54 protein-coding genes and 2 pseudogenes (1 of these 56 running past the window's edge) are annotated in these 57671 nt (G+C 39.7%); 33 read left to right on the top strand and 23 right to left on the bottom strand.

Annotated elements, in window-relative coordinates; genetic code table 11:
- Both Q0064_RS00350 and Q0064_RS00345 read left to right on the top strand, forming a co-directional pair.
- On the top strand, positions 1-78 hold the 3' portion of the coding sequence (locus Q0064_RS00350; protein WP_298142578.1) for an alpha/beta hydrolase-fold protein. Its footprint begins 1278 nt before the window's first position; only the last 78 of its 1356 coding nucleotides appear in the window; its start codon lies off the left edge, out of view; its stop codon occupies positions 76-78.
- A 129-nt stretch (positions 79-207) separates the two neighbouring features.
- Entirely contained in the window at positions 208-531 is a 324-nt protein-coding gene (locus Q0064_RS00345) for a hypothetical protein (RefSeq protein WP_298142575.1), read from the top strand.
- A gap of 40 nt (positions 532-571) precedes the next feature.
- Here Q0064_RS00345 and Q0064_RS00340 read toward each other — a convergent pair whose 3' ends face one another.
- Entirely contained in the window at positions 572-868 is a 297-nt protein-coding gene (locus Q0064_RS00340) for an isoamylase early set domain-containing protein (RefSeq protein WP_298142572.1), read from the bottom strand.
- Between the two features lie 239 nt (positions 869-1107).
- On the opposite strand from Q0064_RS00340, the gene Q0064_RS00335 reads away from it, so the two are divergent.
- Genes Q0064_RS00335 through Q0064_RS00320 form a run of 4 tightly spaced genes read left to right on the top strand, consistent with a single transcriptional unit; the run spans position 1108 to position 3414 of the window.
- Entirely contained in the window at positions 1108-1437 is a 330-nt protein-coding gene (locus Q0064_RS00335; RefSeq protein ID WP_298142569.1) for a 2TM domain-containing protein, read from the top strand.
- Positions 1437-1931, top strand: a complete 495-nt coding sequence (locus tag Q0064_RS00330) for a dihydrofolate reductase (protein WP_298142565.1) — start codon at positions 1437-1439, stop codon at positions 1929-1931. The genes Q0064_RS00335 and Q0064_RS00330 overlap by 1 nt, the downstream gene beginning before the upstream one ends.
- A 51-nt stretch (positions 1932-1982) precedes the next feature.
- Positions 1983-2714 (top strand): bifunctional demethylmenaquinone methyltransferase/2-methoxy-6-polyprenyl-1,4-benzoquinol methylase UbiE, encoded by a 732-nt coding sequence (gene ubiE, locus Q0064_RS00325; RefSeq protein WP_298142561.1) that lies wholly within the window; start codon positions 1983-1985, stop codon positions 2712-2714.
- A 1-nt stretch (position 2715) separates the two neighbouring features.
- On the top strand, positions 2716-3414 hold the full coding sequence (locus Q0064_RS00320; protein ID WP_298142558.1) for a porin family protein: 699 nt from the start codon (positions 2716-2718) through the stop codon (positions 3412-3414).
- Here the strand turns inward: Q0064_RS00320 and Q0064_RS00315 are convergent.
- Positions 3401-4132 carry an RNA methyltransferase gene (locus Q0064_RS00315; RefSeq protein WP_298142555.1) on the bottom strand — a complete coding sequence of 244 codons (732 nt, stop codon included), beginning with the start codon at positions 4130-4132 and terminating at the stop codon, positions 3401-3403. The two genes, Q0064_RS00320 and Q0064_RS00315, sit on opposite strands and share 14 nt — an antisense overlap.
- Before the next feature lie 27 nt (positions 4133-4159).
- Here Q0064_RS00315 and Q0064_RS00310 point away from each other — a divergent pair, with 27 nt between their 5' ends.
- The 9 genes from Q0064_RS00310 (at position 4160) to accD (ending at position 15627) form a co-directional block, all read left to right on the top strand.
- On the top strand, positions 4160-6721 hold the full coding sequence (locus Q0064_RS00310; RefSeq protein WP_298142552.1) for a BamA/TamA family outer membrane protein: 2562 nt from the start codon (positions 4160-4162) through the stop codon (positions 6719-6721).
- Positions 6722-6873: 152 nt separating this feature from the next.
- Positions 6874-7578, top strand: coding sequence for a GLPGLI family protein (locus Q0064_RS00305; protein WP_298142549.1), 705 nt, complete (start codon positions 6874-6876; stop codon positions 7576-7578).
- Positions 7579-8068: 490 nt separating this feature from the next.
- Positions 8069-8800, top strand: coding sequence for a GLPGLI family protein (locus tag Q0064_RS00300; protein ID WP_298142546.1), 732 nt, complete (start codon positions 8069-8071; stop codon positions 8798-8800).
- Between the two features lie 177 nt (positions 8801-8977).
- Complete coding sequence (locus Q0064_RS00295) at positions 8978-9271, top strand: carboxypeptidase regulatory-like domain-containing protein (protein ID WP_298142544.1); 294 nt, start codon at positions 8978-8980, stop codon at positions 9269-9271.
- 322 nt (positions 9272-9593) lie between these two features.
- Positions 9594-9872, top strand: a complete 279-nt coding sequence (locus tag Q0064_RS00290) for a hypothetical protein (protein WP_298142541.1) — start codon at positions 9594-9596, stop codon at positions 9870-9872.
- A gap of 63 nt (positions 9873-9935) precedes the next feature.
- Entirely contained in the window at positions 9936-10637 is a 702-nt protein-coding gene (locus Q0064_RS00285) for a GLPGLI family protein (RefSeq protein ID WP_298142538.1), read from the top strand.
- A 218-nt stretch (positions 10638-10855) separates the two neighbouring features.
- On the top strand, positions 10856-13570 hold the full coding sequence (locus Q0064_RS00280) for a TonB-dependent receptor (RefSeq protein ID WP_298142535.1): 2715 nt from the start codon (positions 10856-10858) through the stop codon (positions 13568-13570).
- A 113-nt stretch (positions 13571-13683) separates the two neighbouring features.
- Complete coding sequence (gene fbaA, locus Q0064_RS00275; RefSeq protein ID WP_298142532.1) at positions 13684-14754, top strand: class II fructose-bisphosphate aldolase; 1071 nt, start codon at positions 13684-13686, stop codon at positions 14752-14754.
- Between the two features lie 18 nt (positions 14755-14772).
- Positions 14773-15627 carry an acetyl-CoA carboxylase, carboxyltransferase subunit beta gene (gene accD, locus Q0064_RS00270; RefSeq protein WP_298142529.1) on the top strand — a complete coding sequence of 285 codons (855 nt, stop codon included), beginning with the start codon at positions 14773-14775 and terminating at the stop codon, positions 15625-15627.
- 367 nt (positions 15628-15994) lie between these two features.
- Here the strand turns inward: accD and Q0064_RS00265 are convergent, their stop codons facing one another.
- From Q0064_RS00265 to Q0064_RS00260, 3 genes are all read right to left on the bottom strand, one after another.
- Positions 15995-16375 (bottom strand): dihydrofolate reductase family protein, encoded by a 381-nt coding sequence (locus Q0064_RS00265; RefSeq protein ID WP_366094505.1) that lies wholly within the window; start codon positions 16373-16375, stop codon positions 15995-15997.
- Positions 16375-16557, bottom strand: coding sequence for a hypothetical protein (locus tag Q0064_RS14705; protein WP_366094503.1), 183 nt, complete (start codon positions 16555-16557; stop codon positions 16375-16377). Before Q0064_RS14705 ends, Q0064_RS00265 begins: the two co-directional genes overlap by 1 nt.
- A 185-nt stretch (positions 16558-16742) precedes the next feature.
- The gene (locus Q0064_RS00260; RefSeq protein WP_298142526.1) at positions 16743-17966 is read right to left on the bottom strand and encodes a T9SS type A sorting domain-containing protein; all 1224 of its coding nucleotides are present in this window, start codon (positions 17964-17966) and stop codon (positions 16743-16745) included.
- A gap of 271 nt (positions 17967-18237) precedes the next feature.
- On the opposite strand from Q0064_RS00260, the gene Q0064_RS00255 reads away from it, so the two are divergent.
- The 12 genes and pseudogenes from Q0064_RS00255 (at position 18238) to Q0064_RS00200 (ending at position 30569) form a co-directional block, all read left to right on the top strand.
- Positions 18238-19797, top strand: coding sequence for a serine hydrolase (locus Q0064_RS00255; protein ID WP_298142523.1), 1560 nt, complete (start codon positions 18238-18240; stop codon positions 19795-19797).
- Between the two features lie 154 nt (positions 19798-19951).
- A complete protein-coding gene (locus Q0064_RS00250) occupies positions 19952-20749 on the top strand; it encodes a DUF1080 domain-containing protein (RefSeq protein ID WP_298142520.1) in 798 nt (265 codons plus the stop codon).
- Positions 20750-20915: 166 nt separating this feature from the next.
- The gene (locus tag Q0064_RS00245) at positions 20916-21311 is read left to right on the top strand and encodes a hypothetical protein (protein ID WP_298142516.1); all 396 of its coding nucleotides are present in this window, start codon (positions 20916-20918) and stop codon (positions 21309-21311) included.
- Positions 21312-21331: 20 nt separating this feature from the next.
- Positions 21332-22390 carry a T9SS type A sorting domain-containing protein gene (locus Q0064_RS00240; RefSeq protein ID WP_298142512.1) on the top strand — a complete coding sequence of 353 codons (1059 nt, stop codon included), beginning with the start codon at positions 21332-21334 and terminating at the stop codon, positions 22388-22390.
- Between the two features lies 1 nt (position 22391).
- Positions 22392-23117 carry a hypothetical protein gene (locus tag Q0064_RS00235; protein ID WP_298142509.1) on the top strand — a complete coding sequence of 242 codons (726 nt, stop codon included), beginning with the start codon at positions 22392-22394 and terminating at the stop codon, positions 23115-23117.
- 90 nt (positions 23118-23207) lie between these two features.
- Positions 23208-23924, top strand: coding sequence for a hypothetical protein (locus tag Q0064_RS00230; RefSeq protein ID WP_298142506.1), 717 nt, complete (start codon positions 23208-23210; stop codon positions 23922-23924).
- 101 nt (positions 23925-24025) lie between these two features.
- Complete coding sequence (locus Q0064_RS00225) at positions 24026-25765, top strand: histidine kinase (RefSeq protein ID WP_298142503.1); 1740 nt, start codon at positions 24026-24028, stop codon at positions 25763-25765.
- 6 nt (positions 25766-25771) lie between these two features.
- Positions 25772-26515, top strand: a complete 744-nt coding sequence (locus tag Q0064_RS00220; protein ID WP_298142499.1) for a LytTR family DNA-binding domain-containing protein — start codon at positions 25772-25774, stop codon at positions 26513-26515.
- Positions 26516-26590: 75 nt separating this feature from the next.
- Positions 26591-27385: pseudogene (locus Q0064_RS00215) on the top strand (SDR family oxidoreductase).
- A gap of 510 nt (positions 27386-27895) precedes the next feature.
- On the top strand, positions 27896-28951 hold the full coding sequence (gene rlmN, locus Q0064_RS00210; protein ID WP_298142496.1) for a 23S rRNA (adenine(2503)-C(2))-methyltransferase RlmN: 1056 nt from the start codon (positions 27896-27898) through the stop codon (positions 28949-28951).
- Positions 28952-28980: 29 nt separating this feature from the next.
- A complete protein-coding gene (locus Q0064_RS00205) occupies positions 28981-29958 on the top strand; it encodes a polyprenyl synthetase family protein (protein ID WP_298142493.1) in 978 nt (325 codons plus the stop codon).
- Positions 29955-30569 carry a thioredoxin family protein gene (locus Q0064_RS00200; protein ID WP_298142491.1) on the top strand — a complete coding sequence of 205 codons (615 nt, stop codon included), beginning with the start codon at positions 29955-29957 and terminating at the stop codon, positions 30567-30569. Before Q0064_RS00205 ends, Q0064_RS00200 begins: the two co-directional genes overlap by 4 nt.
- Before the next feature lie 128 nt (positions 30570-30697).
- Here the strand turns inward: Q0064_RS00200 and Q0064_RS00195 are convergent, their stop codons facing one another.
- The 6 genes from Q0064_RS00195 to Q0064_RS00170 all read right to left on the bottom strand — a co-directional run bounded on the left by Q0064_RS00195 (position 30698) and on the right by Q0064_RS00170 (position 34707).
- A complete protein-coding gene (locus tag Q0064_RS00195; protein WP_298142488.1) occupies positions 30698-30967 on the bottom strand; it encodes an STAS-like domain-containing protein in 270 nt (89 codons plus the stop codon).
- An 84-nt stretch (positions 30968-31051) separates the two neighbouring features.
- Positions 31052-31957 (bottom strand): ATP-binding protein, encoded by a 906-nt coding sequence (locus Q0064_RS00190; protein ID WP_298142485.1) that lies wholly within the window; start codon positions 31955-31957, stop codon positions 31052-31054.
- 108 nt (positions 31958-32065) lie between these two features.
- Positions 32066-32782 (bottom strand): tRNA pseudouridine(55) synthase TruB, encoded by a 717-nt coding sequence (gene truB, locus Q0064_RS00185; protein WP_298142482.1) that lies wholly within the window; start codon positions 32780-32782, stop codon positions 32066-32068.
- A complete protein-coding gene (locus Q0064_RS00180) occupies positions 32783-33586 on the bottom strand; it encodes an undecaprenyl-diphosphate phosphatase (protein ID WP_298142479.1) in 804 nt (267 codons plus the stop codon).
- On the bottom strand, positions 33583-33825 hold the full coding sequence (locus Q0064_RS00175; protein WP_094486201.1) for a DUF3098 domain-containing protein: 243 nt from the start codon (positions 33823-33825) through the stop codon (positions 33583-33585). Before Q0064_RS00175 ends, Q0064_RS00180 begins: the two co-directional genes overlap by 4 nt.
- A gap of 6 nt (positions 33826-33831) precedes the next feature.
- Entirely contained in the window at positions 33832-34707 is an 876-nt protein-coding gene (locus tag Q0064_RS00170; protein WP_298142476.1) for a permease-like cell division protein FtsX, read from the bottom strand.
- A gap of 155 nt (positions 34708-34862) precedes the next feature.
- Between Q0064_RS00170 and Q0064_RS00165 the strand changes: the two genes are divergently transcribed.
- Positions 34863-37820: a class I tRNA ligase family protein gene (locus tag Q0064_RS00165; RefSeq protein ID WP_298142473.1), complete on the top strand. Its 2958-nt coding sequence runs from the start codon at positions 34863-34865 to the stop codon at positions 37818-37820.
- 93 nt (positions 37821-37913) lie between these two features.
- Complete coding sequence (locus Q0064_RS00160; protein WP_094486204.1) at positions 37914-38594, top strand: zinc metallopeptidase; 681 nt, start codon at positions 37914-37916, stop codon at positions 38592-38594.
- Positions 38595-38890: 296 nt separating this feature from the next.
- Here the strand turns inward: Q0064_RS00160 and Q0064_RS00155 are convergent, their stop codons facing one another.
- The 6 genes from Q0064_RS00155 to Q0064_RS00130 all read right to left on the bottom strand — a co-directional run bounded on the left by Q0064_RS00155 (position 38891) and on the right by Q0064_RS00130 (position 47161).
- Positions 38891-40636: a hypothetical protein gene (locus tag Q0064_RS00155; protein WP_298142469.1), complete on the bottom strand. Its 1746-nt coding sequence runs from the start codon at positions 40634-40636 to the stop codon at positions 38891-38893.
- Positions 40637-40829: 193 nt separating this feature from the next.
- The gene (locus tag Q0064_RS00150) at positions 40830-41516 is read right to left on the bottom strand and encodes a response regulator transcription factor (RefSeq protein ID WP_298142465.1); all 687 of its coding nucleotides are present in this window, start codon (positions 41514-41516) and stop codon (positions 40830-40832) included.
- Between the two features lie 41 nt (positions 41517-41557).
- Positions 41558-42073: a hypothetical protein gene (locus Q0064_RS00145; protein WP_298142462.1), complete on the bottom strand. Its 516-nt coding sequence runs from the start codon at positions 42071-42073 to the stop codon at positions 41558-41560.
- Between the two features lie 119 nt (positions 42074-42192).
- On the bottom strand, positions 42193-44259 hold the full coding sequence (locus Q0064_RS00140) for a sensor histidine kinase (protein ID WP_298142459.1): 2067 nt from the start codon (positions 44257-44259) through the stop codon (positions 42193-42195).
- Positions 44260-44362: 103 nt separating this feature from the next.
- Positions 44363-45286, bottom strand: coding sequence for a hypothetical protein (locus tag Q0064_RS00135; RefSeq protein ID WP_298142456.1), 924 nt, complete (start codon positions 45284-45286; stop codon positions 44363-44365).
- Between the two features lie 249 nt (positions 45287-45535).
- The gene (locus Q0064_RS00130) at positions 45536-47161 is read right to left on the bottom strand and encodes a hypothetical protein (RefSeq protein ID WP_298142453.1); all 1626 of its coding nucleotides are present in this window, start codon (positions 47159-47161) and stop codon (positions 45536-45538) included.
- A gap of 195 nt (positions 47162-47356) precedes the next feature.
- Here Q0064_RS00130 and fabD point away from each other — a divergent pair, with 195 nt between their 5' ends.
- On the top strand, positions 47357-48232 hold the full coding sequence (gene fabD, locus Q0064_RS00125) for an ACP S-malonyltransferase (RefSeq protein WP_298142450.1): 876 nt from the start codon (positions 47357-47359) through the stop codon (positions 48230-48232).
- A 70-nt stretch (positions 48233-48302) separates the two neighbouring features.
- Here fabD and galE read toward each other — a convergent pair whose 3' ends face one another.
- The gene (gene galE / locus Q0064_RS00120) at positions 48303-49319 is read right to left on the bottom strand and encodes a UDP-glucose 4-epimerase GalE (RefSeq protein WP_298142447.1); all 1017 of its coding nucleotides are present in this window, start codon (positions 49317-49319) and stop codon (positions 48303-48305) included.
- Positions 49320-49321: 2 nt separating this feature from the next.
- The gene (locus Q0064_RS00115; protein ID WP_298142444.1) at positions 49322-50455 is read right to left on the bottom strand and encodes a DegT/DnrJ/EryC1/StrS family aminotransferase; all 1134 of its coding nucleotides are present in this window, start codon (positions 50453-50455) and stop codon (positions 49322-49324) included.
- A gap of 93 nt (positions 50456-50548) precedes the next feature.
- Between Q0064_RS00115 and Q0064_RS00110 the strand changes: the two genes are divergently transcribed.
- Positions 50549-51784, top strand: coding sequence for a glycosyltransferase N-terminal domain-containing protein (locus tag Q0064_RS00110; protein WP_298142442.1), 1236 nt, complete (start codon positions 50549-50551; stop codon positions 51782-51784).
- Positions 51785-51930: 146 nt separating this feature from the next.
- On the opposite strand, the gene pckA is transcribed toward Q0064_RS00110, so the two are convergent.
- Together pckA and Q0064_RS00100 are read right to left on the bottom strand one after the other, a co-directional pair.
- On the bottom strand, positions 51931-53532 hold the full coding sequence (pckA, locus tag Q0064_RS00105) for a phosphoenolpyruvate carboxykinase (ATP) (protein ID WP_298142439.1): 1602 nt from the start codon (positions 53530-53532) through the stop codon (positions 51931-51933).
- Between the two features lie 68 nt (positions 53533-53600).
- Positions 53601-53996 carry a DUF423 domain-containing protein gene (locus Q0064_RS00100; RefSeq protein WP_298142436.1) on the bottom strand — a complete coding sequence of 132 codons (396 nt, stop codon included), beginning with the start codon at positions 53994-53996 and terminating at the stop codon, positions 53601-53603.
- Between the two features lie 68 nt (positions 53997-54064).
- On the opposite strand from Q0064_RS00100, the gene Q0064_RS00095 reads away from it, so the two are divergent.
- Complete coding sequence (locus tag Q0064_RS00095; protein WP_298142433.1) at positions 54065-55420, top strand: saccharopine dehydrogenase C-terminal domain-containing protein; 1356 nt, start codon at positions 54065-54067, stop codon at positions 55418-55420.
- Positions 55421-55429: 9 nt separating this feature from the next.
- Entirely contained in the window at positions 55430-55900 is a 471-nt protein-coding gene (locus Q0064_RS00090; protein WP_094486215.1) for an Lrp/AsnC ligand binding domain-containing protein, read from the top strand.
- A gap of 261 nt (positions 55901-56161) precedes the next feature.
- Here the strand turns inward: Q0064_RS00090 and Q0064_RS00085 are convergent, their stop codons facing one another.
- Positions 56162-56734 (bottom strand): hypothetical protein, encoded by a 573-nt coding sequence (locus Q0064_RS00085; RefSeq protein ID WP_298142426.1) that lies wholly within the window; start codon positions 56732-56734, stop codon positions 56162-56164.
- Between the two features lies 1 nt (position 56735).
- Positions 56736-57671: pseudogene (locus tag Q0064_RS00080) on the bottom strand (hypothetical protein); the annotation flags it as partial.

The raw sequence follows: 57671 nt of genomic DNA, 5'->3' as shown, positions 1-57671 counted from the left end.
GGTTTACATCGCAAATCGGTTGCAGCAGGAATTTATGTGCTGGTTTGTGGAGGAAAATCTTATAAAGTAAAATTTTAACTACTTTTTGTAGTTTTTATTCTACAAAATTATTGATAAGCCAATTTTATTGTTAAAATTTTACCGAAACCTGCAAGAGCAAACAATTTTTGCTGCTACTTTGCGTTCAGAAAGAAAAGCATTGTACGAATGGAATCTGAAACAAAATTGCGCGGGAGTTTGCTATTTACTTACGGTGTAGTGGGTGCGGCGATTGGTTTGAGTATAATCGGCGCGTTTTTGTATACGGTTCGTAATCCGAATCCACTTTGGGGTTCGTATTGGACCTTACGGCCGGTGCTCTCGTGTGCTCTTTCTGGATTTGTAGCGGGCACAATACTTTACATTCTTATGTCGTATCCATACCGCACTATGTTATGGAGCATTATTGGAAAACTAATTGGCTTGGCAACATTTTTCGGTCTCCTGTGGGTAGGAATGGTCGCTGGTTTAGCAGGTACTTTTTGGCATTAAGAAATAGATAAATAAAAAAGCCTCCGAATGGAGGCTTCTTTTATACTGCTAAAACGCTGTTTTCGGCGTTTGCAAATGCATTCCATTGAAAAGCATCGGCTTCTGGTTCGTTTTGATACGAACCGTCTACGAAGTATTTGAATTCGTAGTTTGCGTCTTTTGCTACTTCAAAAGTTGCTTTAAACGTACCGTTTTTTTGTTTTGCAAGAGCGCCTGCTTCAGGATTCCAGCTGTTGAAATCGCCTACTACTGCAACAGTTTGCGCCTCTTTTGCATCGACAGTAAAGGTTACTTTACAAACTGGTTTACTCTTTATAAATTGTTTCTTGATTGCCATAACTTATTAATAGTTAATATTATAGGGCAAAGAAAATAAATACAAAGCATAAAAAAACACGAACTTGCATTTTTGAGACTCTGCTACAAAAACTGTTATAAAAAAACGAATGTCGTATTTCTCAAACGTTTTCCTATTTCGACTTTACGCTGAAAACGTTTTCAAATTATCGTTTTAGTAAATTGCATTTGTTGGATATTTTAAAAAATTCTATATTTCTGACTGAAAATCTGCTGAAAATGAACACTGAACAACAAGAATTGTATGAAAATGCACGTAAGCGACTTCGCCAAAAGCGGTTTCTATATTATCATTTTGTTTTTTTCTGTATTGGAAATCTTTTTTCCTTTGTTGCCAATTCGTTTTTCGAAGTAGGTGCACCTACAAAATGGTGGACATGGGTTTTAGCCGCTTGGGTGTTTCTGTTTGTTCTTCACTTTGTGGATGTGTATATCACGAAGCGATTTCTCAACAAAAACTGGGAACGCCAACAAATTGAGCGACTCGTAAAAAAACAAGAGCAGCGAATTGAACAATTAAAAAACAAAATCGATTTAGATAAACAATAATGAAGCAAATCATACTCATAGCAGCAATTGGCGAAAACAGAGAACTAGGAAAAAATAATGATTTGCTTTGGCACTTACCCGACGATTTTAAGCGTTTTAAAACCTTAACGCAAGAACACGACATGATTATGGGTTACAAAACTTTTCGAAGTTTGCCGAAGTTACTTCCCAATCGGAAGCATATTGTGATTAGCAGTAAAAAATTAACATCTGATACAGATCAATTAATTTATTGCGGTAGTTTGGAAGAAGCGGTAAACTACTCGAAAACCAATCCGACTTTTGTAATTGGCGGCGGACAGATTTACAATTTAAGCCTTGCAATTGCCGACAAGCTAGAGCTGACGCGCGTTCACGGTAGTTTTGATGCAGAAGTGTTCTTTCCCGAAATTCCAACAAACGAGTTTGAACTCGTAAAAAGCGAGTTTCATCCCAAAGATGATAAGCATGCCTATTCCTTCACTTACGAAACATATATCAGAACTTCCCGTTAAACCAACCTGCAAAAAGCCCTTGGTTTTGTAACTTTGACCCAAATTTTATAAATGGCAGCATCAATTAAGCCTTACAAGAATTCTGAACAATCTAAGAAAGACCAAATCAGAAGAATGTTTGACAACATCTCCTGCGATTACGATCAATTGAATCGCGTGATTTCTTTCGGAATCGATAATGCGTGGAGAAAAAAAGTAATTGAGTGGGTCAGTAGAACAAAACCGAAATCCATTCTCGATGTCGCAACTGGAACAGGTGATCTGGCACTGATGTTCAAAAACTCAGGTGCTGAGAAAATTGTTGGTCTAGACCTGTCGCCGGGCATGTTAGAAATTGGTCGAAAGAAGGTACTATCCGAAGGACTTACTAGTCTGATTGAAATGGTTGTGGGCGATTCGGAGCAACTACCGTTTGAAGACAACATTTTTGACGCGATAACCGTTTCTTTCGGAATTCGAAACTTTGAAGATTTAGAACTCGGACTAAGCGAAATTCATCGGGTTTTGAGACCCGGAGGTATTTTTGTAATTCTAGAAACATCGGTTCCAACGAAATTTCCATACAAGCAAGGATATAAGATTTATACGCAAACACTGCTCCCGACGATCGGACGCCTTTTTTCTAAAGACAAAGTGGCTTATCAATATTTATCTGATTCGGCGGCTGTTTTTCCTTATGGAGAAGCTCTAAACAATATTTTGCGAAAAGTTGGGTTTACTAATGTGGTTGCACATCCGCAGACGTTTGGAGTAGCCACTATTTATACAGCAGGGAAATCTTAACATGCGAAAAAGCCTTCTCATTTTAGTTTTATTTATTCCGCTTCTCGCGAAAGCGCAATTTCATATGTTTAGTAAGGATCCAATTATCAATTTGGAGAACTTTGATAAGCAACGAGTTCATTGGGGCTATTTTCTTGGGTTTAATTCGTACGACTTTAAATTCGAATACAAAAATGTAGGCCCGGATGTTTTGGTTAATTCTACTATCGGATTTAATGTGGGTTTGGTCGGAAATTTGAGGCTTCACGACAATATCGATCTCCGCTTTGAACCGGGTTTATATTTCAATCAGCGAAACTTAACCTTTCCGGGATTTGAAAACGAAATCGACGCTTTACGCGAGGTAAAATCGACTTACATTCACTTTCCGCTTTTGGTAAAATTATCGTCGGTTCGAACCGGAAACATCAAACCATACGTTGTGGCTGGCGTAGGAACTGCATTGAATTTAGCTTCGAACGCAGATGCAAAAGACGACAATGCCAACAATCGTTTTCGAATGATAAAAAACACCAATTTTTATGAATTGGGTTTTGGAATCGATTTATACCTTCAATACTTTAAATTCTCTCCTTCGATTCGTGGTGTTTTTAGCTTTAACGATGAGCTGATTCGCGACAACGATCCGAATAGTCCTTGGACTTCGAACATCCAATCGATGTCAACACGAGCTGTCTTCATTAACTTTACGTTCCACTAGCCAATCTTCGCATTTCAGCCAAGATAATCGCCGCCGCCGTAGTAACATTTAAACTTTCGGTTTGTTGCAATTTTCCGTAACGAGGAATCGATATTTTTTGCGTGATTATTTCTGCCGTTTGTGTTCGAATGCCGTTTGCCTCGTTTCCTAATATTAAATAACAAGGCGTTTCCAAAACTTTCGTGTAAATAGACTCGCCTTCCATAAATGCCCCATAAACAGGCGCCGGTTGTTTACGTATCGTGGTTGAAATATCTTGGTACGTTACGCGAACACGTGCAATCGATCCCATAGAGGCTTGAACAACTTTTGGATTATATAATTCAACGGTATCTGGTGCACAAAGCAGTTGCGAAACGCCAAACCAGTCGCACAATCGAATAAGTGCTCCAAAGTTGCCCGGGTCACGTATGCCGTCGGAAACCACGGTAATTTCTTCCATTTTAAATTGCTCCGCAGCTGGTATTCGAAAAACTGCAAGGATTGGCGACGCATCCGCAAGAACACTAATACGCTTCATCTCCACTTCTTCAATAAGCATTGCAGCTGGAAACTGCTTGAGGGCAACGGTAGTCGCCAACAAATATTCAGCAAAATAACCCGCATTAAGCAATTCAGACACTACCTTAACCCCTTCTGCAATAAACAATTGCTCCTGCTGCCTAAATTTTTTAAGGTGTAAAGACGTGATTCGCTTTGTTATTGTTTTGCTTAACATTGAAATAATGTACTTTTGATTAGTTAAATGGTTCTCTTGAAAGCAGGCTTGACAAAAATAGCGGTATTTCTTTTAGCACTGACAATCCTTAGCGGTTGCAACAGCACCAAACGCGTAAAAGAAGCAGAACTTTTACTTACTAAAAATACAATATTGGTTGATGGAAAGAAGTCTAATGACGAGTTGCTAGAAGCCTTACTGTACCAAAAACCAAATAGCAATTTCTTAGGCTATAAACTGCGATTACAACTGTACAACATCGCGAAAAAAAATCCGGATTCGTCCTATAAGGCAAAGTATCTCAATAATCCGGCTAAATTCAAACGACAATCGAAGATTTTCTCTGCCAAACAAGTTAGGCGTCGTGGCAAGTCGTTTTTATACAGTGGTTTGGATAAATTTCTAAAAAAAACCGGCGAAGCACCAGTAATTATCAGAAACGAACGCATTGAGAAATCAAAACTTCGCATTCAAGCTTTCCTGAGTAATAAAGGGTATTTTAGAAATAAAGTTAGTAGCAAAATTGATACGATTGGCAAGAAAAAAGGCCGTGTTACTTACACTATTAATCGCGGAAAACGCGCTACCATCGACAGTTTAACACATAAAATATATACTCCTGCTCTCGATTCTTTGTATCGTCAGATATCAAGTCAAGCTCTGCTAAAAGTTGGAGAACCCTTCGACGCTGAGATTTTTGATGCCGAAAGAAACCGCATCACTACCTATTTCCGCAATCATGGTGCTCTCGAATTTCAGCAAAGTAGCATCGTGTACGACATCGACACCATTAAAACTGGAGGCAAGACGTATGTAAAACTAATCATCAACGACCAAGCGGTTCGAGAAGGTGATTCCACAGCTACGCGTCCGTTCAAACTTTACACCATCAGCGAGATCAATATTTACACCGACCAGCCAAAGGATAAAAAATCAGCTCGTGTAAAAGACAGCATCAATTACAAAGGCTTTAATGTCTTTAGTTTTCAAAAACTAAAATACCGTCCAAAAGCAATTACCGACGCCATTTTCCTAAATCCAGGTAATGAGTACGCCGATTTTAGAGCCAACTTAACCACCCGATCGCTCAACAACCTTAAAATTTTCAATCAACCTACGCTACAATTCAAGCCTGATCCAACCAACGAAAACAAGTTAATTGCCAACATTTATCTTTCGCCCAAAGAAAAATACTATTTCTTGACCTCGCTGGATCTAACTCACTCTAATGTGCAGGATTTTGGTATAGCGGCTTCGGCTTCGGTTACCATCCGAAATGTATTTAATGGCGCAGAAACTTTACTCGTTGCGATGCGTGGAAACATTGGTTCATCAACCGATTTGGCCAATCCAGACAATACATTTTTTAATATCTCGGAATACGGTATCGACAGCCGACTCTCTTTTCCGAGAATCTTATTTCCTTTTAAAACCGACAAAATCATCCCCAAAAGTATGCTGCCTTCAACGAGCATAAATCTGGGTTTCGCAAAACAGCGAAATATTGGATTGGATAAGGAAAATTTTACAGGGGCCATGACTTACAACTGGACACCCGATCGAAACAAAACAGCGCGCTTCGACTTGTTTAACATACAATATGTGAACAATGTAAACGTAAATAATTATTTTAACGTGTACCGGTCGAGCTATGCCGCTTTGAATGAAATTGCACAAAATGTTAGTACAAACGACAGTTATTTCTCGCCTACAAATGGTAATTTACTCGTTCCCGAAGGAACCAGTGGCTTCACCAGCGACGTCCTCAACAACCTGACCACTCTCGTACCGACCGATCGTGATTATCGCGAAGTACGAAGCATTGAAGAACGTCGGCGCCGACTTACCGAGAACAACCTGATTCTAGCTTCGAGCTACAGCTACAGTCGCACAACCAAAGCCAACTTGGTTGACAACAACTTTTTCACGATACGATTCAAGGCCGAATCTGCTGGCAATGTGCTTTCGCTGTTTGCGGGAACTGCCAACAGTTTGAACGCACAATCGACTGGCAAGCAAATTTTTGGTGTGGAATTTTCGCAGTACGCGAAAGGCGAATTCGAATTTATAAAACATTGGGATTTACGACGCGAAAAGGTGCTTGCCATTCGTACCTTCTTTGGAATGGCCGTTCCGTACGGAAATTCAACTAACATTCCGTTTTCGCGAAGCTACTTTGCTGGAGGTTCGAACGACATCCGTGCTTGGCAGCCGTACCGCTTAGGACCAGGAAGTAGCGGGGCACGAAACGACTTTAACGAAGCGAATATGAAACTGTTGGCTAACGCCGAACTTCGGTTTAAAATCGTGAATAAGTTTAAAGGAGCCGTTTTTGTGGATGCAGGAAACATTTGGAACGTTTTAGACGACGCTACTTTAGCTGAAAGCAAATTCGAAGGATTGCAATCGTTAAAAGACATTGCAGTGGGTTCGGGTTTTGGCTTACGCTACGACTTTAGCTTTTTTGTTTTGCGAAGCGACTTCGGTTTTAAAACCTACAATCCAGCGGAAACGTACAATAAACGTTGGTTCCGCGACTATAACCTTGCCAATATGGTGGTGAACATTGGTATTAATTATCCGTTTTAGAAGAAGTAAGGCAATTCTTTCGTCAAGAGAATACCTGCACTGTGAAGCTATTCAGTATACTTTAACGGCATAAGGTCGGAGACAATCGACCTGATTAGAAAATTTTGATAAAACTAAAAACACCTCCGCACTGCTTAAGGCGGCTTTTTACCATGTTCAAAGCAATTATCTTTAATCTTTTTTTTAGCATTGCGGTTTTCTCGCAAAGCGGTAATTTAAACGTGATCTACAGCGCAAATGTATACACCGATGAAACTATGTCTACTTCTCACACAGAACTAGCTCGGATGTATGATAATGCACTCGAAAACGCAAAATTTTTAACTTTCACTCTGGAGATCGCAAACGATGAATCATACTTTTATGTAAATCCAACAGATCAAAAGGGAATGACCGACTCTGAAAGACAAAGTATTTACCCTTTCTTACGATACAGCGGTCCTGTTTATTGCATTAACGAAAAAGTTTATCGTTCTTCATCGCTTTCTGGGAATAATGTTTTTGTTTCAAAGGTAATGGACACCAATTGGAGTATAAAAACAGAGACAAAAAAGATTGAAAACTACCTTTGTTATAAAGCAACCGGCACTTTAAGCCTAGACAATGGGAACAAGAAATTCGATTTCCCAATTACTGCATGGTTTTGTCCGGACTTACCCTTTCAACACGGACCAAATGGATTTGGCAAGTTACCTGGTCTTATTCTTGAACTTCATGTCCGAAATGCCGTTTTCGGTGCAACCACAATAACATCGAAAGAACGTAGAAGTGTAAAACCCAAGAATTTTGAAAAGGCAACTTTCATAACTTATGAAGAACTTGTAAAATCCATACGAGAAGAAATGGAAGGCAAATAGTACTTTGCTTTTTCAATCAAAGAACGAGATTACTTGTTGTATATTAGCAAATGTTTAGAAGTGTAATACTAAAAACTACAACTTTAAGCCGACTTCCTTTGCTTGCCTAAACGACAAAAGTTTCGACTGTTCTTTTCCTAGCGGAACTAATTTTGTGAATTCTACAGTGCTTTATAAAATTAGAATTTTCCTAAAATAATTAATTTCAAACAACGTTATTATAATGACAGAAAGAACTTGAATCTTCCAAAACCACTAATGAAATGGGATTTGATAAGTCTTTCGAGATTCTGGATATAGATCAGCAAAAATTGATTCACAAAAAAGGGATTAATACAGTTGGGAATTCTGTTTCTGTCACTTAAAAATCTTTTTTTTTAAAATCTCTTCATCTGTTTGATTAGTAGCTCGAAAAAATTCATCTCTAATGAATATAGTTTTCTGCAATATGTAAGCAAGCTTTTTTAGAGATAAAAGAAACTGAAAACCTATGCAAAAAATTCTTTTTACTTTCCTTTTTACTTCGTTTGCACTGCATGCACAAACAAGCGGTCATGCAACCTACAAATTACATATTCAATTTAGCGAGGATGTTTTACAAGCCGACTCGAAATATGGCTTATTGAAACAAGCAGTAGAGATAGCACCGGAATTACGATACCGTCTGATTTTCAACAACGAAAAAGCTAATTTTAATTTTGTGCAAAATGATAGAGTTGATCAAGTTGCTGCAAACACAGCAAGTAGCCTAGCGGGAGCAGATAGGTTAATATTTATTGATCGACAAAAGAAATCGTTTTTAATGGAAGTAAAGGGCGACAAGATACTTTTTGAAGATCACGAATACGTTGTTGCAGATACTCTTGTTTCAGATTGGAAAATTACCAACGAAGAAAAATTAATAAGCGGCTATTTGTGTTACAAAGCAACTACAATTAAAGAAGTTGATATGGGTACCTATATAGCAAAGCAGCTTGTGACCGCTTACTTTTGTCCTAAAATACCCGTTCCCTTTGGACCTGGATTGTTTGGTGGTTTACCCGGACTGATTCTAGAATTACAAGAGAAAAATTCAGCATTTGTTTTAGAGGAAATTAAATTTAGAAACATAGAAGATTCTGAATTTATGATTCCGAAAGGTAGAACGGTACTGTCTAGAAAGCAATACATAGATGTGGTTAACAAACGATTTGAAACACTAAAAGAATTAAGCAAGCAGTAGCGAGAAAACAACTATTATGTTAATCGATATATAGAGTAGCGACTTTTATCTTTAGTATTCTTTATAAGTTCAATTTACAAACCGTATTTTCTCGATATAATTTACAGTGAATTGACAATTAAAATCTTGAATAAATACAAAAGAAAAACGTTTCCTTTCATAATCAAAGCTATACTTTTGTTCAGCTTTCTTTTTCTTTCTGCCGAAAAAACTTATTCGCAGACTAAAACACTCTTGGGCATCGTCTCCGATTCGCTCAACACACCCCTAGAAAACGCCAACGTCTTAGCTAAATCGCTAACCGAGAAGCCTGCCATTAAATTCGCCATTGCCGATAATAAAGGACGTTTTAAAATCGAACTGCAAAAAGGCGTACCTTATGAGATATCCGTTTCTTACATTGGTTATAAAGAACAAATCTTTAAACTCGATGGCATTTCCTGTCCTGAAAACCTAAATTTTAAACTCTAAGGAACGGGTGAAACGCTAAAAGAAGTTGTCATCAAATAGATCTAAATGAATTACTTTAATTGTAGAAACATCATTTCTGAAACTCACCAGGCATTTTAGCGAAGCTTTAGGTTGTTTGAAATTACAGTTAGCTCCTTAACCGTGAGTGATTTATATTTTACAAACCATTAAAACCTACTACAAAAATTATTGTTTAACTTTCAATAGATTTACTATTACTTTTGTTAAAGTCGCCTCTTAATTTGCACCGCTTATTTTTTTTTTTTGATTTGATATCGGTTAACCAACTTATTATTTTATTTAATTTTTAAAACCGATTTTTATGAAAAAAGTGATTTTTAGTTTGATTTGTTTAACTTTAGCAAGCTCGGCAGCTGTTGCCTCAAATCAATTACCTATTCCAATTACACGTCCAGCGACAGAGGTTTCCAAAAAAGCCCTACCTCCAACGACTGCTCAAGATTGTTTAAACCAAAGAGCACTAACCTATAGTTATTTGCGAGCACAAGGCTTTAGTGATGATCAAGCTTCCGCTACGGCATCACAAACTTATTTCAACTGCATGGGCAGCATAACTTTTGGGGTAATTAAGCGCCCTTAATTATAAAATAAACGTGTGCCTTACCAAAGGTGTGAGGTGCACGTTTCAATATAGACTTGCAAGATGTTAAAATTTTTATTTCTCTTTCTTATCTGCTCCGTTTGTGTAGCTCAAAACAATTGTATTAAGGTTGTCTACAACGCTGAGGTCATCGATATTGCCGAATTAACTAAAGCGAATAATCCCGTAGAATCTTTGTTTAAGGCAGCAAAAGAAAATGCAAGCGCACTGCGCTTTGATCTTTCAATAATTTCAGGATGTTCGTTGTTTAAGGCCAGAAATATGCTCTCGACATCTGCAAATGGCGACGTAATAACTACTTCAATGCCTTTTCTCGATTATTCAGGCGAAGTTTATCGTTGCGACAAAGAGGTGCTACGACAAATTTTAATTCTTGGTTCAAAAACGTATTTGAAAAAGATTGACGCACAAGATTGGAATATAACAGCAGAAACGAAACTAATTGATACTTATGTTTGCTATAAAGCTACCTCAATAAGAGTAGTTCAAGGTATTGATAAAGTTTTTCACCAGCCCATAACGGCGTGGTTTTGTCCGAATCTTCCCTTTTCATTCGGTCCAAATGGTTACGGAGGTTTGCCTGGTTTAATTTTAGAATTACAAGTCCACACAAGTTTCTACAAAGCCATGTCGATTGAAACTATTGAAAATTGCGAAGTTAAGCCGCGCAATTTTGAAACCATCAAAGTAGTAACAGAGACTGAACTTAATCAGATGTTAGATAAATTTATGGAAGAAGAATGAACCGCATGCGTTGATTAAATATCGTTTTATTGACTAAAAACTGCTTTAATTTACTGGTGAAATGATTAACTCAAAATTCGGCACGTAGTTACGAAATTAAACTAAAAAATAAACAATAATGCAATGATACTTCACACTAGTTTGGTTAGTTGAAATAGACTTCTCGAGTCTATAATTCGTTTATATCTTAAATAAGAATTTCTGTAACATATATAGTATTGATTTTTAATTTCTTAATCTTCAAAAAAAGGTATCAATTTACCCACAGCATTCTAATCCTTGCGATTTTCTCGCTCGGATTTGTTTCTTATGCCCAGTCTTCAAAAACCCTCATTGGCACCGTAACCGACAGTTTAAACCAACCCCTCGAAAACGCCAACGTCTTAGCTAAATCGCTAACCGAGAAGCCTGCCATTAAATTCGCCATTGCCGATAATAAAGGACGTTTTAAAATCGAATTAGAAACCGGCGTTCCTTACGATGTCTCCGTTTCCTACATGGGTTACAAAGAACAAATCATAAAACTCGATGGCATTTCCTATCCTGAAAGCCTGAATTTTAAACTCCAAGGAACGGGCGAAACTCTCAAAGAAGTAGTCATAAACTACGACTATAAGCCCATAGTTGTTAAGAAAGATACACTTATCTACGACGTTAAAGCCTTTGCCAACGGTAACGAACGTAAAATGCGCGAAGTTCTCGAAAAACTACCCGGCGTTGAAGTCGATAAAAACGGAAACGTAACCGTACAAGGCAAACGCGTTACCCAAATGCTAGTCGAAAATAAATCCTTTTTCGGCGGCGGAAGCAAACTCGCCGTGGAAAACATACCTGCCGACGCACTCGATAAAATTGAAGTTATCGATCACTTCAACCAAGTTGGTGCACTCAAACAAGTTTCCGACAGCGACGAACTTGCTATGAACGTAAAACTCAAAGAAGACAAGAAAAAATTCGTTTTTGGCGATCTCGAAGCCGCTTCTTCCGTTGGCAGTAAAACCAACTACAACTTGCTTCACGCCGGACTCTTTTATTACAGCCCGAAAATGAACCTTAGCTTTATTGGCGATAATAACAACATCGGCAAAAGCACATTAAGTTTTGAAGATCTTATGCGATTTCAAGGCGGCGTAAGTACCTTTCTGAGCAACAAACCAACACTCACAAATCTGTACGACTTCACAAACGAAAACACCGATGTCATTGAAAATAAATCGCAATTCGCTGCTGTAAATTATAGTTTTCAAGCAACCGACAAATTGGATATCAGTGGTTTCGGAATATTCTCTAAAACATTTTTAGCCGCACAATCAACAACAAACAACCAATATCTAAAAAACGACTCTTTAACTTTTGAAAATCTGCTGCAAAAAAATAGCACAACCAACACCTTAGGTTTACTCAATGCGAAATTGGATTACTCGCCTTCCAAAAAAGAAAAATGGTACTACAACATCCACGCTGATGCGTCGCAAAACAACAACCAAAATACCCTCAATTCGCAAACCAATTTAGCAAACACGAACTTTTTGACATTGGCCGATGCCGATAACGCTTCCGTCAAACAATTTGTCGAATGGCATAAAAATTACAACGATAAAAATACAAGCACAGTTGTTCTAAATCACACTTACGAAAAAACAACGCCACAAACTAATTGGTTTACGAACGATCAATTTCTTCAAGGTTTAATTCCTTTGGAAACCGATGCAAATTATCACATCAATCAAATTAAAAAACAAACCAATAACAACATCGATTTACTTTTCAAACATTATCACATCTTCAACAATTTCAATCACTTATATACTATTTTTGGGAACACCTATACTAACGCTTCATTTACCACAGCCGAAAAACAACGGCTAACCAACGGCACGATCAACGACTTTTCCTCGGCTAATTTTGGAAATAACATTACCTACCAACTCAACGAAGCCAAAATTGGTCTTGAATACAAATTCAAAATCGGGAAACTAACAGGAAGACCTGCCTTGTTTTGGCATCATTTTACGCTGCAAACCGAACAAGAAAGCGGGAAACAACAGCTAACCAAAGCGCTGCCGCAGCCACAACTAAACCTAACCTACGATTTCAATACAGCCGAATCGCTTAGTGGTAATTACAGCCTGCGAAATACGTTTGCCGATGTAACGCAATTTGCCGATAGATTCGTGCTCCAAAATTACAACGCAGTATTTAAAGGTAACGCACTTCTTAATAATGAGCGTTTTCATAACGCAACGGTTATCTATACCAAAATGAGTATGTATCGCGGTTTGTTTCTAAATGCAGTTGCGTCTTTTAATAAAAAAGTTCGAACGCTCCGAAACGAAGTACAACTGCAAGGAATCAATCAGTTTACAACACCTGTTCTCAACGATAACCCTGAAACAAACTACCGATTGTCGGGCTCGATTTCCAAAAAAATATACAAATTCACGGTAAAAGCCAACGCGGCGTTCTCGTGGTTTAATTATTTACAAGAACTCAACGCTATTGAAACCGAAAATCAAAGAAACAATCAAATACTTGGTCTGTCGATACGCACTTCAAACAAAAAATGGCCCGTGATCGAAGTGGGATACAGCAAAACGTTTAGTCAGTTTTCAGGAATCACACGCGCCGACTTCTTCTCAGACACATGGAACGGCTCGTTTGAACACACCTTTTTGAAAAATTTTATCTTTAACTTCGATTACGAATACCTCCAAAACACAAATAATACCGGACAACGTAACGCTTTCGAGTTAGCAAATACTTCCCTTCGCTACCAAAGAAAAAATAAGGCATTTAGTTACGAAATCAAAGCCAACAACCTGTTCAATATTCAATCCAAATTCTCCTACAATTTCTCCGACTTTATGATTAGCGAAAATGAAGTCTTTGTACTGCCACGAATTGTCATGCTTTCGATTAGCTATAAGTTGTAAATTATTCGAAATCATTGTTGGTTTGTAGCTTCGGCACATTTTCGGCATCCCAACATCTGCCATTCGATTCGGTTTTCTTACTTTTGTAACCTTAATTTAAAAAGACCTGAATAATGGCGCACAACATTAAAGCTGGCGTAGCTACCGGAGATGAAGTTCAAGCAATTTTTAAGCTTGCAAAAGAAAAAAACTTTGCCTTACCTGCAGTAAACGTAGTAGGTTCCAGTACCATAAACGGCGTACTTGAAACAGCTGCGAAGTTAAAAGCACCCGTAATTATTCAGTTTTCAAACGGAGGCGCCCAGTTTAACGCCGGAAAAGGCCTCAAAAACGAAAACGAAAAGTCGGCAATCGCCGGAGCAATCGCTGGAGCTTTACACATACAGACGCTCGCCGAAGCTTACGGAGCAACCGTAATTCTTCACACCGATCACTGTGCGAAAAAACTCCTTCCTTGGATCGACGGACTCCTAGATGCCAGCGAAAAACACTTCGCCGCTACTGGAAAACCGCTTTTCAGCTCACACATGATCGATCTTTCTGAAGAACCACTTCACGAAAACATCGAAATCTGTAAAGAATACCTAGCTCGCATGAGCAAAATGAATATGACGCTCGAAATCGAACTCGGAATTACCGGTGGCGAAGAAGACGGCGTTGATAATTCAGACGTAGATAGCTCTAAACTTTATACGCAACCTGAAGAAGTAGCTTACGCCTACGAAGAACTGATGAAAGTGAGTCCGCGTTTTACCATTGCAGCCGCTTTCGGAAACGTACACGGCGTGTATAAACCAGGAAACGTAAAACTGACACCGAAAATCTTAAAAAATTCGCAAGATTACGTGCAGCATAAATTCAATACCGGTCACAATCCTGTTGATTTTGTATTCCACGGCGGTTCGGGTTCAACACTCGAAGAAATCCGCGAAGGAATTAGCTACGGCGTGGTAAAAATGAATATCGATACCGATTTGCAATTCGCTTACACTGAAGGAATTCGCGATTACATGGTTAACAACATCGATTATTTGAAAACGCAAATCGGTAACCCGACCGGCGACGATGCTCCAAACAAAAAACACTACGATCCACGTAAATGGGTTCGCGAAGGCGAAGTAACTTTCATCAAACGTTTGGAAGAAGCATTTGCCGACTTAAATAACGTAAACACCCTCGCTTAATTCTAAAATTCTCGTCTTATGGCATGGTTTAAAAGAACAGAAAAGGGAATTCAAACGCCTACAGAAGATAAAAAAGACGTTCCGAAAGGACTTTGGTACAAATCGCCTACCGGAAAAATTATCGACGCCGATGAACTCGCTCGCAACTTATACGTAAGCCCCGAAGACGGCTTTCACGTGCGTATCGGAAGTAAAGAATATTTCGAAATATTGTTCGATAACAACGAGTTTAAAGAACTCGATCCGAAAATGACTTCTAAAGATCCGCTGCACTTTTTCGATACAAAAAAATATTCCGACCGACTCAAAGACGCGCAGGAAAAAACCAAATTGAAAGACGCCGTTCGTACTGCCGTTGGTAAGTCGAAAGGTAAAGATTTGGTGGTTTGCTGTATGGATTTTGCCTTCATCGGAGGTTCGATGGGTGCCGTAGTGGGCGAAAAAATTGCCCGCGGTATCGATTACGCCATCAAAAATCGTTTGCCGTTTGTGATGATTTCCAAATCGGGTGGCGCACGTATGATGGAAGCCGCGTATTCGTTGATGCAGCTTGCCAAAACGTCGGCCAAATTGGCACAGTTGGCCGAAGCACAATTGCCGTATATCTCGCTGTGTACCGACCCAACTACCGGCGGAACTACCGCTTCGTACGCGATGTTGGGCGACGTGAATATCGCCGAGCCGGGAGCCTTAATCGGTTTTGCGGGTCCGCGTGTAGTAAAAGACACCACCGGAAAAGATTTACCCGAAGGTTTCCAAACGTCGGAATTCCTACTCGAGCACGGTTTCCTCGATTTCATCGTTCAAAGAAAGGAACTCAAAAACAAAATCAACCTTTTCATTGATTTAATTCAAAATCAAGAAATTAGATAAAAACGATCGGCTCTTCGGAGTCGATTTTTTTTTTGCACAAACTTTTCCATTTTTAAAACCTTCTTTAAATTCTTGGGCGTTCCCTGCACTTTTTTCCGGCAGGCCTAGGGGCACAGCCGCAAAAAACCGCCGGTCAGGCCATTCGCTATATCCCAAAAACCCAAACCCGCTCCCACCCCGTTTTTGGGGATGCCGCTGCTGTCCTTAACGCGAAAGAAGTGCTTGAACGATGCGTTCCCGAAAATCAAAATTGAAGAATAAAGATTGTAGTTTAGTAAAATATCGGCTGAACAAAACGTAGGTAAAAAGAGACGGAGCTGTTTTCAAACCAGGGATGTTGTGGAAATAAAAATCGAATAGATAGGCTCTATCGTCGAATACGCTTGTAATGCAATTGCACCAATCCTGTGTCGAAGCTCTTTGCAGACGCACATTGAAGTAATTCCTCGGGGATCGATTCAGAGAATAGCTTTTTTCCCGTTCCCAATAAAATGGGTATAATTGAAATCGTCATTTCATCTATCAATTTATGTTTGAGCAATTGTTGGATAATGCTTGCACCGCCATCGCAATAGATGTTTTTTCCCGGCTGACTTTTTAGTGTATTAACCAACTCTGGTAAATCGCCGTTATAAAATTCAATCGTTCCTTTATTAGGTCTAAGAGATTGTGTAATCACGTAGGTTTTTTTGTCTTTATGCGGAAACTCGCACTGTTGGGTTATCCAATCGTAGGTTTTCCTCCCCATCAACACGATGTCAATCGTAGAATAAAGTTTTGGTACCCATAATCTTCGCCAGGTTTCTCCACTAAGGATAAAAACGACAAGTCGTTGTTAGGTTTGGCGATATACCCATCGAGGCTCATGGCGATGTAAACTACGAGTTTTCTGCCTTCATTCCTAAATTCATTGTTAACCTTCGTACTCATTTGTAAAGCCGTTTCATAGTTTCACTGGAGGCATTGCGCTCTTTTTCGCTAGATGTAATACTACAGGGAGAAATTAATTAAATTCCGAATATCAAATCGAATTTTTTTCAGACCTGCAAGCCCAATAAAATTGGGATCTTGCTTAGCATAAATACGCTTCATTTAATTGACATCATTGAATAAAATTAGTTTATAATCACCTTGGCGCTGTGTATTAATCCATTTTCAAGAATAAAGTTTGCTATATAGTTTCCTTTCTTATCGAAATAAATTGTTCCCGTGCGACTCTCATTTTTTTGCTGATGTACCAATCGCCCAGCTAAGTCGTAAAGCACAATTTCTTTTACTTTCAATGCGCATTCAAAATGTATTTTATCGGTCGCTGGTATTGGGTAAATGACCATATTTACTTTTTCAATTCCCTGATTGGGCAGACCTAGGCTATTGTCAATTCTGGCAAAAAGCCCTTGCTCTGTGGCTAAATATACCGTGTTGCCAAACTCTGCAATTCCGTAGCAGTAATATTCCAAAAGTTCATTAGACGTTCCCCAAGAGCTAGAGATCGGTAAACTATTGGATCTTTTTTGTAAATGAGTGTAGTTAATTCCGTTGTCGTCGTTGAACAAGAGCGATAACACATAGATAGATTGCATTCCTGCATAAATGATGCGGTTGTTCCCGTTAACCAGTCCTATCGCATCGGAGTTCCAAGTTTGCGTAAAATCATCACTGCGTAATAGCGCATTTCCACGCGTTACATAGACGGTATTGGAGTTTGTTTTGATCACATCATCGGCAATAAAACCGGGTGCAAGCGCACCAAAATAATAATGTACATTCCAACTAAGCTGATTGGGACTGAAGGAATAAAAAGTTCCATTTCCTCCAGCAAAAGCATATAAAATGTTGTTGATCGATGCTATTTTGCTCACATTGTACGAAAATGTGGGTAAATTATAATTGATGTTTTGCCAATTAGTGTTTCCCTTTTTATAAATGCCTGCTCCAAATGTGGACAGATACAACTCACTATTGTGGACGGTAAATGAAGAAACCGCAATTCCACTTAAAGATTGACTCCAAGTAGTATTGGAAGTTAAATTTTTTTGAAACACCCCATTAAAGAAAGTACCCAGATAAAGTGTGTTGTTAAAAACTTCGATGGCTGTTGGGGTAATAAGGTCGTCAGTAATTACCTCTGCTTGCCAAGCTATCCCATCAGTGCTTGTGTACAGCATATTTTCGGATGCTGTGTATATTTTTCCTTCAATCACTTTAATACACGTAAACTCAGTTTCAGGCAATGCTACTATCCTTGTCCACTCCTGCGCAGATACAGCTGGGCTGGTAAAAAATGCTAACATTACAAATACAAATTTACTAGCAAGTTTAATAATCACGGTTCTCATGGTAATCCATTTAAAATTCGGGTCAAAAGTAGAAGCCGTTCATTTTTACATTAGAACACAATGTAATGAAAGTGCTTTTTTTTTGAATGAATCGTCTTTTAAGCTTGCGAATGACTATAAATTGAATAACTGGAAAGAAACGAGTGCCCTTATTAAAATTCGATAATACACTTTTAAGACACCTTTTCGCACTTTCATGACATTTTCTACCTACCTGTAGGCTACGATGACTTTACATTAGTACTGTATTTTATTTTTTACAGTAGCAATAATGAAAAGATCTCCATCAAAATACTCGACATATAAAACGGTGCTTTTATTAATCTTGATATTGTTTTACAACGATGTAAACGCGCAAACTAAAAACACATTTATTAAAGATAGCCTAGACTCGTATATCAATGAGGCTATGAAAATGTGGAATATACCAGGCGTAGCAGTAGCCATTACCAAAGACGATGTGCTGGTTTATTCAAAAGGATTTGGCGTCGCGAATGTGGATACAGGCAGTAAAGTAGATGAAAACACACTGTTTCCCATTTGGTCTATGGGAAAATCATTTACCGCCTTTTCTTTGGCGCTTTTGGAACAAAGAAATCAACTGAAACTCGACGATTTAGTGAAACATCATTTTCAAAATTTTAAAATGGAAAATAAAGATTATGAAAATGAGCTTAACCTCATTGATTTGCTAGCACATCGAATAGGTGTTGAAACGTTTCAGGGAGATTTTCTTTGGTCAGAATCGCGACTAACTACAACCCAATTATTAGAAAAATGGTCGAATTTTAAACCTAGATATCCTATTCGATCGGGTTTTCAATATAGCAACTATGGGTATCTCATCGCTGGAGAAGTTCTTGAAAAAGTTAGCAAAAAAACATGGCAATCTTTCCTTACTGCTGAGGTTTTGAAACCCTTAGCAATGAATAGAGGTACTCTTTTTACCGAAGACTTAAAAACAAATAAAAATGTGGCAAGAGGCCATTCTAAAAGAAAAGGCACTGTTAAGTCGATGAAAGCGGGGCAAGATTCGCGAATTGAACCATTTGGTGGCATGTACTCATCAGTAAACGAAATGATAGTTTGGATACAACTTCAATTAGACAAAGGCATAATCAAGGGAAAGAGAATTTTTGCTGAAAGTATTTTTGATCGCGTGCAAAAACCTTACAACAGTATTGGTAAAATGTACTTACCCGACGGAAGTAATCCACATGTTAATTATTGCTTAGGTTGGGAAACTCGCGATTACTTTGGAAAAGAAGTAATAACTCATGGAGGTGCGTATCATGGGTTTCTTACCATGATGGGGTTTGTACCCCAAGAAAAGTTGGGTTTTGTGATTCTAACCAATTCTGATGCGCATGAACTGACAGAAGCACTCAAATGGCAAATTGTTGACGCCTATATAAACAAACCTTTTAAAAATCACGCACAAAGTATGTTCGAATTTACCCAAGCAGAAGAGATTCGTCGCGAACAATGGTTGCAAGTAATGTCGGATAGTGTAGCCCTAAAAATAAAAACTAAAATCCCATTAAAACGATTCGAAGGTTACTATCAAAATAAGATATATGGAATTATTCAGGTAAAATTGATCGGAGCTGATACGCTGCAATTGCAGTTTGAACATCATCCTTCGTTAACCGCTACTTTAAAACATATAAGCGACAACCGGTTTTTCTGCACATATTCTAATCAGATGTTTGGAGAAGTGGTCATTCCCTTTGAAGAAAAGAACAGTAAAATCGTAAGTTTTGAACTCTCCGTTGATCCTCTAGTTGAGTTTACAACGTATCAATTCATAAAGTTTAAGGAAGGTTCGTAAGGATACCCTCAACTTACAACATTTCAGACGCGATTTCTATCAAAATATTTTTTCCTCAAAACCAAAGAGCTAACCTCTTCGATACAAGGTCGATAGCTTTTCTTTAACGACATGTCATACCTTATTAATTGTCTGTATTAGTGTTACATTAATTATGAATCCACTATTTCCAACCATTTTCCCTGCTTCATTACTATTATTCTTCCTTGCCCACACAAATCCGAATAGAGCTAAAAAACATCACTCGCTTATAGCCATAGAAAAGATGTCGGAAAAAAAATTTATATCCATTTTTGATGGAAAAACCTTAAATCAATGGGAAGGGGATTCGACCTACTGGCGGGTAGAGGAGGGCGCTATCACTGGAGAGGTGAAACCCAATAATTTGCTACAAAACAATTCTTTTATCATTTGGAAAGGTGGAGCGCCAGCTGACTTTGAATTGAAAGGGGAATTCAAAATTAGTGCTAACGGTAATTCGGGTATAAACTACCGAAGCGAAAGAGTTGCTGAGCTGCCATATGCTTTGCGCGGATATCAAGCCGACCTAGACGGGCAAAATGTGTACACAGGTCAAAATTATGAGGAAAGAAAGCGTACCACACTCGCCTTTATTGGACAAAAAACAACTATTAATCCCTGTTTTGGACCTTCAGCTCTGGTTGACTTAAGAACGAAAATTCAAAATAATTCATGGACGTGTGTCACTGTAACGGACTCCCTTGGTGCTCCCGAATTATTAAAGCAATCCATTAAATCCAACAAGTGGAACCGATTTCATTTGATTATAAAAGGAAATCGATTACTCCATTACGTCAATGGAATCTTGTTTAGTGATGTAACTGATAATGATGTTCTAAATAGAGCTCATAAAGGCTTGTTGGGGATGCAAGTTCATGTTGGTCCTGCAATGAAAGTTCAATTTAAAAACCTGTATTTAAAGGAATTATAGATTTATTTAAGCAAAATTCCCCTTTGCTTTTTGAAATCACTAGGTTTTATTCTCGCTCATTGCGCTTTACTTCGCTTTCATTACATTATGGAAATCCAAAAGTAAGAGACGCTCTACCTTTGTTTCGTTAATTATGTTTCAATCATCAATCAAAATCAAAAAAAAAATGAAAAAACTAGTAACCATCGGTATTTACTTTATTATCGCATTGTTAGCAAATACAAAGATCTTAGCACAAAGTAATACCGATCAATGCACGATTTCAAATTGCTCTAAAGAAACTTCTCGAATTATAAAAAATCGAGCCGAAATCCATAAAAAGGTATTCTATGTCGAAGGAGAATACAATTCAGAAATAAAAATAGAGCTTCGAGCATCGCACGATACTTCTTTGCTTGTCGCTGTTTATGACAGTAATGGGAAAATTGTCGTTGAAAAAGTAATAGCTCAAAAAGGCTACCATACCATTCAATTTGATACTACTGCCTTTGAAGTGTATCAAGTAATCATTGAATCAACAAGTGAGGTGGATTTCGTTTTAGAAAAAAGAAATTTTATTTAAAAATTAATTTTTATTTTATAATGAGAACAAAATTAATCCACTTGTTTTTTATAACTCAGTTTTCAACATTCTTCGGGCAAATTATTATTGAAAATAATCAAGTTATGCCTATTGGCATGAATCATGACATCAATTTTTCATCACTTTTTATTCAAAACGAGACTCTTTTTACAGACGATATTCCATCGGGACCTAATGCGATCTGGAATTATTCAAATTTGCCTTTTGAATTTAGCAGAAATATGAAAGTTGTGTCTCCCAACAATGCTCCATTTGGTCCCAATTTTTCAGCCAATCGAGTCGTTTTGATGAACAATGGGGAGATAGATTCACAATATCTTCAATTTTCTAATAATGACATAAGAGACATGGGGCGTTTTAATGGTACGGGTATAAAATCAACAAAATTTCCCGGGGAAGTTTTATTAAAATTTCCAGCTACTTATGAACAATTTGAACAAAGCACATTTGAAGATAAAATTAAGTTTTATGTTGGAATGCCTTTGGCGACTAGTTATGTAGTAGACTCCGTGCGAACTGTATCTACTATAGAACTCACTTATTTAATTGACGGATGGGGAACTGTAACAACGCCCTCAGGTTCATTTCAAGCTTTAAGACAACAAGTGTATAAAGCGACGACCTCAGTATCGGATTTTTTGAGAGCAGACACTAATGAGTGGGTTCTAGGGGCCGAAATCGACACTTTTGCCGATAGATATTTTGTATTCTGGACAAATACGCAATGCTTCCCTGTTCTCCAATTGAGAGATATCGGTGACACTGGCGTAATTAATGACGTTTATTGGTTGGCTAATCCTACATTATCTAATACTGATTTTGAGTCCCATAACTTTACTGTAGTTCCTAATCCCTTTACAGAGAAATTTAACATCAACATTGGGAGTTTTCAAGAAGCAGAAGTAGATATTTTTGAAACTTATGGGCGAAAGGTAAAATCTATCATCCTGCGAGGAGGAGAAACTCAAATTAATATGAGTGAACTTTCAGCAGGGATGTACTTGGTAAAAATTAAAATCAATTCGAAAGAACAAACTATTAAAGTAATAAAAAAGTGACATGGAGCAAGAAATTCTAAGCCGTTTACAACAAGTTGAAAAACGTTTTAAAAGGCTTCAACTCATCTTTTCGGTCTTTTTACTACTAACGATAGGAAGTCTCATCACCTATGGATTTGCTACACCCAAAACATTCAATATCATACGCGCTAAAGGGATTGTAATTGAGGATCAAAATGGAAAAGACCGAATTCTTATAGGGGCACCAATTCCCTTTTCTAAAGATCGCGTACGAACAGATACTACCAAAGTCAGACAGTATTGGGGCAAGTCTTTTGAAGATATGGAAAACCAATATATGGAGTGGTATAAAAAGTATAAACACAGTGCTGAAGGAATTGTAATTATGAATGAAGAAGGTTTCGACCGAGTGCTTTTGGGCGATAAATTATCCGATCCCAACACGGGACAACGTATGTTTGAACCCGCGGGCATACTTTGGAACGACAAACAAGGTTGGGAGCTCGGCGGTGCCGGAGTAAATACGACCAAAGACGGTAAATCAAGATCAATTATGGGTGTGGATAGCAAAGATGGTGAGGCAGTTCATCTGGTAGCACTAGAAGACGGCACCAATGCTCTAGTTATCAATGGCGAAAATGGTCGATTACTCATTGGTACATCCAAGAAAAATGGAAATTGGTTTAAAAGTAAAGAGGCTTTTGCAGGAATAAAATATTTTGATACTGAAGGAAAACTGGTTTGGGAGCAAAAAATGAGACATTAAATCGAGGGACATTGCCCTAGCTGTGTTTTTAAGGCGCACTGAAACTTATAATTTAGTTAACCAGAAAGTAAAAAGTTCTAGTTGTACAAAATGGAAGAAATAAAGAATGGATTTAAAAAAAGTAAAACATGGGAAAATATTATCCTTTACACCATATTTATAGGTATTGCATTATTGGGTATTATTTACGGAAATAGCATTAAAAACGAGTACCAGTCTTTAAGAATTTGGGATTATGAAAACCTTCTTTGGCTATGTTTGGGAATTCCGTTTCTCTTTCTTTTGCAAAAAGCGGGAATACCCAATTTTTGGGCTGGAAATATAAGCACCGAGCATAAAGTTGTCGTTCCCGTAATGATTGGAATCTTCTTTGGAATTTTGGATGTCCTTGTTTGGAAGTTTATCCTGCATCCCGAGCCATATGAAGAATTACCACCGTTTTTGCAGCCATTTCCCTACTCGCTACTTTTATTTTTTTCGGGGGCCTTCGAGATCGAAGTCTTTTACAGGCTCATTCCATTAACTTGTATTTTACTTTTAGGGCAATGGTTTGTTAAAGGGAAATACAATACATACTTTTTCTACATAGCTGTGTTCCTTACCTCCGTACGAGAGCCTTTAGAACAATTGCCAAATGAGAGTTTTATTTTGGTTTTGTATTCATTCCTCAGTGGTTTTATAATGAATGCATTGCAAGCCATTTATTTCAAAAAAGCAGGATTCCTGGCGTCATTGTTCCTAAGACTTGGCCATTACTTAATTTGGCACATAGTTCTAGGCATTTATGTTGAATGGTTTGAGTTGTAAATTTAAAATTTATGGAAAAATACTGTAAAACACTCATTAAGAATGCTTTATAGAATTAGCCGAAATAATCTAACTTTAATCCTTAGGAAATTTGATATAAAATGCGCTTACAGAAAATAGTTCTACTACTTGCCCTTGTATCTTTCGGCTATACAGCGGCACAAATTCGTAAAGGAGACGCGTTTAGAAATAAAATAGACTCTTTGAACAGGGTTGCATTCGATAATCCTTTATCAGTTATAAAAATAGCCGACCAAATGCTGATAACGGCTCAAAAAAAGAAGCGAATTATCGACTATTCGTTATTGCTTCAAGTAAAAGGAATCGCCGAAACATCGCTCGGAAATAATTCAAAAGCGTTAAAACTTCAAATGGAGTCGTACCGAATATTTGATTCTATTAAGCAAAATGAGGGAAAGATTTTCGCCTTAATAAACTTAGCAGCTGTACAACTCAATTTAGATCAAGGCAAAATAGCTATTGAGTACTTAAATAAAGCGCTCTCAATCACTCCTCGTGACGATTACAACAGTTTAAAAACGATTTATTCTAACCTAGGAGTCGCCAATGATTACGAGGGAAATCATCAAATTGCGTTGAACTGTTACAACAAGGCTATTCCTTTATTAGAAAAGGTACAAGACAACAATGGCTTGTCTTTAGTATATCACAATAGGGCGGTTATCTACGAAATCTTAAAGGATATTCCCAACGCTATTGTTAGCGAATTAAAAGCATTTGAATACCAGAAAAAGTCGAAAAGTTTGAATAGTTTGGCAATTATTGCACTCAACCTCGGTTCCTTATATGCTGAAACTGGCGATTTTATAAAAGCGGAACACTACATCTCCATGGGAGGTAAAGCCTCACTGGAGTCCAGTTCACCTTATAATATAGAAGAAAGCTATTTAGCCAAAGCGCGTCTCGCCAAAGCAAAAAAAGATTATAAACAAGAAGCAGGCTTACTGCGGGAATTGATTGATTTTAAAGACTCTATTCGCCAAACGGAGAATATGAAAATCAATTCTGAATTAGAGAAAAACTTTAAACTGAATCTAAAAAACACCGAAATTGAACTTTTAAAAACCCAAAAAAAGTTGGATCAATCCAAACTGGAAACGATAAATAACACACGGCTCGCATTGCTGATCATCACGCTATTTCTTGGAGTTATTGTTTTTATTTTGTTTCGAAATTACAAGCTAAAGCAAAAAGCAAATTTGCTTCTTAGTTATCAAAAACAAGAGCTAGAAGAGCAAAACCTCAAGCTTGAAAATGAAAATATTTTGAGTCAGTTTGAAACTTTAAAGAATCAAATTAGTCCACATTTTTTATTCAACTCACTCAATGCTCTCTCTTCTTTAATCAAATCGAACCCTAATGAAGCAGTAGAGTTTACAACTGTTTTTTCCAAACTTTTTCGTAATACTTTGCAACTGAAGGATCATCATTTGATAACCCTAAAAGAAGAACTAGAACATGTAGAGACGTACATTAAGTTACAACAAATTCGATTTGGAGCTAATTTGATTTTCTCTGTAAAGCTAGATACCCAATTCACCTCCCGCTATCTGCCGCCGTTTGCCCTTCAAATGGTTATTGAAAACGCCATTAAACACAATACGATCTCGCAAACACAACCTTTAGAGATTTTGATAACGACTGAAAATGAACATGTAGTTATATCGAATACACTTCAACTCAGAAAAATTGTGGAAGATTCAACCCGAACCGGAATCAATAACATTATTTCTCGTTACAAGTATATCACTACATCCATTCCCAGTTTCCAAAAAACGGAACAACAGTTTATAGTTCACCTCCCACTGATCAAAGAATAAATGCATATGAAAGTAGTAATCATTGAAGACGAGAAGCTGGCCGCCGACAAATTAATCGAGATGCTACACCATGAAGATAACACAATTCAAGTGGCGGCTGTAATCGACAATGTGGTCGATGCCGTGCAATGGCTCGCGCAAAATAATGTCGACTTAATTTTTCTAGACATCCATTTAGGAGATGACAGCAGTTTTAGGATTTTTGATAAAGTAAACATAACTACCCAAATAGTTGTTACCACAGCTTATAACCAATATGCCATTCAAGCCTTTAAATTGAATAGTATAGATTATCTCTTGAAACCATTTTCGCAAGAAGAATTGAATTTTGCCCTCAATAAGTTTAGAACTTTGAAGGCAGACATCCCCGATTATCGGTCTATTTTTGAAACTATTCAACAGCAAAAAAGTTACCAAGAACGTTTTATGGTTGTAAGCGGACAAAAGATTAAAAGCATACTTACGCAGGATATTGCCTATTTTTTGTCGGAAGGTAGATACGCTAAATTAGTGACACATACCAACGAAAAATATTTAATCGATCAATCGCTTGAAAATATATTCTCCAAAATCGATCCAAATCTTTTTTTTCGTGTGAATCGACAAGCCATAGTTGGCTTTAAAAGTATTCAACAAATGATTATTTGGTCTAAAAGTAGGGTGAAATTAGAATTGAAACCCACTCCCGAAGAAGACATAATAGTTAGCATCGATAAATCGGGAGACTTTAAAAAGTGGCTGAATAGGTAAAATAATTGATTTACAGATTCATTATTACGTTTTTACTTTCTTGTAAACTCGTGATATTTTTTAACGTTGTGATTTATGAGACTGAAAGATAAAATAACTTTAATAACTGGCGCTGCTCGAGGAATAGGTGAAGCGACAGCGGCACTCTTTAAAAAGGAAGGAGCGATTGTAATTGTTTCAGATATTCGTGATGATCTTGGTAGCTCTGTAGTAAACAATTTAAAAGAGAACTCTGAGTATATTCATTTAGACGTGGGAAATGAAAAAGATTGGCTCAAAGCAACCGAATACATATCAAATAAATACGGAAAACTTGATGTTTTGGTCAATAACGCAGGAATTACAGGTTTTGAAGAATCTTTTGGACCATAGGATGCCGAATTTTCAGACCTAAAATCATGGGATGAAATTCATCGGATAAATGCAACCGGAGTAATGCTTGGTTGTAAATATGCAATCAAGCTCATGAAAAATAATGGGGGAAGTATTGTTAATATTTCTTCCAGAAGTGGTTTGGTTGGCGTGGCAAACGCTGTAGCCTATGCTTCTAGTAAGGCAGCGGTAAGAAATCACACGAAAAGTGTAGCTTTATATTGTGCAGAGAAAGGATATAAAATCAGATGTAATAGTGTACATCCTGCTGCAATTCTAACTCCAATGTGGGATATGATACTTGGTATTGGACAAGAGAGAGAACAAATAATCAAAGAAATAGAAGCTTCAATTCCCTTGAAACAGTTTGGTATGCCAATGGATGTTGCTTATGCAATTTTGTATTTGGCAAGCGATGAAAGCAAATACGTAACAGGTATTGAATTGACTATTGACGGTGGTATTCTAGCAGGAAGTGAGACGAAGGCAATAAAATAGTTTCATTAAAAGTATTTCGATAACCACCTGCTTGTCAGTTTTTTGTGTTTATACAATACCTAGTACAGCTTACCTAAAGCAAACAAAATGCTTTTGGTTGTTATATGTCGGGAATTGGAGATATTGCTATTAAACTTTTAGATAGCAAACCAAAACTCATTGTCTCCAAATAATCTCCCTTTATTTCAACTTTTTCTAACCTTTTTTAAAGAACCATATTAATCACCTCTTCCCCAACGCACTCTTCCGCGTAAGCGATTGAAGTGAAAATACCGTGCTGGTGGTGCGTTGTTTTTTGTGCTTCGGGGTGGCGACCAGCGGAAGCCGAACCGCAGCATACAAAAAACACGCAACAACAAACGGTATTGCAACGGAAAGCGCGACGGCGGCCATCACCTATTTTCATTGACGAACAATCGAGCCGCCGGTACGCCCAAAAACTACGCTCGCAAAACAATCAAAAACGACTGAAGCAATTGTTTTCAATACGGGCTTTAGTACCTTTGCATTATGGAAGTAACCAAGAAAGATATTCGTGCGTTGAGCAAAGAACAGTTGCGCGATTTCTTTATCCAATCCGGCGATCAAGGGTTCCGCGGCAATCAAGTGTACGAATGGCTGTGGAAAAAAGGTGCACACGATTTCGACGACATGACCAACCTTTCCAAACAAACCCGCGCCTTACTTCAACAACATTTTGAAATTCGCCACATTAACGTCGACCAAATGCAACGGAGCGACGACGGCACCGTGAAAAATGCCGTTCGCTTACACGATGGTTTGATTGTTGAATCGGTACTCATACCCACCGAAACCCGAACTACGGCATGCGTATCAAGCCAAGTTGGCTGTAGCCTCGATTGCAATTTTTGCGCAACCGCCCGACTAAAACGCATGCGCAACCTGAACGCCGACGAGATTTTCGATCAAGTAAAGGCCATCGATACCGAGAGCCGCGCGTACTACAACCGTCCGCTTTCCAACATCGTTTTTATGGGTATGGGCGAACCACTCATGAATTACAACAACGTTTTGGTGGCGATCGACCGTATTACGTCCGACGAAGGCTTGGGAATGTCGCCCAAACGCATTACCGTTTCTACATCGGGAATTTCGAAAATGATTCGCAAAATGGCCGACGACGGTGTGAAATTTAAACTCGCCGTTTCGTTGCACGCCGCCATCGAAGACATTCGAAACGAAATTATGCCGTTTACTAAGAACTTTCCGCTCACCGAACTCAAACAAGCCTTGGCGTACTGGTACCAAAAAACCAAAAGTCGGGTTACTTACGAATACGTGGTTTGGAAGGGAATTAACGATCATAAACAAGCCATCGATGCGTTGGTGCAATTTTGCAAATACGTGCCGTGCAAAGTGAACTTAATTGAATACAACGCCATAGACGACGAGCGCTTTCAACAAGCCGATGAAAAAGCCATAAACGCCTACATCGCAGCACTCGAAGCCAACAGTATTGTTGTAAAAGTACGCAGAAGTCGCGGTAAAGATATCGACGCCGCCTGCGGACAATTAGCAAATAAAGAGCAAAGCATTAACACCTGATTAGCGGTTGACTACCTAACTTTGTAACTATGAAAATTACTGAGCAGATCAAGCAGCCAATACAGGCAGAAATGGAACGCTTTGAGTCGAAGTTCCACGAATCGATGACTTCAAAAGTTGCCCTGCTCAACCGCATTACCTACTACATTGTAAATCGGAAAGGCAAGCAAATGCGCCCCATGTTTGTTTTCCTTTGCGCCAAATTGCTCAACAACGGCTCGGTAAACGAACGAACCTATCGCGGAGCCGCCGTTATCGAACTCATTCACACCGCAACGCTCGTTCACGACGACGTTGTTGACGATTCGAACAAACGCCGCGGATTTTTCTCGATAAACGCCTTGTGGAAAAATAAAATTGCCGTTTTGGTAGGCGATTATCTGTTGTCGAAAGGTTTGCTGCTTTCTATTGATAATGGCGATTTCGACTTGCTAAAAATTATTTCGGTTGCTGTACGCGAAATGAGTGAAGGCGAACTTTTGCAAATTGAAAAAGCCCGCCGTCTCGACATTACCGAAGACGTTTATTACGAAATCATTCGCAAAAAAACGGCAACACTTGTGGCGTCGTGCTGTGCTTTGGGAGCGCAATCGGTGAGTCAAGACGATGCGTTGGTGGCGCAAATGCGTTTATTTGGGGAATATATTGGCATGGCTTTTCAAATCAAAGACGATTTGTTTGATTACAGCGACGAAGCCATTGGCAAACCCACCGGAATTGATATCAAGGAGCAGAAAATGACTTTGCCGCTGATTCATGTGCTGAATACTGTCGATAAAAAGTCGAAGGATTGGGTGATTAATTCCATCAAGAATCACAATAAAAACAAACAACGGGTTAAAGAGGTAATTGCTTTTGTGAAAGAGAAAAATGGTTTGGCATACGCCGAAAATAAAATGCTGGAATATCAGCAAAAAGCGCTCGATATTCTAAGTTCCTTTCCACAAAACGAATACCGCGATGCGTTGCAACTGATGGTAAACTACGTTATAGATCGAAAAATATGAAGTTTTTTAGCACACCGCCTGCTTTGGTTCAGGACGCCTTATCCAAATCGTATTCTTATGCCGAGTACCGGAAATTAGTATCCGATTTAATTGCCGAAGGGAAAAGTACGGGACCAAAACAATCGGCCGATTTGCTGCAATACAGCGAACTCAACGAAGCACGAATGTCGCGACTCGACAAAACTTCTGAAGTCTATCCGGAAATTGCCGCACAGCTCGAAAAACTTCCGCACCGCCAAACCTGGATTGCCATTACTGAAGGTTGGTGTGGCGATGCTGCTCAAATCTTGCCTTACATTCATAAAATGGCTGAGCTTGCTCCAAACGTAACCTTTAAGTGTGTGCTTCGCGATGAAAATCCGGAATTTATGGATTATTTCCTTACGGGAGAAGCGCGTTCGATTCCGCGAATTGTGGTAACCGACACCGATACCTTTGAAGTGTACGCCGCTTACGGACCGCGCCCGTTCGAAGCTGCTGAAATCGTTCGTCAGTATCGCGACAAATACGGCGTAATCGACGAAAAGTTAAAAATTCACCTGCAGAAATGGTATAACAAAGACGCTGGAATGCTGATTCAAAGGGAGTTTTTGAGTTTGGTGAAGTTGTAAAGCGAGATAAATGACAAAAAATCTTTGTTAGATTAGCTGAAAAGGGAATTCTTTGTTTCGAAATCAAGTCAATCTCATTCGCTAAAAAACAGTCACCGTAAAAGTCTCGAAAATTTAATTTGGCTCGCTTACAAAGCTGATATGATTACTCTTTGAACAAAATCATTTGTATTTAGAAAAGTAATTTTCTTTCTAAAAACATCGATATCAACAGTTTCTCTAAGTTTTCTGAAACATTCATCAGCAAATGAATTGGTAACAACCTCAACACCTTTAAAGTCAAGAAACACCTTTTCATTTGAATTAATTTTTTCGATAATGGACATACGAACTTGCGCTCCTAAATCTCTTGTTCCGAGACTTGAGCCAATATCTCCAACTTGGATAGTTACATTCATGATTAAAATTCGTTTCCAACAATAAAACACAAAAGTATTACATTTTATAGTAAAAAGTAATACATAATTTGTAAACTGCAAATACTATTCCCTATCGCCAAACAAATCTTCATAAACCTGTTTTTTGTAATCATAAAATTTGCTAGTGAAGGAAGTATAATCAACGTCTACATTTGTATTAATTCTGATATAGACGCAGGTTCCTTGCCAATAATCAATATCTTTTACAGATGTCTCATTTTCGGAAACACTCAGAGTTTTGTTTCCAGAAAAAATACTCATCCAACCCCTGTTGAGTTTGATAAACTCAGCTGTTGCATAAAGCCCATGCCCTTGTCCACCTCCTTTCGTAACGCCTTCTTCTATGCATTTCAAAATTGCTTCTTCCTCGGTAAAAGTAAAGGCCTTGCTTAGGGATTTATGAACTCCAATTCCATAATCACAAACAATTAGCCGTATTGTATTTAGTGTTGAAAAATATTGTGCTGCAATCCAACCTTCATTTTGTTCCGAATGATTGAGAACATTATCTAAAATCTCATTAAGGCAATAGTCTAAGCTCACGTAAACATTCTCATGCATTGAAGCTTTTTTTCTCAAAATACCAAGAAAACTGTGTAAAACAGTAATTTGATTTTGCCGAGTGTATTTTTGAATTTGTACAGAAGTTTCATCATTACCTTTATCAACACTAAATGGGAGTTGAACTTTTAACTCCTCGAAAAATTTTATACCTGCTAAATAATTTGCCGGAAGTGAAGATTGCTGTACATAAATTCGCCCTCTAACGACATACCCAAGACTTTCTAAATACTTTACTGTGCACAATAAAAGCAAAGCATAGTCTGGATAAATGAAATTGCAATTTGTAAAATCTATACTAACTTCAGTTGTAGGAACAATTCTATATTGCTTTACTAGATCACTGCAAACTTTTAAAGCCTGACCGTGTGATTTAGCTAACTCCCTAATTCTAATCAAAAATTCCATCCTATAAATCAATTGGACGCCATAAATTTAACTAGAAAATGAACTCAATTTTTTAAAGTTTAGAAGCCATAAAAATCACTAACTCCAAACTAAAAGTAAGTTCAGAATTTAATTTTTTATTGACACAATTAGTGCTGCCTCAAAGCTCTCAACCGTATAGGCTTCATCTACCAGAAACGCACCGCAGCCTTCTCGGCGTAATGCCGTTAAGTGCGCACCTGATTGCAATGCCGTTCCCAAATCGTGCGCCAGCGAACGTACATAAGTTCCTTTACTGCATGTGAGCCAAAAGTCGAGCTCGGTTTCTGAACGGCGATTTAGCTTAAATTCGTAAATCTGCACCGGACGTGCCGCAATTTCAACAGTTTCGCCTGCACGTGCGTGTTCGTACAACCGCTTGCCTTCTTTTTTAATCGCCGAATAAATAGGTGGTTTTTGGAGTATGGTTCCTTCAAATGACTTCGCTGTCGCAGAAAGCAACTCGTCGGTAATATGCGTGGTTGGAAAAACAGCATCGATTTCCGTTTCTAAATCGTACGAAGGCGTTGTAGCACCCAACTTTATCGTCCCGGAATAAATCTTAGTCTCAGCTTGAAACGTATCGATGGATTTGGTCATTTTTCCGGTGCAAACAATCAAGAGTCCGGTTGCCAGCGGATCGAGCGTTCCGGCATGACCCACTTTTATTTTCTTCAAACCCAACTGCGATTTCAACAACCATTTTACTTTGTTCACCAATTGAAAACTCGACCAATGCATGGGTTTATCGAAAAGCAAAACTTCGCCTTCGAGAAAACTTTCGGCAGTAAAAGAGCGATTCTTCATTTAACGTGTAAAGTAAATCAGCAGTAAAATACCAGCAATAATGCGGTACCAGCCCCAAAGTTTGAAGCCGTATTTGAGCAACAACGCAATAAACGATTTGATTGCAATAACCGCCACAATAAATGCAACAACATTACCGCCTAAAAAGAGTTGCCAGCCGTTTTCGGTAGCCGAAATGAGTTCGTAACCTTTGCTACCAGTAGATTCGTATGTTTTTACAAAAATACTGTACGCGCTAACGGCCAACATGGTTGGAACTGCAAGAAAGAACGAAAATTCGGCAGCCGCTTGTCGCGAAAGTCCTTGTTGCATACCGCCGATGATTGATGCCGCCGAACGACTTGTGCCTGGCATCATAGCCAAACATTGCCAAAAACCAATGATCACAGCTTTCTTAATAGGAAGTTCTTGTTCGTTGTGAATGGTGGGATTTTTAAAAAACTTATCGATAAACAAAAGAACAACACCACCGATAATAAGCACGATAGCAATGGGAACCGGATCACCTAAAACGGCATCGATATAATCGTCGAAGAGTTTGCCTAAAACCAAAGCGGGAATTACGGCAATGGCTAATTTGGTATAGAATTGTAAACGCGTAAAATCAAAGAATTTTTTGGCATAAAGAAAAACCACAGCCAAGATGGCTCCAAACTGAATCGACACTTGAAAGAGTTTGGTAAAATCGTCGTTTTGAATTTGAAAGTACGAACTCGCAAAAATCATGTGTGCTGTTGAAGATACGGGCAAATATTCCGTTAAACCTTCAATGACCGCTAAAACAAACGCTTCGAAATAATTCATTTCGCCGTTTTAGGATTTTTTAAAATCGACCAAATAACCACGCCAAAACCAATTAAAACAACGGTGGGTGCCAATCGAATGCGTCGGAAATTAAAAATCTCTGGATTAAAAACATTTGGATCATCCGATCCGCCGCCCGACATCAGGATAAAACCTAAGGCGATAACGGCACAGCCAATTAACAACAATCTGTAATTCTGTTTTCCGAATACGAAGTGCGTTTCTTTAGATTCTTTCATAGTTATCTAGTATAAATCGTCTGTTCTTAAGTTCAAAAAGCGCTGTGTGGCAAAAAAGGTACTCACAAACGTGATTAAAACACCCAATCCAAACACGGCCAATAAGATAATTCCGGTGGCAATAGGTTCGTCTAAAACGCCTAATCCCGGATTGGCATTATCAATCCACAACAGCAAAGCAATTAGGGCAATTACTGCTAAAACGCCGCCAATGATTCCCAACTTCACGCTGGTCCAAATAAACGGTTTGCGAATAAACGCTTTTGTAGCGCCTACCATTTGCATGGTTTTTATGATGAAACGCTTGCTGTAAATCGATAAACGCATCGAACTGTTGATAATTAAAACCGAGATAAGAGCAAAAACGCCCGAAACAATGAGCATCCACAAACTAATTTTCTGGATGTTTTCGTTTACCAATTTCACGATTTGCTTGTCGTAAACCACATCGCCAATCATTTCATTTTTACGCAAACGATCTTCAATGCGGTCAATGCTGTCGCGAACTACATAATCGGCTTTCAAATACACATCAAACGAATTCTGTAACGGATTAACGCCTAAAAACGAAATAAAGTCTTCGCCAACCACTTCCGAGTGATTCTTTGCTGCCTGTTCCTTAGAAACATACACGGCTTTCTTTACAAATTTTGCCGTTTTAAGTTCGTTGCTAAAAGCCGTAAGTGTCGAATCGGTGGCTTCGTTCTTAAAAAAAACCGTCACAGCGATTTCTTCCTTAAAATTATCGGCTAATTTTTTGGAATTAATTACAAACAAGCCGAGCGCACCCAACAGAAACAACACTAAAAATACGCTGAGTACTGCTGAAAAATAAGACGTTATGAGTCGGCGTTTTTGAAATTTATCGTACGAAGATGCCATTGGTAACCGCAATTTGGTCGTAAAAATAGTAAACTAATCTGGTTACTGTTTATTATGTTATTCAAACTTTCCACATTCAGGCATTAAGTTTAAATTTGCGCGCACTTGTTGCAAACACAACCCGCTGTAAAAATTTGCAACAATCATCCATTATTATGAAGTACTTACCAAACGAAATTGAAGCCAAGTGGCAAAAATATTGGGCAACAGAAGAAACTTTTAAAGCTTCGCACGATTCTGAAAAGCCAAAATACTACGTTCTCGATATGTTTCCGTATCCTTCTGGCGCCGGACTCCACGTAGGGCATCCGCTGGGCTACATCGCTTCCGATATCTACGCACGCTACAAACGCCATCAAGGATTTAACGTGTTGCATCCGCAAGGCTACGATAGTTTTGGCCTTCCGGCAGAACAATACGCGATTCAAACCGGGCAACATCCGGAGAAAACTACTGCCGAGAACATAGCACGTTACCGCCAACAACTCGATCGCATCGGTTTTTCATTCGATTGGAGTAAAGAAGTACGAACTTCCGATCCGAATTATTACAAATGGACACAGTTCATTTTCTTACAAATATTCGATTCGTGGTATGATAAATCGGCCGACAAAGCACGACCTATTGCCGAGCTCGTACAATTGTTCGAAACTTCGGGAACAACTAATGTTAATGCTGCGTGCGACGATAACGTAACCGCTTTCACCGCCGAAGAATGGATTCATTTTTCGCCTGAAACCAAAGAACAAATTTTACTGCAATACCGCCTTACGTACTTAGCCGAAACCGAAGTTAACTGGTGTCCCGGACTCGGAACTGTGCTCGCCAACGACGAAATTGTGAACGGCGTTTCCGAACGCGGCGGTTTTCCGGTGATTCGCAAAAAAATGACACAATGGAGTATGCGTATTTCCGCTTACGCAGAACGCTTACTTTCCGGCTTGCAAACCATTGATTGGACGCAATCGCTCAAAGATGCACAAGAAAATTGGATTGGAAAATCGACCGGTGCCTTAGTGAAATTTGCAGTTCGCGATCAAGACGGCATCGATTTGGATTTTGCTTTGAATGCCGATAATACTACCGGACAATTTATTGAAGTGTTCACCACGCGTCCTGACACTTTATACGGCGTGAGCTTTTTAACGCTCGCTCCCGAACATGCGTTGGTACCGCACATTACTACGCCTGAGCAAAAAACAACCGTTGAAAATTACGTGGAAGCGGCTGCAAAGAAATCGGAACGCGATCGTATGAGCGATGTTAAAACCATTTCAGGCGTTTTCACGGGAGCTTACGCGATACATCCGTTTACCGGAGCTGAAATTCCGATTTGGATTGGCGATTACGTTTTGGCGGGTTACGGAACAGGCGCCGTTATGGCAGTTCCGGCAGGCGATGAACGCGATCATGCCTTTGCGAAATTCTTTAATTTACCCATTCCACAAATTTTCGAAGACCAAGATACCGACACGGCCGCGTTTACCAACAAAGGCGGATTTTCACTAATAAATTCGGGCTTTTTAGACGGTCTCGATTACAAAGACGCCATGAAAAAAGTAATTCAAGCGTTGGAAGAATCGGGCGCCGGACGAGCAAAAGTAAATTACCGCCTTCGCGATGCAGTTTTTTCCAGACAACGCTACTGGGGCGAACCGTTCCCGATTTACTACGTAGATGGTTTGCCAAAAGCGATAGACGTTGCTCATTTGCCGATTACCTTACCCGAAGTTGAAAAGTATTTACCCACCGAAGACGGTGCGCCGCCACTCGGAAACGCCACACATTGGGCTTGGGATACCGTTACCAACACGGTAGTAAGCAACGAACTCATCGACCACCAAACCATTTTTCCGCTGGAATTAAATACCATGCCGGGTTGGGCCGGAAGTTCGTGGTATTGGTTGCGCTACATGGATGCACAAAACGAAAACGAACTCTTTTCCGCGAAAGCGCAACAATATTGGCAAAATGTAGATTTGTACATCGGTGGCAGCGAACACGCCACCGGACACTTATTGTACTCGCGTTTCTGGAACAAATTCTTGAAAGACCGCGGCTTTATTCAAGAAGAAGAACCGTTTAAAAAACTCATCAACCAAGGGATGATATTGGGAATGAGTGCGTTTATATTAGAATCTTACCATGAAGAAATTCCTATAGAACCTATTTACATTTCAAAAGATATTTTTGAGGATTCTCTACAAGGTTTAGATTTTAATGATTTATTATTTAATTTCTACAAAGTAAAAGGTTTGGCAGATGATAAAATTTGGCAAATAAAATTTAGATACATTCCAGTTGAAATCTCTACGCTTTCTGGGGAAAATGATTTGGATGTCGAAGCATTAAAAGAGTGGCGAAAAGATTTTAAAGATAAAACTTTCTTTTTCAGTGATAACAATCAATTCACTGTTTTAAGGCAAGTCGAAAAAATGTCGAAATCCAAATACAACGTTGTTACTCCCGACGATATTTGCGAGCAATACGGTGCCGATACGCTGCGTTTGTACGAAATGTTCTTGGGTCCACTTGAGCAAGCAAAACCTTGGAACACCGCCGGAATTAGTGGCGTTTTCAGTTTCTTGAAAAAATTGTGGCGTTTGTATTTCGACGACAACGGTTTTGCGGTAACGTCGCAACCAGCCTCGCCCGAAGCCTTGAAAATACTGCATAAAACAATCAAAAAAGTACAAGACGATATCGAAGGCTTTTCGTTTAATACCTCGGTGAGTCAGTTTATGATTGCCGTAAACGAACTCACAGCCTTGAAATGTCGCGAGCGCAGTGTTTTAGAACCTTTAGCCGTGCTAATTTCGCCTTATGCACCGCACATTGCCGAAGAATTATGGGAACAATTGGGCCATCAATCGAGTATTGCTTTCGCGCCGTTTCCGAAATTTAATCCGGAGTTTTTGGTCGAATCCACGAAAAATTATCCGGTTTCGTTTAACGGAAAACACCGCTTTAACGTAGAGCTTCCGATGGATTTAACCACCGAAGAAATCGAATTGCGCATCATGCAAGACGAACGCACCGAAAAGCAACTCGAAGGTCGAACGCCCAAGAAAGTAATTATCGTTCTGGGGAAAATTGTAAATATCGTTTCCTAAATTTTCGCTAAAAAGTACCAATTTGAGACTGTCAGCTTGACAGAACATAAAAATGGTGCTAAATTTGATGAACGTAAAGAAAATAAACATAAAATGGGAATAGGAATCTATTTAATAATGGGAATTTTGTTCTTGGTATCGTGGTTGGTAAGCAACCGACTCCAGAGCAAATTCGATAAGTACAGTAAATTACATTTGGCAAACGGCATGTCGGGCGCCGAAATTGCCGAAAAAATGTTGGCCGATCACGGCATTCGCGACGTTCGGGTTATTTCAACTCCAGGACGTTTAACCGATCATTACAATCCGGCCGATAAAACCGTAAACCTCAGCGAAGCGGTTTACAATCAGCGCAATGCGGCAGCAGCAGCGGTAGCAGCGCACGAAGTAGGACACGCCGTACAACACGCAACTGCTTACAGTTGGTTGCAAATGCGTTCAACACTGGTACCCATCGTAAATATTGCCTCGTCTATGGTGCAATGGATTTTACTAGCGGGTGTGCTCATGATCAAAACCTTTCCAGAGCTTTTGCTTATCGGAATCATCGTTTTTGCGGCAACCACGCTTTTCACCGTAATCACGCTGCCCGTAGAGTACGATGCCAGCAACCGTGCGTTAGCGTGGCTCGAAAACAAGCGCATGCTCACCCGCGAAGAACAGGCAGGCGCACAAGACGCTTTAAAATGGGCAGCACGCACGTATGTGGTAGCAGCCATCGGTTCTATCGCAACTTTGCTGTATTACATCAGTATTTACGCCAACCGACGCTAATTCGGAAATTCAAAAAACAATACAGAAGCTGCTTTTTTAGGCAGCTTTTTTTATTTGGGCAAACCGGCAGCTCCCAAGCTAAAACCCAAGCACTGCCGTCGCGCTTTACGCTGCAACTCCTCGCCACCGGTGGAAACCACCCGGCGGCTGTGGGGTTTCCGCTGCAATCGCTTTTGCAGAAAATCGTTACCGAAAAAATTACGTTAACGAACGTTCGCAGTAAAAATCGAACTCTGCTTAAGTAAAAAAGCGGTCGCTTACTGCAACCGCTTTTCGTGACTCAACATATCCCAAAACTACCTCAAGTCGAAACTTACAATTTCTTTCTTGTCTTTCTTAAAGTAAAGCACGCCAAATAACTCATCAACTTCATATTCAGGTTTTTTGTCTTTTAAAAGCAATTCTGCTAGTTTTTCTCCCGTGTCTTTGTTTAGTTTTACTAATCCTACGCCTTCCTCAAGCTTGGTTAAAACGTAGAGAAAATCTTTGGTTTCTTTCGTTGCACTAAATTTTTTGCTAAACTCGCCAGCCATACCCGAAGCCGCACCCGCACTTTGGTTGGCGTCTTTGTTATTCCCTGCCATATTCTGACCCACACTTTGCTGCGCCAAAGCCACGGTTAGTGCACCCAATGCGATTTTCGCTGCCAGGCTCTGACCCGGCGCTTTGTAATACGATTCGTAAATCTGTTTGCCGTTGTAGTCAATCAAAATATTGGTTTGCTTCGCACCGATTAAAATCCCGGATGTTCTAAACTCAATTTTAGTTGGCGTTTCGTCTTCTTTAAAATCAAGATCTAAGATTTTAGTTGCCGTTCCATCTTTCGAAATAAAGAACAATTCAGTACCAGAACTCACCACGAAACGATCATTCTTTGCATCAAAAGCAGTTATTAAATTAGTGGCTTTCTTAAACTTCACAGGCTCTTTTTCGTACTCGCCTGTTTTTAAATTCGCTATTCCCATGTTGGTGCTGGTAATGTAAAACAGCAAGTCGTTTTCCAACAAAATCACGTTTTTAAACCATGCACCGGTTTTGATTTCTTTTTTCAATTGCGTTTTACCCGTGGCTAAATCCAACGAGTTTATCAAACCATCGTTCGAAGCATACACATAATAAGTGTCGGTTTTTATAGTTTGAAAAATACTTCCTTTGATATCCGTTGGTTTTTCCCAAATGCTTGCGGCTGTTTGCGTGTTGTACATTTGGAAGTAACTGTTCTTCGTGTCCATCATTCTCAAGAGGAGTCCGTTGGAAGTGAACGTCATTTCATGCGTATTTGCTTCGAGCTTGACTGGTTTTTGGGTTGTCCGATTTCCAGCTGGATCAATTTTATGTAAGTACGATTTATTGATGTCGCTTTCAGTAACGAAATAAAGTCCGTTTGCCGCATCAGCAAGAACTTTAATGTATGGAAACGTTTTTTCCAGATCGCTGTACGCCCAATCAATTTTAAAGCTTTTCTTATCAATGCAAACAATTCCTTTTTCGGTACGCACAAAGAGTTTTCCGTCCGATTCGTAATACTTCGTAACGTCTATATAAGCTCCCATTGTTCTCTTGTCGGAGAAATTAATCATGCCTTCGTTTTGAAGTGTATTCATGTCGAAAACACCAAAACAATACCCAAGTTTGTTGCTTCCAAGCATGTAAATTTTTTGATTAGAGAAGTCGGGATGTACACTAAAAACAGCAGCCATATCGTTTTTTGCCGGCGTAAAGACTTCTATTCCCGTGAAGTAGTTTAGAATTACTTTTGAATATCCGCGTGTGAGCACGGCGTAAGGCAGGTTATCCATAATGCTCATTTCCGTCGGATTTATCTTTCCGAGTGCGTTGTAATCGTAAATGGGTGTGTTTTTATGGGCTTCAATAGCGGTCAATCCTTTTGAAGTTCCTACTAATAAAATTCCGCCAGCAGCTACTTTAAGGGTTTCTATATTACCATCTAGGGCAAATGCAGCGCTTTCTGGAATGGTTTTTTGTGCAAATGTTGCCGTAGCAAAAGCCACTAACAACAAACTTATCTTGAATTTGTTCATTTTTGAAATTTTAGTTGGTTTTGGAAACTAGATTTTGTTTTCGGAAAAGACAATGAAGAGTCTTGCCCGGAGAATCCGAGTTTTTCAGAGTATTAAAAAATAGATAGACCCTTCAGGCCAAAATCGGATTGTTGTCCTACAAATCCTGTAGCGGATTTTTTGTTTTGAAATCGATTTTAGAAGAGAATTTAAGCTAAAACCATTTCTTTTTGAGCGCAATTTTTATAGCCGCCGTTTTATTGGAAACGTGGAGTTTCTCGTAAATGTTGGCAATGTGTTTTCGTACGGTGTGTGGACTAATAAAAAGTTTGTCGGCTATTTCCTTGTAATTTAATCCGGAAACGATTTCCTGAAGTATATCCCGTTCACGAGACGTGAGATATTCAATCACATCCGATTCCACTTCTGACTCATTTTCAGTCTTTTGAAACGATTTCTCGGAAACTTTCAACATTTCTAAAGTTCGTTTGGCTACGATGGGCGACATAGGAACGGAACCTTCGTACAACAATTCGGAAATAGATGAAATTATTTTCGCAATCGATTCATCTTTAAGCAGATATCCGCTCGCACCTGCTTTCACGGCATCGAAAATTTTCTCGTCTTCACTAAAAGCAGTAAGCATCAGAAATTGAATATCCGGATAGATTTCTTTGGCGATCAATACGGTTTCGATTCCATCCATTTCGGGCATTTCAATGTCCATTAAAACAACCAAAGGCTGATTGTTTTTTGGACGCTTCTCCATTTGTTGCAGAAAATCGATTCCATTTTCAGCGGTAAACAAAACCTCAATGGGCTGATTGTATTGAATTTGCTCTGTTAAAGTATTGCGCAACAATCGTTTATCGTCTACAATAGCAATGGAAATTTTTTTCATTTTGCATGTTTTAGCATTAGAGAAGCGCCCATAAAAACCGTTTACTGTTCTATGATAGTTCCTGAAAAAGTTGTTGCAGTTCCAGAACCTAGCGGAATCGGCGTAACATTAATTTGAGGAATTACTATTTTAGCTTTTCCGCCTGTTATTGTTACCGTAGCATCTACGGTTTGGCCGCTTACCGGATAGTAACTTGTTCCGTACTGCCCTGTTGCTTCGTCGTAATTTGTACCTGCCGAAATCATTATTTCGTTCGCGTCGGGCAACATTCCGTCGGTTTCCGAAATAATACGATACGTTCCAGCAGCAATACCTGTTTCTTCGCTAAAGATAATAATTGCTGTGTTTAAATTTGCTTGACCGCCCGTTACGTCAATGGCCGTGATGGCGTTTTCAATGGCACCGGTTGAGAATCGTTGCGTTACCGAAGTGGTGTAGTTAGTGCTGCCTACGCTCCAGCCGTTTGCCGAACCTCCGCCTGAGTTATCATCGTCGGAACAATTAACCATAAAAAGTGCTGCGATAGCAAGAACTGAAATTTTAAATACGTTTTTCATTTTGGGAATTTTTAAAAATTAATACACTTGATTTGTTTTTGTAACTATTTACAGGACAAAGCAAGGCATTAGCACTCCCTACAACAATAACTCATTTGTACTATTTTGCTTTCAGTACTTTAAATCGGAATTTCAATGTGCACTATTGTTCCGCTTGGTTTATTTGCTTCAAAATGTACTTTCCCTTTCAAATAATCAACACGCACCAGAATATTTTTCATGCCTAAACCTCCTTTTTCCAAAGCTTCTTCCAAGTTAAAGCCAATACCGTTATCTTCAATTTGAACGGATATTGTTGTACTTGTTTTGTTCAGTGCAATGTGCAATTCTGTTGCCTGAGCGTGTTTAATAACGTTGTTGATTAGCTCCTGAATAACGCGATACAAAATGGTTTCTTCGGTAAACTCCATTTGTTCTTTGAAACCCTGACTTTCAAAAGAAATTTTTAGTGTCTCTGCATCTACTTTTTCGATGAAGCTCCTTATATCGGATGCAATTCCCGATTTCAAAAGAAAGTTTGGCATCATTTTATGGCTAATCACGCGTACTTCTTTACAACTTTCATCAACTAAAGCCATGGTTTTTTCTGCCAGAAACCGATCTTCATCTCGAACAAGTTCTACACGAGTAAACAAACCGGACAGATTCATTTTCACGGCACTAAACAACTGACCCACGCCGTCGTGAAGATCCGATGCAATGCGCTTTCGTTCGGTTTCTTCGGCTTCAATAACTGCTTGGGTTAACAATTCGCGTTGTTTACTTTTTTCGGCTGCTAAAACTGCTTTTTGCTCTAATTGTTTCTTTCTATACAAAGCATATGCAATTAAGAATACTAGAATAGCTGCAATGAGTATAAATCCAATCGTTGTGTTTTTGCGATTAAGAGCAATTTCTTTCTCTTTCAAAATTAACTTCTGCCGGAGGGCTTCCTTGCTCAAACTTTTAATTTTCTCTTGTCTCTTCGAAGCTTGCAACTGCGCTTGCAAAATAGTTTTTCCTTGTTTAGCGATGTGCAAACTGTCTTGTGCCAGCTGTAGTCGTGCACCAGAAAGCGCTAATTTTTGTCGCGTTAATTCTAGTAAATTTCGACTTAATGCTAACTGTTGGTTTGCAATTTTTAGATTCTTTATCGAATCGGCTTTGGAAAGCAATAAAATCTTGTTTTCTTTTTGCTGCGTTTCGAATTTAGTTTGGTAAAAAACAACCGATTTGCGTTGCAGCGAATCGCTAAGCTGGCTTTCTACTTTCCGAAGTTTGTCGAGATATTCGATTGTTTTTTTATCTTGATTACTGTTTCTAAAAAATGTAGAATAATTCAGGTAAACTTGCTGCAAACTACTATAGTCTTTTATTTTCTTGAAATAGTTTTCGCAGGCTTGTAAGGTGGTTAATGCTTCGGGCTTGTTTTGCAAAACTTGAATTTCGCCGATGTTACTCAAAGCCGTATTTTCCGAATGTACGTCGCCTGTTTGTTTAGACAGCTTCAGCGATAAGCGGTAGTATTCCAAGGCTTTTTCAAAATCGGACTTGTAATAATAAATAACCCCGATTAGATTTGCATTGACGGCTTGCTCTTTAAATAACTTCAGCTTTTCACAAAGCGCATTTGCTTTTATAGCTGTTTCAAGAGCAGCATCTAAATTATTTTCTGTAATGTGGAGGTTTGTTAGGTTTATGTAAATCAGCGCCTTCGGGTTATCTAATTTGTGTTTTTCGGCAACTTTTAACCCTATTTCAAAATACTGAAGTGCGAGTTTTTTGTTTTTCGTGTTGTTGTACATCATACCGACGTTGTTGTACATGATAGCGGTTGAATACGGTATATTCAGTTTTTCGAATAGTTCTGCCGCTTCTAGAAAATACTTAGTCGCATTAGTGTAGTCGTTTCGAAGCGCGTAAATACTGGCTTTTATATTACGTGCCGACGCCATTAGTGCCGGTTTTTTTATCTCGCGACTTCTGTTATACAGATAATCGCAAAGTGAAATTCCGTTTCCAATATCGACTCTGAAATTTTCAAAGATATAATCGAGATGCCCTTTAATTTGGGTCGAATCGCGGTACATTTTCGGAGCGAGTTTTAGCGTATCTGTGTATATCGAAAAACGCTTCTCTTCCTTAACTTGAGAAAAAGTTACGCTTGAAACAGCGAAAAATAAGCAGTAAAGTACTATTCTGTGCATAACTCATTATCAAATTCGACGTCTTTTAGTTAAACTTCTGTGCCGCACAATCGGCAAATTCTCTCTCAAATTCGGCTAAAGTAAAAGACTGGTATCAAATATATTAGTTTGCCAACCAAGCTGCTAGAATTGAACTCATTTTTTGGGCACCTGACGCATTCAAATGATCGGCGTCGTAAAAATCGTGCGGAACAAACCGCGGATCGGCGCTAAAATCCAAAAATTGCAGCTGCGTATTTATTTTTTGCAACTGTTGTACCACTTGCAGCATTTCTTGTTTCTGCTCAAGGGGAATCAGTTCGCGATAGGTATCCATGGCAGGCAAAAGGACAAAAACTACTTTTATGTTGTGCTTTGCCGCGAGCGAAACTATATTTTGCAAGGCTTTTCTCTGTGTTGTTCGCTGCAACCCAACGTCGGCTGACTGCAAATCGAAGGTATGGCGCTTTGCCGCAATGACTGCGGTTTCGCGCAGGCGTTTCGCATCGAAATCGCGGTACGTTACTCCGGCACCAAACGCATTGCAGGTAACTTCCGATTTATTGTGTGCGTAGTAGCTAAGAAGTCGGTCGATGTTTTGCAGCATCGAAAACGAAGCAATTTCCAAATGATTTTGCGGAAATTTTCCCACTTGCATCGATCGGTAAATGTTGTAGTGTCGCAAACGCCAGGTTTCGGAACCTGCGTTTAGGCTTTCGTACAAACTGAAATACGACAAGCCAACGACAAGTGTTTTGAGTTTGGGAAGTCGGTTAATTTCGTGTTTTAAAACTTCTGCGGTAAGGTCGGGTGTTTCGGAAACGGCCGCTAGATTGAAGGTTTGCTGGTTTATGTATTCCGGATTAATACCGAAATACGGATGCGAATCGCCGAGAATTAGCGTGGTAATCGTTTGTTTGTGCTTTTGCAGCTGCGTTTCACGAAAGTTGGCATCGTTTGGAATGCATCGCAACGCCCATTCGCACGCTACGAGCAAAACTGCAACGGGAGCAAAGAAAAGGAAAACGTGTTTTAGAAATTTTTTCATGATGCAACTCGGCTGTTTCAAATGTAAAACTTTTGCCGAGCTGCTGCATTACGCGTGAATCGAAAAACGTCCTAAACGCCTTTTCTTAGCGGATTTTTCAAAATTCAGACGAATTGTTGTGCACTTTCCGGGTTAGGGATTGGCAGCGATACCCCGCATCCGCTGTGGCGGGGCGGAGTAAAACAGAAAGCCCGACGGCGCCACACCTATCGTTTTCACAATAAGGCGTGGCGCCGGAACCCCCAAAAATTACTTGAAACTTTTGTTTTTAAAACTCGAGATATCGATGACCTCTTCCTGTTCGCGATCGAAGGAAATTTCGATACTGTCGCCAACTATGGTAACGGGAAGCTGGTTAGACAATTGCGAAGATCCGACGAAAATGTCGTTCTGATTTTTAATGGTAAAGTAATAAAAACTGTTGCCGTTTTTTACATCGGTTTGAATGCGACTCACCACGCCTTTAAGCACTTCTTTTTGCGTAACGCTTTTCGCACCAATGCCATTATCGGCCATATTGTAAACGTTTTTATACGACATTAAGGTTTCGCGCATGGTATTTCCAACGCCCACAATCGTGTAATCGTTGATAGAAACCATGGCAAACATTTTGACCAATCCGCCTGAATCTTTTAACGTCATTACATAGGTTGGAATGTTGTTGATGATGTACGGAATTGGCGTTGAAGCTTGGTAGCCTTTTTCCTGAACTTTACCTTCGGCCGAGCGTTGTGCTGCGTACTCGGTTGCACCGCTTTGCTTGTAGTAGGTTGTTTCTTTAGTTCGGGTATCGACGAGAACAAACCCAACTGTCGACTCGTCTTTGCCCACCGACGATAATCCGGTGTACCAATACGATTTCTGATTTTTGCCGTACACGAGCGTTAAGCCTTCGGTAGTTTCGAGTTTATCGGCATTCGACCAGTTGAAGTAGCCGTTAACGTATTCTCCCCAATCGTCGAGTTGCTCTTCGATAAAGGAAATGGGCTGAATACGATCGATCCACGTAGGCGTTGAAGTAAGCGAATATTCTTTGATTTCGCCGGTTTGTGCATCGATGGAGAGCACGCCATTTGCATCGCTTCCGTTAAAACCGATTTTCTTATCGTAGGTGGTTACAATCCAGTACGGATTTCCGGCATCGTCGATTTCGAATTTAAAGCCGGTAATTCCGGTAGCCATATAGCCGTTAAAATACACATGCCGATCAATGCGCGAACCAAAATACGCCGCCGGTTGGTACTTGATTTTTAGCGGTTTGTTGTTCACGTTCGTTACGAGTCGAACGTCGCGCTCGTTGGTTGCAGAAACCATTACGTAGCCTGGAGTACCTTCGGAATTGGCGTACCATTTAAAGAAACCGGTGTGCAATAGCGGTGCCACCCAGTAGAGTTCGTCTTTTACTTTTTGTATGGTAAAATCGCCGATTTCAACTTGCGAACCTAGAGCGGGTTGCGAGCCGATGATTTTTTCGCCGAGTAAATACGCTAAATTTTCATCGACCACACGAATTTTATCGAGCGAAATGGGCGCAATATGTGTAGTGAGTTCGGTGCCGGTTTTTACCGAACCAATTAATTTTTGGTAGGCATCGGCGTGAAACATGGGCAGCGAGGTAACCAACGGAACTACAGTTAAATACAACAAAACGATTAGCATTGGAATTCCCAGTACTTTGCCAATCTTTCCTGAGGCAACCACTTGCTTGGATTTTGGATTGACAGAAAAGCTGGTGAAAAAAACTACTGTTAGCAACAAGGTAAACAACAACAAAAGTCCAAGACCATAAAAGCCGTAGTTTAATACTGGAAGGAAGAAATAGACTCCCAAATACAGGGTTAATAAAAGCAGCAAAACGCGTAGCACTATTTTCATTTTCTTGTGTTTTTGTAATTAGTAAGCTGTTCTGTAATTCTGTTACGTTTAAAACGATGCTTCTACAAAGTACTGCAAAAAGATTTTAGTAAGTGGCGTAATTATAGAATTCTGACTCGAAATTAAGTGATAAAATTTTTAGGTTGAACTGCTTCGAATTACTTTCTTTGCAATTACAAACATTCAAATTTACAGATGAAAGCATACGTATTTCCTGGACAAGGCGCGCAATTTAGCGGCATGGGAAAAGATTTATACGAGAGTTCGGAGCAAGCCAAAGCACTATTTGAAAAAGCAAATGAAGTTTTGGGATTTCGAATTACCGACATTATGTTTAACGGAACTGCCGACGAACTCAAGCAAACCAATGTAACCCAACCGGCAGTTTTTTTACATGCGGTTATTGGCGCCATTATCTTGGGCAACGATTTTAAGCCGGCTATGGTTGCCGGGCATTCGTTAGGAGAGTTTTCGGCTTTGGTTGCTGCTGGAGCGATGAGTTTTGAAGACGGATTGCGTTTGGTTGCCATTCGAGCTAATGCGATGCAGAAGGCTTGTGAAGCAGCACCGTCGACGATGGCGGCTGTTCTTGGTTTAGAAGACGAAGTTGTGGAACGCATTTGTGAGGAAACTCCGGGAGTGGTTGTTGCAGCGAATTACAATTGTCCGGGGCAGCTTGTTATTTCTGGCGAAGTGACTGCAGTTGAAAAAGCCTGCGAAAATCTGAAAGCGGCAGGTGCAAAACGTGCACTCATTTTACCGGTTGGTGGTGCATTTCATTCGCCGATGATGGAGCCTGCACGCGCCGAATTAGCCGAAGCGATCGAAAAAACGAACATTCAGAATCCGATTTGCCCGGTGTATCAAAATGTGGTTGCGATAGGCGTTACTGAAGCCGCTGAAATCAAACAAAATTTAATTTCGCAACTTACTGGTGCTGTGAAGTGGACGCAATCGGTACGACAAATGATTGCCGATGGTGCAACGCATTTTACAGAAATAGGTCCAGGTGCCGTTTTAACAGGCTTGGTGAAGAAAATCGATAAAGAAGTTACAACAGAAAATTTGTAAACGCAGCGTATCGAAATATTTGATTGCGAACTAATTTTTGAATCAAAGTCTTATAAAGAAAAATCCGCGGTTAAATGCCGCGGATTTTTTGTTCCCATTTCCATGCTGTTGCGATGGCATGCGTAAGATCGTTTTTGGCTTTCCAACCTAAAACTTCGTTGGCGTGCTGCGTGTCGGCATAGGCTGCGGTGACATCGCCTTCGCGTCGCGCTACGATTTGATATGGCAATTTCTTTCCGGAAATAGCTTCAAAAGCGTTAATTACTTCAAGAACTGAAGAACCTTTTCCTGTTCCGAGGTTGAATATTTCTAAATTCGATTGATTCTTACCTGAAAGCAAACGCTGCAACGCAACTACATGGGCTTCAGCTAAATCGACTACGTAGATGTAATCGCGTATGCAAGTACCGTCTGGAGTTGGATAATCGGCTCCAAAGACAGATAATTGGCTGCGTAATCCGGCGGCAGTTTGCGTAATGAAAGGCACTAAATTTTGCGGAACACCGAGCGGCAGTTCGCCAATTTCGGCACTTTCGTGTGCACCAATAGGGTTGAAATATCGTAAGGCAATTGCTTGAATTTGATCGGCTTTTGCCATATCCGATAAAATCTCCTCCCCTATTTGTTTGGTATTTCCGTAGGGCGACATGGCGGGTTTAATTGGTGCCGATTCGGTTATCGGTAACTCATCGGCTTGGCCATAAACGGTACAAGACGAACTAAAAATAAACTTCGCATTTGGAAATTTTTGTAAACCAGCAAGTAGATTTAGAATGCCTCCAATATTGTTGTGGTAATACAAAAATGGGTTGGTAACGCTTTCTCCTACAGCTTTTGAAGCAGCAAAGTGAATGACGCCATCGATTTGTGCTTGCGATTCAAAAAAGCTATTTACGTCGCTTTGGTTTCGTAAATCAACTTCGTAAAAATCGGGTTTCACGCCGGTAATTTTCTCAATGCCATCGAGAGCAGAGAGCGAGGTGTTGGATAAATCATCGACAACAACTACGTTGAAGTTCTGTTCAATAAGTGCCACTACGGTGTGTGCACCAATGTAGCCTAAGCCTCCGGTTACTAATATTCGCACAATTATGGTTTTAAAAATTCAATAACTTTTGAGGTGATGAATGCTATTTGCTCATCGTCTAATTCTGAGTGCATCGGAAGTGAAATAACTTCTTTAACCAAACGATTGGTATTTGGGAAGTCTGCTTCTTGATAACGTTCGTCTGCGTAAGCTTTTTGTGCATGCAACGGAATTGGATAATAAATGGCGCACGGAATTCCGTTGTCTAGGAGATGTTGCATGAGTCCGTCGCGATCGCCATCAATAATGCGCAAGGTATATTGGTGAAATACGTGACAGTCGCAAATATCGCAAATAGAAGGTGCTATTATTTTCGGATGGTTTTCAAAAGCAGCTGAATATTTTCGAGCAGCGTTCTGACGAGCGGCGTTGTAAGTATCCAAATGTGGCAACTTGGCGTTGAGCACGGCTGCCTGAATACTGTCTAATCGCGAGTTTACACCTACAACGTCGTGGTGGTATCTCACGTACATTCCGTGGTTTACGATACCGCGTAAGGTGTGCGCCAGTTCGTCGTCGTTAGTAAAAATTGCACCTCCATCGCCGTAACAGCCTAAATTTTTAGAAGGAAAGAACGAGGTTGCTCCTACATGTCCGATCACTCCTGCTTTTCGCTTGCTGCCGTCCGAAAACTTGCAATTGGCGCCGATAGCTTGTGCGTTATCTTCAATCACATACAAATTATGTTCTTCTGCCACACGCATAATTGCTTCCATGTTTGCTGCTCTTCCGAAGAGGTGCACCGGAACAATTGCTTTGGTTTTTGGTGTGATGGCTTTTTTAATGGCTTCGATGGAAATGTTCATGTTTCCTAATTCTACGTCAACCAAAACAGGAGTAAGTTGCAATAACGCAATTACTTCAACGGTTGCTGCAAAGGTAAAGTCGGCTGTAATCACCTCATCGCCTGGCTGTAAACCCAAGCCCATCATTGCAATTTGCAAGGCATCGGTACCGTTGGCACACGGAATAACGTGCTTTGCACCTAAATACGCTTCTAAATTTTTTTGAAACGAAGCAACTTCAGGTCCGTTGATATAGGTATTGGTATCTAAAACTTCTTGGATTTTGGCATCGACCACCGGTTTTATCTTTTCGTATTGACTTTTTAAGTCAACCATTTGAATTTTTCGCATGTGTATGGAATTTACCGCGCAAAAGTAAGAAATAAAGCAGTTGCTAGCTGTCAAGAAAAAGAAACGTATTTTCGCAATCGAAAGCTTTTTTACATGTACACGCTTTATTCTTTACTCGTTCGTTTGGTTGAACTCTTGCTGCCACTTGTTGCACGGAACTCCGTTAAACTCCAGCAATTTGTATCGGGCAGAGCCAATGTTTTCGCACAGTTGTCGGATTTTATGCGTTCGGAGCCCAAGACCATCTGGTTTCACACCGCATCTCTTGGCGAATACGAACAAGGTTTACCGATTATGGAAGAAGTAAAAAAGCAGTATCCGAACCACAAAGTTGTGCTGACGTTCTTTTCGCCTTCTGGTTATGAAATTCGCAAAAACAACAAAATTGCCGACCTAACACTGTACCTTCCTCTCGATACAGCTGCTAATGCGAGAAAGTTTTTGAATCTGCTCAATCCCGAACTCGTGTTTTTTGTCAAATACGAATATTGGCCGAACTATTTGCGCGAGATGAAACGCAACAATACCAAACTTTTTTTGGTTTCTGGCGTATTCAGATCCAATCAGATTTTTTTTAAATGGTATGGTGGATTCTACCGAAAGGCGCTAACCGCTTTTACACACTTTTTTGTTCAAAATGCGACTGCTGCCGAATTACTTCGCAGTATCGGTTTTCAAAACATCAGCGTGAGCGGCGATACGCGTTTCGATCGTGTAGCAACGATTGCCGCTAACGTGAAAACTCCCGAATGGCTTACGAATTTTAAAGGCACCGATAATCTGATTGTCATTGGCAGTAGTTGGCCAAAAGACGAGCAATTGTGGGCAAACTACATCAATAGCAGCGCAGCCGATACTAAATTTCTGTTCGCTCCGCACAACATTAAAGCAGTACAAATTACCGAATTGCAACAACAGCTGCGCGTACCTTTTAGCACATTCTCTACCATAAAATTGGACGAACTCCCCGCAACAAGAGTACTCATTGTAGACGCTATCGGATTCCTGACTAGCCTTTACGCTGCCGCGGATATAGCCTATGTTGGTGGAGGTTTCGGAAATCCGGGTGTACACAATGTGTTAGAGCCCGCCGTTTTTGGAACTCCAGTAGTTATTGGCCCGAATTACAGCCATTTTGCAGAAGCTACAGCGTTGGTACAAAACGGCGGTGTAGTATCAGTTGATTCGGAAATGGCTTTGCGTGAAAAAATTGATTTACTGCTGAACGAACCCGATGTAGCAGCTGAAGTAGGACATATTGCGCAAACATTTGTGCAAATGAACACGGGAGCAACAGCAAGTGTGATGAAGTATTTAGGTAATCTGTAGGTTTCTCTTCAAATAGCCGATTTGGAAAAGTGTATTGCTCAACGTTTTTGAACATAGAAATACCTTCGATTTAAAACGAAAATCCGCGATAGCTCGCAACAAACTACCGCGGACATGAACAAATTAAAAACTACTTTTTATTTGAATTATATTGTTGGGCCGCCAGCCATAATTTCGGCGTTGGCGAACGATTCAAACTTACTGAAATTATCTTTGAACTTTGCGGCAAGTTCTACGGCTTTCTGATCGTACAAAGCAGCATCCGACCACGTATTTCTTGGATTTAAAACCTCTGCTGGTACATTTGGACAGCTGGTTGGAATTTCCATACCAAAAACGTCGTGCTTTTGGTAGTTTACCGCATCTAACTCACCATTTAGCGCAGCGGTAATCATCGAACGTGTGTAAGCTAACTTCATTCTAGAACCAGTTCCGTAAGCGCCGCCCGTCCAACCGGTATTGATTAACCACACTTTCACACCTGCTTCTTGCATTTTAGCACTTAACATTTCGGCGTATTTTGTAGGATGTAAAGGCATAAATGGCGCACCAAAACAAGCAGAAAAATTAGGCTGCGGCTCGTTTACTCCAGCTTCGGTTCCGGCAACTTTTGCCGTATAGCCCGAAATAAAGTGGTACGCCGCCTGACCAGGCGTTAAACGAGAAATCGGAGGAAGGATACCAAACGAATCGGCTGTAAGGAAAAAGATATTCTTTGGATTTTTTCCTATAGAACCCGGTTGAATGTTTGCAATATGCTCGATGGGATACGAGACACGTGTATTGGGCGTAATCGACGTGTCTTTAAAATCAACGTCCATTGTACCTTCTTTAAAAACAACATTCTCTAAAATGGCACCTGGTTTAATGGCACGAAAAATATCCGGTTCACTTTCTTCTGTCAAGTTTACAACTTTGGCGTAACAACCGCCTTCGAAGTTGAAGATGGTGTTTTCGGATGTCCAACCGTGTTCGTCGTCGCCAATTAATTTTCTGTTTGGATCAGCCGATAAGGTAGTTTTTCCAGTACCTGACAAACCAAAGAACAAGGCAGTATCGCCCGATTCGCCCACGTTAGCGCTACAATGCATCGGCAATGTATTTTTGAAAACAGGCAACATGAAATTCAAGGCTGAAAAAATTCCTTTCTTCATTTCACCGGTGTAGCCCGTTCCGCCTACTAAAGCAATTTTTCGCGAGAAATTTAGAATGGCAAAATTCGACTGTCGGGTTCCGTCGCGCTCGGGCACAGCTTCAAATCCTGGTGCACAGATTACGTGCCAATCAGGCGAAAAACCTTCCAATTCGCTAGCGTTAGGACGCAAAAACATATTGTAACAAAACAAATTCGACCAAGCAGTTTCGGTAACCACACGTACATTCAATCGGTAATGTGGATCGGCACACACGTAACTTTCACGAACAAAAACTTCTTTATTGGATAAGTAATCGCAAACACGATCGTAAAGCGCATCAAATTTTCCGCTATCGAAAGGGATATTCACCTTGCCCCACCAAACGTGCTCACGGGTAATGTCGTCCTCAACGATAAAACGATCCTGAGGCGAACGCCCTGTAAACGCACCCGTGTTTATGGCAAGGGCGCCTGAACTAGCAGTAACACCTTGACCTTTAGACACCGTTATATTGTGCAATTCTTCCGGACTTAATTGATAATGAACTTGAGCGTTTTGAATTCCTAAGGAAGTTAACGAAATCGATTTCGTAATCAAGGCGTGATTGTCCATAATTTTATGAATTGTGTTGCATTAAAATTTGCTGTAAAAGTAAAAATTATTAAATTACAACGTTGTAGTTAAGAAACATTTTCTTTTTTCGAGCGAAAAATATGGTAAATTGTTAAAATCCAAGCAGCAATCATCAAAACGCCGCCTATTGGTGTTATAGGTCCTAGAAATTTAACATTTATTCCAAGGTTCGTTCCAAACAATAAGCCAAAGATAGATCCCGAAAAAAGCATTACGCCCGCCAGACAGAGCTGTAAAATACTGTTTGCTTGTTTCTTAGAAAACGAATACGAAGCTATTGCCACCAAAAATAAACCGTTGTACATCAAATAGCGCACAGCAACTTCAAAGGTTTCCAACTGATTTTCCGTAAAGATTTTCTTCAAGGCATGCGCACCAAATGCACCGGCAATAATACTAATTACGCCAAGAATTAATCCCGTACTTGCTAATTGCTTATTCAAAACCATAAAATTCGAGTCTAGCCAACAAAGGCAATTGTTTACATTTGCGCAAATCTGCACACAAAGCTATGAGAAATATCTTGATTGTTGGTGCCGGACGATCGGCTTCTTCACTTATAAAGTACTTATTGGATAAAGCGGAAACAGAACAGTTGCATCTGACCGTAGCCGATTTGTCGGTCGAACTCGCCCAAAAGAAAATCAACAATCACCAAGCGGCAACAGCAGTGGCATTCGACATCCACGATGCCGCATCGCGAAGCAAACTCGTTTCCGAATCCGACCTAGTAATATCGATGCTGCCTGCTCATTTGCATATCGAATTGGCAAAAGATTGCTTGAAGCACAGCAAACACCTCGTTACTGCAAGCTACATTAGCGACGGCATGCAAGCCCTAAACCAGGAAGCCATTGAAAAAGGATTGGTATTCATGAACGAAATTGGATTAGATCCGGGAATCGACCACATGAGTGCCATGAAAATTATAGACGAAATTCGAGCTAAAGGCGGAAAAATGCTGCTATTCGAATCGTTTTGCGGTGGTTTGGTAGCACCCGAATCCGACAATAATCTGTGGAATTACAAGTTTACTTGGGCGCCTAGAAACGTTGTTTTGGCCGGACAAGGCGGTGCCGCGAAGTTTCTTCAGGAAGGAACGTACAAGTATATTCCGTACCACAAATTATTCAGACGTACCGAATTTTTGGAAATCGACGATTTTGGCCGATTTGAAGGCTACGCCAACAGAGATAGTTTAAAATACCGCGAAGTTTACGGCTTGCAAGATGCACTGACGCTGTACCGCGGAACCATCCGACGTGTAGGCTTTTCACGAGCTTGGAATGTTTTTGTTCAATTGGGAATGACCGACGATTCGTACATCATCGACAATTCCGAACAACTGAGTTACCGTGAATTTGTTAACCTCTTTTTACCACACCATCCGAGCGATTCGGTCGAAATAAAACTTCGTTTAAACGCAGGTATCGAACAAGACGACGTGATCTGGGACAAACTTCAGGAACTCGATCTCTTCAACCCAAACAAAATTGTAGGTATCAAGAACGCGACGCCCGCAATGATTTTGGAAAAGATATTGAGCGACAGCTGGAAACTATCTGAAAACGATACCGATATGATTGTCATGTACCACAAAATCGGCTACGAACTCGAAGGCAAAAAGCAGCAAATTGACGCCACCATGGTTTGCCTCGGCGACGACCAAACATACACGGCTATGGCCAAAACAGTAGGCCTTCCCGTTGCTATTTCGGCATTGATGATTCTCAATAAAGTAATCACAACACCGGGCGTGCAATTGCCTATTGCTAAAGAAGTTTACGAGCCCGTTTTACAAGAATTGGAACAGCACGGCGTAATTTTTAACGAGAAAGTTGTAGATTACAAAGGTTACGGAAATTAAGGTACGTTTATGAAAATCAATGCGCTACAAATAGAAATTGACGGCATCGACAAAGAAATCCTGCGGGAACTAATGATCGACGCCCGAAAACCCATACTGCAAATTGCCAATAAAGTAGGTATATCTGGAGCTGCTATTCATCAGCGACTCCGAAAACTAGAACAAGCGGGCGTAATCTCAGGTTCTAAATTCACGGTCAACAATAAAGTATTGGGATACAGCACTATGGCATTTATAGGTATTTATCTCGACAAAGCTGCCCGAAATCCGGAAGCCGTTCGCGAGTTAAAGAAAATTCCTGAAGTTTTGGAATGCCATTACACCACAGGAAATTGGTCGATTTTAATAAAAATCATTTGCCGCGACAACGAACATTTAATGAATTTGTTGAATAATAAAATTCAGGTTATCGATGGCGTTAGCCGTACAGAAACATTTATTTCCTTAGAACAACAACTGGAAAGGCAAATACAGTTGTAAGGAAATCTAATCGATATCACAAATCAAAAGTAAAATTGCTTTTTTTGGCCAGCAATTCCCGCGCTTCGTTGCTAGTCCGCGTGGGAAAACGGTTTTTTGTACGGCTTGCAACGGCTTCCGCTGGTCGCCGCCGCGCGCCAACAAAAAAATCCACTTTCCCACTGTGGGCTATCCACTGCGCTCGGGGCTGGGAGTGAGTGCGTTTGGAAATTCATTCAAGAACATGAGGCTAAAAAATGATTTCTAAACGCAAGCGGATTTTTAGTTTCTAGCAACAATTACCGCCTCAATATTTTCGATAAGCTTACTTACCAAAGCGATTTTTGGATCATCCTTCTTATAATCAATAAAATAAACTACGTTTTCGGTTTGTCTGACAAACCAATTCTTATATCCAATGTAATCTCTAAAACCGCTTTTTAAACGCAAATATTCTAATTTTTCAACTAATGTCCTGGCAGCAGTTTCATTCAAAAAATGAAATTCATATAGTTCAATTTCGTCTACGTAATCTAAGTTTTGACAGAAATAGCAAACAATTACTGCATCAGCACTTGTAAATATGGTAGAATCTGACTTTTCATCAAATAATTTTAAAGTTGAATTCGTTCGAAACTCCCGATTTGACGCTAAGGAAGCGTCTGCTATTTTTGGGTGAATAGACTCACAATGTTCGGAAACTCCCTTTAAAATTTCTGTAATTTTTGATTTTTCAAAGCTGGGTTTGTAACCACTATAAAAAAGAGTATCACTCACAGTTTTTAACTGACCGTAAACAAAATCAGTGGTAAAAAAACCAAACAAAATAAAGACGATAAATTTGAACCTTAACATATTAGAATAATTTTGGAGTTTTTGCTGCTTGAATTATTAATTGGATTTTTCCAGCTTTTGCAGCTTTCTGTAAATTTGAGCTAAAAGTCAATTGAGAAATAAATGCCTTGAATTGATTCCACATTGCTCTCCCTCCTGCAATAGCAATACAACCGTTGTTTCCATCTGCACCAACTAAACTATTCATATGAATTAGATAATTTCCTATTATCTGAAATGCTCCTGAATTACCGTACATACTATCAAAAAAATCTTCCAGAACATAGGAACCAGACCTTAAAAATGAAACCTTCTTCGAGCCGTCAGTATTAGTTTTTACTCCAAATCTTATTGCTTCAAAAGTTCTGCTTACTACATTGCCATCAATATCTGTTCCTGATACAACAACTTTATACAACGGTGTTTGATATTTGCCTCCAAAATTTGAAGGCCAATCTTTTATGGTTTTAAAACCAACAATCTCATTAGTTATCGTTATCAACACACTGCCTATTTCTGTTTGAATGGATTGGATAATCGGACTGCCATTTTCTGAATACTCACCCATCCCCTTAAACAGCTTCTCCCAATTACCACCAGAACTTTCTTCTGCCATCAACAGCTGCAACAAAATATGAGGCGGTGGCAAAATCGCTTTCTTCGCATCAGAAAGACCGTTGATTTTGCTTATCATTTTTTCAACAGTGCTTCCCCCACTTCCATACGCCACCATCGAAACTTCTCCTGGCGCCACTCTATCGCCTCGCCAAATATAATTACCATTATCATCATACTTTCTAGCTCCATTTTCATCTAACATTTGTCCTTTTCCACCTGTTGGATCGGCAAACAAAACCGGATTCCCGTTAAAGCTACTGTACGTTGATTGGCTGTGGTGTATCACCGGGTCTTGCACCACCCAACGCCCAATGGCAGGATCGTAATCGCGCAGCGGCAT

This window comes from Flavobacterium sp. (assembly GCF_027490375.1).
Classification (GTDB): Bacteria; Bacteroidota; Bacteroidia; order Flavobacteriales; family Flavobacteriaceae; genus Flavobacterium.
Note: the sequence above shows the minus strand (reverse complement) of the source record. Positions and strands in the feature narration are given on the sequence as shown.

Excerpts from the sequence above, each read along its gene's own strand:
- Q0064_RS00345 (WP_298142575.1), top strand. The coding sequence starts at position 208 with ATGGAATCTGAAACAAAATTGCGCGGGAGTTTGCTATTTACTTACGGT.
- Q0064_RS00340 (WP_298142572.1), bottom strand. The coding sequence starts at position 868 with ATGGCAATCAAGAAACAATTTATAAAGAGTAAACCAGTTTGTAAAGTA.
- Q0064_RS00335 (WP_298142569.1), top strand. The coding sequence starts at position 1,108 with ATGAACACTGAACAACAAGAATTGTATGAAAATGCACGTAAGCGACTT.
- Q0064_RS00330 (WP_298142565.1), top strand. The coding sequence starts at position 1,437 with ATGAAGCAAATCATACTCATAGCAGCAATTGGCGAAAACAGAGAACTA.
- ubiE (WP_298142561.1), top strand. The coding sequence starts at position 1,983 with ATGGCAGCATCAATTAAGCCTTACAAGAATTCTGAACAATCTAAGAAA.
- Q0064_RS00320 (WP_298142558.1), top strand. The coding sequence starts at position 2,716 with ATGCGAAAAAGCCTTCTCATTTTAGTTTTATTTATTCCGCTTCTCGCG.
- Q0064_RS00315 (WP_298142555.1), bottom strand. The coding sequence starts at position 4,132 with ATGTTAAGCAAAACAATAACAAAGCGAATCACGTCTTTACACCTTAAA.
- Q0064_RS00310 (WP_298142552.1), top strand. The coding sequence starts at position 4,160 with ATGGTTCTCTTGAAAGCAGGCTTGACAAAAATAGCGGTATTTCTTTTA.
- Q0064_RS00305 (WP_298142549.1), top strand. The coding sequence starts at position 6,874 with ATGTTCAAAGCAATTATCTTTAATCTTTTTTTTAGCATTGCGGTTTTC.
- Q0064_RS00300 (WP_298142546.1), top strand. The coding sequence starts at position 8,069 with ATGCAAAAAATTCTTTTTACTTTCCTTTTTACTTCGTTTGCACTGCAT.
- Q0064_RS00290 (WP_298142541.1), top strand. The coding sequence starts at position 9,594 with ATGAAAAAAGTGATTTTTAGTTTGATTTGTTTAACTTTAGCAAGCTCG.
- Q0064_RS00285 (WP_298142538.1), top strand. The coding sequence starts at position 9,936 with ATGTTAAAATTTTTATTTCTCTTTCTTATCTGCTCCGTTTGTGTAGCT.
- fbaA (WP_298142532.1), top strand. The coding sequence starts at position 13,684 with ATGGCGCACAACATTAAAGCTGGCGTAGCTACCGGAGATGAAGTTCAA.
- accD (WP_298142529.1), top strand. The coding sequence starts at position 14,773 with ATGGCATGGTTTAAAAGAACAGAAAAGGGAATTCAAACGCCTACAGAA.
- Q0064_RS00265 (WP_366094505.1), bottom strand. The coding sequence starts at position 16,375 with ATGGGGAGGAAAACCTACGATTGGATAACCCAACAGTGCGAGTTTCCG.
- Q0064_RS14705 (WP_366094503.1), bottom strand. The coding sequence starts at position 16,557 with ATGAGTACGAAGGTTAACAATGAATTTAGGAATGAAGGCAGAAAACTC.
- Q0064_RS00260 (WP_298142526.1), bottom strand. The coding sequence starts at position 17,966 with ATGAGAACCGTGATTATTAAACTTGCTAGTAAATTTGTATTTGTAATG.
- Q0064_RS00255 (WP_298142523.1), top strand. The coding sequence starts at position 18,238 with ATGAAAAGATCTCCATCAAAATACTCGACATATAAAACGGTGCTTTTA.
- Q0064_RS00250 (WP_298142520.1), top strand. The coding sequence starts at position 19,952 with ATGAATCCACTATTTCCAACCATTTTCCCTGCTTCATTACTATTATTC.
- Q0064_RS00245 (WP_298142516.1), top strand. The coding sequence starts at position 20,916 with ATGAAAAAACTAGTAACCATCGGTATTTACTTTATTATCGCATTGTTA.
- Q0064_RS00240 (WP_298142512.1), top strand. The coding sequence starts at position 21,332 with ATGAGAACAAAATTAATCCACTTGTTTTTTATAACTCAGTTTTCAACA.
- Q0064_RS00235 (WP_298142509.1), top strand. The coding sequence starts at position 22,392 with ATGGAGCAAGAAATTCTAAGCCGTTTACAACAAGTTGAAAAACGTTTT.
- Q0064_RS00230 (WP_298142506.1), top strand. The coding sequence starts at position 23,208 with ATGGAAGAAATAAAGAATGGATTTAAAAAAAGTAAAACATGGGAAAAT.
- Q0064_RS00225 (WP_298142503.1), top strand. The coding sequence starts at position 24,026 with ATGCGCTTACAGAAAATAGTTCTACTACTTGCCCTTGTATCTTTCGGC.
- Q0064_RS00220 (WP_298142499.1), top strand. The coding sequence starts at position 25,772 with ATGAAAGTAGTAATCATTGAAGACGAGAAGCTGGCCGCCGACAAATTA.
- rlmN (WP_298142496.1), top strand. The coding sequence starts at position 27,896 with ATGGAAGTAACCAAGAAAGATATTCGTGCGTTGAGCAAAGAACAGTTG.
- Q0064_RS00205 (WP_298142493.1), top strand. The coding sequence starts at position 28,981 with ATGAAAATTACTGAGCAGATCAAGCAGCCAATACAGGCAGAAATGGAA.
- Q0064_RS00200 (WP_298142491.1), top strand. The coding sequence starts at position 29,955 with ATGAAGTTTTTTAGCACACCGCCTGCTTTGGTTCAGGACGCCTTATCC.
- Q0064_RS00195 (WP_298142488.1), bottom strand. The coding sequence starts at position 30,967 with ATGAATGTAACTATCCAAGTTGGAGATATTGGCTCAAGTCTCGGAACA.
- Q0064_RS00190 (WP_298142485.1), bottom strand. The coding sequence starts at position 31,957 with ATGGAATTTTTGATTAGAATTAGGGAGTTAGCTAAATCACACGGTCAG.
- truB (WP_298142482.1), bottom strand. The coding sequence starts at position 32,782 with ATGAAGAATCGCTCTTTTACTGCCGAAAGTTTTCTCGAAGGCGAAGTT.
- Q0064_RS00180 (WP_298142479.1), bottom strand. The coding sequence starts at position 33,586 with ATGAATTATTTCGAAGCGTTTGTTTTAGCGGTCATTGAAGGTTTAACG.
- Q0064_RS00175 (WP_094486201.1), bottom strand. The coding sequence starts at position 33,825 with ATGAAAGAATCTAAAGAAACGCACTTCGTATTCGGAAAACAGAATTAC.
- Q0064_RS00170 (WP_298142476.1), bottom strand. The coding sequence starts at position 34,707 with ATGGCATCTTCGTACGATAAATTTCAAAAACGCCGACTCATAACGTCT.
- Q0064_RS00165 (WP_298142473.1), top strand. The coding sequence starts at position 34,863 with ATGAAGTACTTACCAAACGAAATTGAAGCCAAGTGGCAAAAATATTGG.
- Q0064_RS00160 (WP_094486204.1), top strand. The coding sequence starts at position 37,914 with ATGGGAATAGGAATCTATTTAATAATGGGAATTTTGTTCTTGGTATCG.
- Q0064_RS00155 (WP_298142469.1), bottom strand. The coding sequence starts at position 40,636 with ATGAACAAATTCAAGATAAGTTTGTTGTTAGTGGCTTTTGCTACGGCA.
- Q0064_RS00150 (WP_298142465.1), bottom strand. The coding sequence starts at position 41,516 with ATGAAAAAAATTTCCATTGCTATTGTAGACGATAAACGATTGTTGCGC.
- Q0064_RS00145 (WP_298142462.1), bottom strand. The coding sequence starts at position 42,073 with ATGAAAAACGTATTTAAAATTTCAGTTCTTGCTATCGCAGCACTTTTT.
- Q0064_RS00140 (WP_298142459.1), bottom strand. The coding sequence starts at position 44,259 with ATGCACAGAATAGTACTTTACTGCTTATTTTTCGCTGTTTCAAGCGTA.
- Q0064_RS00135 (WP_298142456.1), bottom strand. The coding sequence starts at position 45,286 with ATGAAAAAATTTCTAAAACACGTTTTCCTTTTCTTTGCTCCCGTTGCA.
- Q0064_RS00130 (WP_298142453.1), bottom strand. The coding sequence starts at position 47,161 with ATGAAAATAGTGCTACGCGTTTTGCTGCTTTTATTAACCCTGTATTTG.
- fabD (WP_298142450.1), top strand. The coding sequence starts at position 47,357 with ATGAAAGCATACGTATTTCCTGGACAAGGCGCGCAATTTAGCGGCATG.
- Q0064_RS00115 (WP_298142444.1), bottom strand. The coding sequence starts at position 50,455 with ATGCGAAAAATTCAAATGGTTGACTTAAAAAGTCAATACGAAAAGATA.
- Q0064_RS00110 (WP_298142442.1), top strand. The coding sequence starts at position 50,549 with ATGTACACGCTTTATTCTTTACTCGTTCGTTTGGTTGAACTCTTGCTG.
- pckA (WP_298142439.1), bottom strand. The coding sequence starts at position 53,532 with ATGGACAATCACGCCTTGATTACGAAATCGATTTCGTTAACTTCCTTA.
- Q0064_RS00095 (WP_298142433.1), top strand. The coding sequence starts at position 54,065 with ATGAGAAATATCTTGATTGTTGGTGCCGGACGATCGGCTTCTTCACTT.
- Q0064_RS00090 (WP_094486215.1), top strand. The coding sequence starts at position 55,430 with ATGAAAATCAATGCGCTACAAATAGAAATTGACGGCATCGACAAAGAA.
- Q0064_RS00085 (WP_298142426.1), bottom strand. The coding sequence starts at position 56,734 with ATGTTAAGGTTCAAATTTATCGTCTTTATTTTGTTTGGTTTTTTTACC.